General features: G+C 52.6%; 55 protein-coding genes (2 of these 55 running past the window's edge). 8 read left to right on the top strand and 47 right to left on the bottom strand.

Annotated features, from left to right (window positions below; genetic code table 11):
- Positions 1–494, top strand: the 3' end of a protein-coding gene (locus tag NR195_RS04765; protein WP_256844278.1) for a restriction endonuclease. Its footprint begins 649 nt before the window's first position; the window shows 494 of its 1,143 coding nt (coding positions 650–1,143); the start codon falls outside the window, past its left edge; it ends in the stop codon at positions 492–494.
- A gap of 55 nt (positions 495–549) precedes the next feature.
- Here the strand turns inward: NR195_RS04765 and NR195_RS04770 are convergent, their stop codons facing one another.
- The 3 genes from NR195_RS04770 to NR195_RS04780 all read right to left on the bottom strand — a co-directional run bounded on the left by NR195_RS04770 (position 550) and on the right by NR195_RS04780 (position 3,432).
- Positions 550–2,238 (bottom strand): DUF927 domain-containing protein, encoded by a 1,689-nt coding sequence (locus tag NR195_RS04770; RefSeq protein WP_256844180.1) that lies wholly within the window; start codon positions 2,236–2,238, stop codon positions 550–552.
- Positions 2,239–2,404: 166 nt separating this feature from the next.
- Positions 2,405–3,232, bottom strand: a complete 828-nt coding sequence (locus tag NR195_RS04775) for a hypothetical protein (RefSeq protein WP_256844181.1) — start codon at positions 3,230–3,232, stop codon at positions 2,405–2,407.
- Positions 3,233–3,240: 8 nt separating this feature from the next.
- On the bottom strand, positions 3,241–3,432 hold the full coding sequence (locus NR195_RS04780; RefSeq protein WP_145586468.1) for an AlpA family transcriptional regulator: 192 nt from the start codon (positions 3,430–3,432) through the stop codon (positions 3,241–3,243).
- Positions 3,433–3,644: 212 nt separating this feature from the next.
- On the opposite strand from NR195_RS04780, the gene NR195_RS04785 reads away from it, so the two are divergent.
- Both NR195_RS04785 and NR195_RS04790 read left to right on the top strand, forming a co-directional pair.
- Positions 3,645–4,217: a hypothetical protein gene (locus tag NR195_RS04785; RefSeq protein ID WP_256844182.1), complete on the top strand. Its 573-nt coding sequence runs from the start codon at positions 3,645–3,647 to the stop codon at positions 4,215–4,217.
- Between the two features lie 84 nt (positions 4,218–4,301).
- Entirely contained in the window at positions 4,302–4,610 is a 309-nt protein-coding gene (locus NR195_RS04790; RefSeq protein ID WP_256844183.1) for a hypothetical protein, read from the top strand.
- A gap of 3 nt (positions 4,611–4,613) precedes the next feature.
- On the opposite strand, the gene NR195_RS04795 is transcribed toward NR195_RS04790, so the two are convergent.
- From NR195_RS04795 to NR195_RS04820, 6 genes are all read right to left on the bottom strand, one after another.
- The gene (locus tag NR195_RS04795; protein ID WP_256844184.1) at positions 4,614–5,543 is read right to left on the bottom strand and encodes a site-specific integrase; all 930 of its coding nucleotides are present in this window, start codon (positions 5,541–5,543) and stop codon (positions 4,614–4,616) included.
- 46 nt (positions 5,544–5,589) lie between these two features.
- Entirely contained in the window at positions 5,590–6,042 is a 453-nt protein-coding gene (gene radC, locus NR195_RS04800) for a DNA repair protein RadC (RefSeq protein ID WP_016248784.1), read from the bottom strand.
- Position 6,043: 1 nt separating this feature from the next.
- A complete protein-coding gene (locus NR195_RS04805; RefSeq protein ID WP_306278160.1) occupies positions 6,044–6,505 on the bottom strand; it encodes a hypothetical protein in 462 nt (153 codons plus the stop codon).
- Positions 6,506–6,624: 119 nt separating this feature from the next.
- Complete coding sequence (locus NR195_RS04810; RefSeq protein WP_256844279.1) at positions 6,625–7,017, bottom strand: DUF2787 family protein; 393 nt, start codon at positions 7,015–7,017, stop codon at positions 6,625–6,627.
- 26 nt (positions 7,018–7,043) lie between these two features.
- Complete coding sequence (locus NR195_RS04815) at positions 7,044–7,292, bottom strand: TA system toxin CbtA family protein (protein WP_256844186.1); 249 nt, start codon at positions 7,290–7,292, stop codon at positions 7,044–7,046.
- Positions 7,293–7,623: 331 nt separating this feature from the next.
- The gene (locus NR195_RS04820) at positions 7,624–8,112 is read right to left on the bottom strand and encodes a hypothetical protein (protein WP_000095786.1); all 489 of its coding nucleotides are present in this window, start codon (positions 8,110–8,112) and stop codon (positions 7,624–7,626) included.
- Positions 8,113–8,233: 121 nt separating this feature from the next.
- On the opposite strand from NR195_RS04820, the gene NR195_RS04825 reads away from it, so the two are divergent.
- From NR195_RS04825 to NR195_RS04840, 4 genes are read left to right on the top strand one after another with little or no spacing between them, the layout of a single operon-like run.
- Positions 8,234–8,503 carry a helix-turn-helix domain-containing protein gene (locus NR195_RS04825; protein ID WP_001669504.1) on the top strand — a complete coding sequence of 90 codons (270 nt, stop codon included), beginning with the start codon at positions 8,234–8,236 and terminating at the stop codon, positions 8,501–8,503.
- A gap of 11 nt (positions 8,504–8,514) precedes the next feature.
- On the top strand, positions 8,515–9,042 hold the full coding sequence (locus NR195_RS04830) for a hypothetical protein (protein ID WP_180889002.1): 528 nt from the start codon (positions 8,515–8,517) through the stop codon (positions 9,040–9,042).
- A gap of 14 nt (positions 9,043–9,056) precedes the next feature.
- A complete protein-coding gene (locus NR195_RS04835; RefSeq protein ID WP_180889001.1) occupies positions 9,057–9,416 on the top strand; it encodes an acyl-CoA dehydrogenase in 360 nt (119 codons plus the stop codon).
- Positions 9,417–9,446: 30 nt separating this feature from the next.
- The gene (locus tag NR195_RS04840) at positions 9,447–9,782 is read left to right on the top strand and encodes a hypothetical protein (protein WP_256844187.1); all 336 of its coding nucleotides are present in this window, start codon (positions 9,447–9,449) and stop codon (positions 9,780–9,782) included.
- Between the two features lie 644 nt (positions 9,783–10,426).
- Here the strand turns inward: NR195_RS04840 and NR195_RS04845 are convergent.
- The 5 genes from NR195_RS04845 to NR195_RS04865 form a co-directional block, all read right to left on the bottom strand.
- Complete coding sequence (locus NR195_RS04845) at positions 10,427–11,338, bottom strand: hypothetical protein (RefSeq protein WP_256844188.1); 912 nt, start codon at positions 11,336–11,338, stop codon at positions 10,427–10,429.
- Between the two features lie 362 nt (positions 11,339–11,700).
- Positions 11,701–14,490: an AAA family ATPase gene (locus tag NR195_RS04850; RefSeq protein WP_180888998.1), complete on the bottom strand. Its 2,790-nt coding sequence runs from the start codon at positions 14,488–14,490 to the stop codon at positions 11,701–11,703.
- Entirely contained in the window at positions 14,483–15,082 is a 600-nt protein-coding gene (locus tag NR195_RS04855; protein WP_180888997.1) for a hypothetical protein, read from the bottom strand. The genes NR195_RS04850 and NR195_RS04855 overlap by 8 nt, the downstream gene beginning before the upstream one ends.
- On the bottom strand, positions 15,075–17,480 hold the full coding sequence (locus NR195_RS04860) for an ABC-three component system protein (protein ID WP_256844189.1): 2,406 nt from the start codon (positions 17,478–17,480) through the stop codon (positions 15,075–15,077). The genes NR195_RS04855 and NR195_RS04860 overlap by 8 nt, the downstream gene beginning before the upstream one ends.
- A gap of 651 nt (positions 17,481–18,131) precedes the next feature.
- Entirely contained in the window at positions 18,132–19,040 is a 909-nt protein-coding gene (locus tag NR195_RS04865) for a LysR family transcriptional regulator (RefSeq protein WP_256844190.1), read from the bottom strand.
- Between NR195_RS04865 and NR195_RS04870 the strand changes: the two genes are divergently transcribed.
- A complete protein-coding gene (locus NR195_RS04870; protein ID WP_256844191.1) occupies positions 19,039–19,260 on the top strand; it encodes a hypothetical protein in 222 nt (73 codons plus the stop codon). The two genes, NR195_RS04865 and NR195_RS04870, sit on opposite strands and share 2 nt — an antisense overlap.
- Before the next feature lie 180 nt (positions 19,261–19,440).
- On the opposite strand, the gene NR195_RS04875 is transcribed toward NR195_RS04870, so the two are convergent.
- The 33 genes from NR195_RS04875 to tssM all read right to left on the bottom strand — a co-directional run.
- Positions 19,441–20,262 (bottom strand): M55 family metallopeptidase, encoded by an 822-nt coding sequence (locus NR195_RS04875; RefSeq protein WP_010669960.1) that lies wholly within the window; start codon positions 20,260–20,262, stop codon positions 19,441–19,443.
- Positions 20,259–21,302, bottom strand: a complete 1,044-nt coding sequence (locus NR195_RS04880; protein WP_256844192.1) for a P1 family peptidase — start codon at positions 21,300–21,302, stop codon at positions 20,259–20,261. Before NR195_RS04880 ends, NR195_RS04875 begins: the two co-directional genes overlap by 4 nt.
- A 2-nt stretch (positions 21,303–21,304) precedes the next feature.
- A complete protein-coding gene (locus NR195_RS04885) occupies positions 21,305–22,189 on the bottom strand; it encodes an ABC transporter permease subunit (protein WP_033779339.1) in 885 nt (294 codons plus the stop codon).
- Positions 22,186–23,118, bottom strand: coding sequence for an ABC transporter permease (locus NR195_RS04890; protein ID WP_022625789.1), 933 nt, complete (start codon positions 23,116–23,118; stop codon positions 22,186–22,188). The genes NR195_RS04885 and NR195_RS04890 overlap by 4 nt, the downstream gene beginning before the upstream one ends.
- An 82-nt stretch (positions 23,119–23,200) precedes the next feature.
- Positions 23,201–24,742 carry a glutathione ABC transporter substrate-binding protein gene (locus tag NR195_RS04895; RefSeq protein ID WP_256844193.1) on the bottom strand — a complete coding sequence of 514 codons (1,542 nt, stop codon included), beginning with the start codon at positions 24,740–24,742 and terminating at the stop codon, positions 23,201–23,203.
- Between the two features lie 22 nt (positions 24,743–24,764).
- Positions 24,765–26,630 carry an ABC transporter ATP-binding protein gene (locus NR195_RS04900; protein WP_256844194.1) on the bottom strand — a complete coding sequence of 622 codons (1,866 nt, stop codon included), beginning with the start codon at positions 26,628–26,630 and terminating at the stop codon, positions 24,765–24,767.
- Between the two features lie 15 nt (positions 26,631–26,645).
- Positions 26,646–27,611, bottom strand: coding sequence for an N-acetyl-D-Glu racemase DgcA (gene dgcA, locus NR195_RS04905; RefSeq protein WP_256844195.1), 966 nt, complete (start codon positions 27,609–27,611; stop codon positions 26,646–26,648).
- Position 27,612: 1 nt separating this feature from the next.
- Positions 27,613–28,620, bottom strand: a complete 1,008-nt coding sequence (dgcN, locus tag NR195_RS04910) for an N-acetyltransferase DgcN (protein ID WP_256844196.1) — start codon at positions 28,618–28,620, stop codon at positions 27,613–27,615.
- A gap of 361 nt (positions 28,621–28,981) precedes the next feature.
- Positions 28,982–29,377 (bottom strand): hypothetical protein, encoded by a 396-nt coding sequence (locus NR195_RS04915; RefSeq protein ID WP_233267941.1) that lies wholly within the window; start codon positions 29,375–29,377, stop codon positions 28,982–28,984.
- The gene (locus NR195_RS04920) at positions 29,374–33,741 is read right to left on the bottom strand and encodes an RHS repeat-associated core domain-containing protein (protein WP_256844197.1); all 4,368 of its coding nucleotides are present in this window, start codon (positions 33,739–33,741) and stop codon (positions 29,374–29,376) included. The genes NR195_RS04915 and NR195_RS04920 overlap by 4 nt, the downstream gene beginning before the upstream one ends.
- A 3-nt stretch (positions 33,742–33,744) precedes the next feature.
- Complete coding sequence (locus NR195_RS04925) at positions 33,745–34,185, bottom strand: DcrB-related protein (RefSeq protein WP_010246011.1); 441 nt, start codon at positions 34,183–34,185, stop codon at positions 33,745–33,747.
- Positions 34,186–34,202: 17 nt separating this feature from the next.
- Entirely contained in the window at positions 34,203–35,048 is an 846-nt protein-coding gene (locus NR195_RS04930) for a hypothetical protein (RefSeq protein ID WP_132498476.1), read from the bottom strand.
- Positions 35,049–35,116: 68 nt separating this feature from the next.
- Positions 35,117–35,635 carry a hypothetical protein gene (locus tag NR195_RS04935; RefSeq protein WP_233273060.1) on the bottom strand — a complete coding sequence of 173 codons (519 nt, stop codon included), beginning with the start codon at positions 35,633–35,635 and terminating at the stop codon, positions 35,117–35,119.
- On the bottom strand, positions 35,610–38,174 hold the full coding sequence (locus NR195_RS04940; protein ID WP_187505392.1) for a type VI secretion system Vgr family protein: 2,565 nt from the start codon (positions 38,172–38,174) through the stop codon (positions 35,610–35,612). Before NR195_RS04940 ends, NR195_RS04935 begins: the two co-directional genes overlap by 26 nt.
- Positions 38,175–38,190: 16 nt before the next feature.
- Entirely contained in the window at positions 38,191–39,696 is a 1,506-nt protein-coding gene (locus NR195_RS04945) for a serine/threonine protein kinase (RefSeq protein ID WP_187495204.1), read from the bottom strand.
- Positions 39,697–39,723: 27 nt separating this feature from the next.
- Positions 39,724–42,333 carry a type VI secretion system ATPase TssH gene (gene tssH / locus NR195_RS04950; protein ID WP_256844198.1) on the bottom strand — a complete coding sequence of 870 codons (2,610 nt, stop codon included), beginning with the start codon at positions 42,331–42,333 and terminating at the stop codon, positions 39,724–39,726.
- A 54-nt stretch (positions 42,334–42,387) separates the two neighbouring features.
- Positions 42,388–43,434 carry a type VI secretion system baseplate subunit TssG gene (gene tssG / locus NR195_RS04955; protein WP_033757372.1) on the bottom strand — a complete coding sequence of 349 codons (1,047 nt, stop codon included), beginning with the start codon at positions 43,432–43,434 and terminating at the stop codon, positions 42,388–42,390.
- Positions 43,431–45,302 carry a type VI secretion system baseplate subunit TssF gene (tssF, locus tag NR195_RS04960; RefSeq protein WP_256844199.1) on the bottom strand — a complete coding sequence of 624 codons (1,872 nt, stop codon included), beginning with the start codon at positions 45,300–45,302 and terminating at the stop codon, positions 43,431–43,433. The genes tssG and tssF overlap by 4 nt, the downstream gene beginning before the upstream one ends.
- A gap of 2 nt (positions 45,303–45,304) precedes the next feature.
- Complete coding sequence (tssE, locus tag NR195_RS04965) at positions 45,305–45,880, bottom strand: type VI secretion system baseplate subunit TssE (RefSeq protein WP_010246069.1); 576 nt, start codon at positions 45,878–45,880, stop codon at positions 45,305–45,307.
- A complete protein-coding gene (locus NR195_RS04970) occupies positions 45,870–46,697 on the bottom strand; it encodes a type VI secretion system accessory protein TagJ (protein WP_033767006.1) in 828 nt (275 codons plus the stop codon). Before NR195_RS04970 ends, tssE begins: the two co-directional genes overlap by 11 nt.
- A gap of 16 nt (positions 46,698–46,713) precedes the next feature.
- Entirely contained in the window at positions 46,714–47,688 is a 975-nt protein-coding gene (locus tag NR195_RS04975; RefSeq protein ID WP_182504581.1) for a hypothetical protein, read from the bottom strand.
- 10 nt (positions 47,689–47,698) lie between these two features.
- On the bottom strand, positions 47,699–48,490 hold the full coding sequence (locus NR195_RS04980) for a PP2C family serine/threonine-protein phosphatase (RefSeq protein ID WP_010246078.1): 792 nt from the start codon (positions 48,488–48,490) through the stop codon (positions 47,699–47,701).
- A complete protein-coding gene (gene tagH / locus NR195_RS04985; protein ID WP_187505388.1) occupies positions 48,487–50,358 on the bottom strand; it encodes a type VI secretion system-associated FHA domain protein TagH in 1,872 nt (623 codons plus the stop codon). Before tagH ends, NR195_RS04980 begins: the two co-directional genes overlap by 4 nt.
- Positions 50,359–50,750: 392 nt before the next feature.
- The gene (locus NR195_RS04990; RefSeq protein WP_228379707.1) at positions 50,751–51,131 is read right to left on the bottom strand and encodes a lysozyme inhibitor LprI family protein; all 381 of its coding nucleotides are present in this window, start codon (positions 51,129–51,131) and stop codon (positions 50,751–50,753) included.
- 164 nt (positions 51,132–51,295) lie between these two features.
- Positions 51,296–51,697 (bottom strand): lysozyme inhibitor LprI family protein, encoded by a 402-nt coding sequence (locus NR195_RS04995; RefSeq protein WP_158131777.1) that lies wholly within the window; start codon positions 51,695–51,697, stop codon positions 51,296–51,298.
- Between the two features lie 12 nt (positions 51,698–51,709).
- Entirely contained in the window at positions 51,710–52,585 is an 876-nt protein-coding gene (locus NR195_RS05000; protein ID WP_158131778.1) for a peptidoglycan-binding protein, read from the bottom strand.
- Between the two features lie 124 nt (positions 52,586–52,709).
- Complete coding sequence (locus NR195_RS05005) at positions 52,710–53,192, bottom strand: type VI secretion system tube protein Hcp (RefSeq protein ID WP_033779371.1); 483 nt, start codon at positions 53,190–53,192, stop codon at positions 52,710–52,712.
- Positions 53,193–53,440: 248 nt separating this feature from the next.
- On the bottom strand, positions 53,441–53,710 hold the full coding sequence (locus tag NR195_RS05010) for a hypothetical protein (protein WP_233267943.1): 270 nt from the start codon (positions 53,708–53,710) through the stop codon (positions 53,441–53,443).
- Between the two features lie 82 nt (positions 53,711–53,792).
- On the bottom strand, positions 53,793–55,292 hold the full coding sequence (gene tssC, locus NR195_RS05015; protein WP_010246111.1) for a type VI secretion system contractile sheath large subunit: 1,500 nt from the start codon (positions 55,290–55,292) through the stop codon (positions 53,793–53,795).
- A complete protein-coding gene (gene tssB / locus NR195_RS05020; protein WP_010246114.1) occupies positions 55,289–55,822 on the bottom strand; it encodes a type VI secretion system contractile sheath small subunit in 534 nt (177 codons plus the stop codon). The genes tssC and tssB overlap by 4 nt, the downstream gene beginning before the upstream one ends.
- An 81-nt stretch (positions 55,823–55,903) precedes the next feature.
- On the bottom strand, positions 55,904–56,917 hold the full coding sequence (gene tssA, locus NR195_RS05025; protein WP_031292999.1) for a type VI secretion system protein TssA: 1,014 nt from the start codon (positions 56,915–56,917) through the stop codon (positions 55,904–55,906).
- Positions 56,918–56,933: 16 nt separating this feature from the next.
- Positions 56,934–57,650, bottom strand: a complete 717-nt coding sequence (gene tagF / locus NR195_RS05030; protein WP_010246121.1) for a type VI secretion system-associated protein TagF — start codon at positions 57,648–57,650, stop codon at positions 56,934–56,936.
- Positions 57,651–57,664: 14 nt separating this feature from the next.
- A protein-coding gene (gene tssM / locus NR195_RS05035) for a type VI secretion system membrane subunit TssM (protein WP_256844200.1) crosses the window boundary here: on the bottom strand, positions 57,665–57,671 show its 3' end. 3,623 nt of this gene lie beyond the right edge of the window; 7 of the gene's 3,630 nt are visible here — the last part of the coding sequence; its start codon lies off the right edge, out of view; its stop codon occupies positions 57,665–57,667.

Consider the following 57,671-nt stretch of genomic DNA (forward strand, 5'->3'; position numbering starts at 1 on the left):
ACTCTATCGAAAAATTCCTTGCTATCTGTGAGAGTATATATTTTGATATTTTAGTGGACAGATTAGCTAGCCGCCTCGAACATTTTAATCCAAACAAATTTGTCACAATGTATCTTGTCGATGCAATGGATGGGTTCCAGTTTGAGGCCTTTCTGGTTGAAATATTCCAAACTATAGGATATGACGTTAAAGAAACAAAGAAAACACAGGATCAGGGGGCAGATTTATTCGTTACCCGCTTCGGAAAGAATATGGTTATACAGGCAAAAAATTATTCTGGCTCCGTTGGCAATTCGGCAGTGCAGCAGGCAATTTCAGCAAAAGCATTTTATGGGTGTGATGAAGCAATGGTTGTGACAAACTCTTACTTCACCCGGTCTGCTAAGGAATTAGCTGATTCCGCAATGGTTCGTTTGATTGACCGAAAAGAACTTCAAAACTACCTGGATGATTACAATCAGAAAATAATTGAAGATTTCCAGTCAGAATCATGAGGTCACAACGGAGTGGTTATAGGCCACTCCGCTCATCCCCTATCAAGCTGTAGAACTATTCTTTCATAAACTTATCGAACTTGTTGCATACAAAACAATACCGGCGACCCACCTGCTTACGTTTATAGACGATCTGAATGGTACTGTACTCCTTGTTCACATCAGATAATAATATTCCCTGCTTTGTTAATAATGTCAGAATGCCTTTGCGCTGAGATTTTGACAAGTAGTTGTGTACCAGATCCTTATCAACTGCATATACGGCACGACCTTTAACTTTGTGGATAATGACCGGTGCCTTTTTAATCACCGTTGGGATTACGCGATCATTTCCAATAAGATTTAAAAGATCATCTTTTTTGCAAAAATCAATAATTGCATTCAATGAGTTCCCCATTAGGGGTTTAGTTATTTCAGGTTCAGACAAAACCATCTTAAGAGACTCCAGATAGCAGGTTGAGATCCCCTTCATAACATCCTGCTTTGTAAAAGGTAAAACACCATATTTCACAGCCATGGAACCTGCTACATAAGCGATGGCAAAACGTTTGGCGATACGTACCTGAATGCCGGAGTTACGATCTACCTTGTGCTTATCCAGAAAGCACTCAATCCCTTTTTCAAGCTTCCGTTTCACATTTTCACGATCCCCCTGAATATCAGCCACCAGGCGCTTGAGAAAAGCAGGTTTGGCACTGCCGTAATAGCGGTGAGTTGCATCCTTGATCGCATGAACAAGTTCGTTGCTGGAATTAACATCATCTGGCAGTGATTCGAAGATCCCCATTTCAGCACCAGCATCTGCATGAACGTCGATTACACGCACATTTTCACCTTCAAGGCGCTCAATGTTCCCGGAAGCAGCCAGTTGTTGAAGGCTGCACTCGCCCGTACTGAAAATGCTTACCTGCCATTCAGCAACTTTGTTCTCATAAATTGCCGAACGTGTTTTCCCTTTACCACCCGATAACGTATACACGCGGTTCTGCATGATTTTAGCGGCTGCCAGTACGTCTTTATCTAACAGCTTCGACTCATCGAGAACCAGGTAGCTGTCATTATGGGCCACGGCAATCTCCTCAAGCCCTTTATCCGTATTGTTCCACAGTACGACAATGTCTTTCGGCGATCCTGCTAATGACGCCAGCATGTAGGCACTGGAGGTTTTTCCTATACTACTCATCCCCCATAAATGAAACCCGCCCCCTTCCATACCTGAAAGCTTAAGGAGAAAGCCAGAAAATCCGCAGCACAGGGCCAACATAATGCGCGAGCTATGTAGCGCGTATGGAGCGACATTCATTTTCCATAATTTTAATGTTTCCTGTTTCCCCTCGACAGGTAAATGATTTTTTGCGCTGGGGTGTAATATTGGTTTATCTCCTTTTATCTCACCAACGATTTTATCATTAGCACGCAAATAAGCATCACCATAAAAACCAGGCTTATAGCACAGTGTGATTGCCTTATCAGTTCCCTTAATTACTGCCTGATACGTCCGGCTCCAGTATTCTTTAGTTACATTGGGATTATGCCCACATTTTAATAACGTTTTCTTTAGCTCTGATACACTGAAAAGTGCCCTTGCTGGTACAAGTACACATGTCGACTCCAGCCCCTGCGAATCAGTGATTTTAATAAGCCGGTATGCAACTGGACATGATTCTGAAATTTTTGTACGAGCCAACAATGTAACAAGTAATTTTTCTTCTTTGTCACTTAATTTCTCTTTATATAGTTTCATTAACAGAGCCTTATTTTTATTTAAAGATCCCCTCGCAGTTCTTACGATTAACGTCATAATTAGGGCGTGGGGGATTCCTTGCATGATTTCTCATACAATATTATTATTTGGTCGAAAATTGCAGAAACAGTTTACAACTGGTACCTATCGCTAATAGATCATGAAATTATTTTAATATCAAATGGTCACCATACTTCCTTACCTTATACATAAAGGTTAATCCGGCTATCCCAATAGAATCTAGTTTAATCAGAGAATCAACATATTGCATACGCAATAGACGGTATTTTTTAGTCCAACGCTTCCTTTTCCTTTCCTTGCTCCCCTGTATATAATAATCATCATACTGGATTGATTCGACTCGCCACCAGATAGCTTTAAAACGATAGCTCACCTGTCGCATTGGTTTTTTTAACTTGCTCACGAGCACAGGGCGGTTTATTACATTCTTTCGCGTATTCATATTCCTTTTGTTCTTCATCTTCAGACGTAGACGTTCAATAGCATTTTTGTCATTTGGAATGATAAGATGGAAATGTGGCATCCACTTATTAGCTTCACAATGGAAATCCAATTCGAACCCGCCAATCACCATTTCATCAAAGCCGCATTCATTTAGCCAGCGACGAAGTCGTGCTATTAATTTATCTGGCCGCCAGTGAAGCAGTTCATTGTCATAAAATGCATCCTGATAGAATATTAAGGTGATGCTTCGCCATTTTTTGCTTTTCTTACATATTCTTAGTACTTCTCCAATCATTTCCAGTTGGTGTTTCCTGAAGCATTCAGGACATGCAGCACTCCCGCAAGGATAAAGTGGATGGCAATTTTTAAGTTTTTTAAAGAGATCCTTGTAAATTTCCTCCTGGTATTTCTGCAATGATTTTTCCCTGAGACACTTTTCCGCCCGTGCCTTCTCCACTGTTTCAAATTTCGGTAATGTTTCGGCTAACGCTTCATTCTTATCACTTAACTTTGCCAGTGGTATTTTCATTACTCTCCTTATTGATTTATGGTTGGGCGCTCATCAATCCAGCGCTGAATATCCTCCTCACGCCAGGCTACTGCACGGCTTCCTGTCACCGAAACTTGGTTAGGGAAATGATTACTGGCTATCAGACGGTATAAGGTTGCCCGACTCATGGCGCAGCGCTCTAACACTTCTTGGATCTTAATCAATTTGTTCTCTTTCATGCTTGCCTCCCCGTTAGCTGATGGAGCCATTCTATCAAACTCGAAATATCAGGCTTACAGGAGAAGCGGCTCTTAGAAATGAACAAATTCTTGGATTTTCCGGTCTAAAACAGCGATAGTGAAAATTGGAGAGCCGCTTCTCAAAAACAGTGGCTGACCGATCTAGAATTGAGCATAAAACACTCAAAAAATGATTAAATTAGAGGCTATAAATGGATAAGTTTGTAGATAAAAGCCTGCTATCAGCAGATAACCGGGAGTTTGGCGACAATAAAGACATAAAACGCCAAAGAGACATCGCCAACAAGCGAAGACGAGAGCAAAAATACAAGGATTTTGGTTTTTCCAGATTAAAAATCTATTTAGGAAGGAGTGTTTACGAAAATCTTGCCGAAATTTACGAGGATCAACAGAAAAGTTTACTTAACATTGATGGACGTAAAGACATTGATACGCTCAGCCAAGTCATCAGCTTCTGCATCAATCATACCTATGAGCAACTATTCGTAGAGGAAGAAGAAAGAGGGATAATAAATGCCTTGCCAGCGAGCAATGCCAGAAGCCAGGAACTATATGATCTACATCAAGCGGTTGCTTTTTTGAGGAGCCAGGGCTTTAGCCCTACTCAGGTCAAAAATAAATTAAGTGCAGAAGGTTGTCGACCACCCAATTTGATTCCCGGTTTTGATCCGAAGAATCGGTCACCAGTGTGGACTGTTCAGCAAGTAAAAGATTTGCTAAAACTGAATATCTTTAACAAAGATCTCGAAGATTTAAATAGATAAGTATCGGCTGTAATGAATAGCTGGTTCATAATCAATGATAGCTATGCTACTAATACAACAGCTTGGCAACTGAGATAATAATTTATGGCATTTAATATCGATAAAGACGCACTTCGGGCCTCAGTATTCAAACAGCATTATGTTCCTGCTGTTGATTCTATCGGAAAAATTGGGCGTTACTGGTTTGGCGGAACGCGGCAGTTAGCTTCAATGGTAGCATCCTTACTTCAAGAAAGTGGGATGTCGATCATCTTACATAATGCACCACCTCGCTGGGAATTCGTGGTTTACCGGACAGAAAGTGACGTCAATATCGATGATTTAGATAAAATTGCGCTTCGTCGACATGAGCTGATTGAACAAGGTGTTGCAGAGCGGGATTTACCTCTTTAGCCATCACCAGCACCGCAATCGCTGCGATGCCTTGACTTTAGCTTCATCACCACGGCAGTCATAGCGTGTAGTCGTGGATATGTCGCTGTGACCAGCCAGCTGGCGGACAGTGTTGATATCAATGCCCTGCACCAGCAAACGGGTGATGAAGGTGCGCCGCATATCATGTGGGGTAAAACGCGCTATGCCTGACGTATGCTGTAACTGCTCCAGGATACCCGTTAGCCCGGTTGTTGTCAGAGGCTGACTGGCAACCTTACCGTTGCGCTGAATTCGCCTGAACAACGCACTGTCAGCCTCGTTTGCGCTGACTTTAAGCCATGCGCGGATAGCCTTGTCCACCGCATCCGCCACATGAATTTCGCGGTATTTACGCCCCTTCCCTTGCCTGACCGTCAGGATGCCGTTGTCATAGTCCCGGCGCTCAATTTTAACCAGTTCTCCGGCCCGCAGGCCTGTTCCGCAAAGTGTCAGCACAATGGCGGTATCACGACAGCGCCGTACCGGTTGCGGATGCTGTTTTGCGGCCTGAATCAGCGCCCGAATCTCCGACTTGTCTAACGCCCTTCCTTTACGCTGGATATCGCCGCTCACGCGCTTCACTGATCGGATACGTGCCAGCGTTTCGGCATCCATGCAGTTAAGGTTAAAGGCCGACTGCGCCACGCCCCGCAGTGCTGACAGCGCCATGTTCACCGACGACACGGCGTAACCGTCATCCAGCAGTGCCGCACGTACTTTGGCAACAGCGGCGTAGTTAAGTTGTTCCCAAGGATAATTGTTTGCATCCGCACCGCGTTTAAGTATGCCGGCACTACGGTTTAACAGGCTGGTGATGCCCCGCCGTCCCGATGGTGCAAGACCGCCAATATACGCATCAAACACGGTGGTTTGCACCACCGGTACGACCTGACGCAACGCAGCCCGGCTCATGCGCGTAACCCGCAATAATGTACATTAAACCAGGTAACTTTCAGCATCACACCAGCCCCCGCTCAGCCATCGACACCGTTTCAGTTCCGGCCACGATAAAGTGATCAAGTAACCGCACATCCAGCATTTCCAGTAGCTCCTGTAGTTTTTTAGTCAACTTGATATCGCAACGGCTGGGTTCAGGCTCGCCGCTGGGGTGGTTGTGGACAAGGATAGCTGCGGCGGCGTTATGTTTCAGTACACGTTTGATAACTTCACGGGGGTGAACGCTGACCGAGTTTAACGTACCCCTGAACAGGATTTCGCGGTGCAGCAGCTGATTCTGATTATCGAGCAGGATGATGCCAAACTCTTCATGTTCAAGCGGTGCCAGCTCAACCATCACACACCGCCGTACATCATCAGGGGAACAGAGTTGAACGCCACGCTGGTAGTACCGGCTGATAATGTCACGCGCCTGGTCGAGGATACGGGTTTCACGTTGGGTAAACATGGTCATTTCAGAACTCCCGTTCAATGAAGTAAATAGCGTCGGGAAACAGCTGGCGGCGGGTTACGCCAGTACGCAGGGAGAAAGCTTTACGGGGCATAGTGGTTCGCCCGTTGCTGTCGAAGAAACAGAGCGTTTCTTCATCCATTTTGATAAGAAGGGACCAGTGAAACTGGTCGCTGAGCATAATCAGGCGGGAATGGTCAGTGGCGTCAAGAAACCGCTGCATTTCCCTGAAAAGCCGCCCGTCTGATAACCCTCGCTTCCCTGCAAAGGGTTTGGTGATTTCAACCGGGAACTGGCGGCTGTAATGCCCTTTCTGCAACACCTGAGCTATCAGCCAGTCTAAACGGTCTTCTTCAATCCCTTCAGTCAGCCATTCATGCAAAGACCAGCGCTGCTGATAAGTCTGAATAAGCCGGTTCATTAACGGGCGTCGTTTCACCCTGCCATCAAACAGCCAGCTCAGCATGTTAACCACGCAATAAGCACCGCAAAGACAGTCCAGTTCGCCCTGTTGAGACGCACGTATCCCTCTGTCAGCCGTCACAGATAATTCCTCATAAGATAGTGATGATTAGTGTGGTGGGGTTAGCTTTCCCACAGGACGGTAATGGTGTAGACGTTCATGGCGTGATACTGAATAAAGTTGGATTGCCAGAGTTCAAATAACTCCCTTCCGGCGTTAACAGGCAGATCACCAACATGGACAAGAAAGACATATTGCTGACTCCAGCTAATATCAATTTCCTTTTCCAGTTCTGGGTATACCGTCCCCATATAACCGAAGTCGGTGATGTAATCAAAATACCATTCATCATTGCGTGAAATAATCCGTATTTCGACAGGATGGTAACCGCCCTTTTCAGCGCTGTAACTCAGGTCTTTAAATAACAGACTGACAGCGGTAATTCTGGCTTTATGCGGCGGTGGATTTCCCACTTCATTTAATATGATATGTATCAATTCCTGACTAACGGGCATAGTCAGCCCTTCCTGATGTATTTTATTCATTTTAATTCCATGTATTGGTTGACGGATAGTTCATTACCTTCACTCAATGGAGTGTCAACTGAATCAAGTCTGTGCAGATCATACTTATATGCCCATTCATTGACTGCCTGATAAGGACGCACACAATCAGCCCAGTATCTTTTCATATAACTTGCCTCACAAAAGGCAGTATCGTTAATGTCTACGCCATAATACTTAATGAAGAGTTTATTAACTAATTCCTGCCATTGTAATAATGAATACACAATATCCCCTGTCAGATATAGTCATAATGGTGTTCTTTAAATACAGTCAACCCTCCAGTGAAGGATTAACAAAAATGAACGTTTAAAGAATATGATGATTTAAATGGCTGGCTGCAATTAATAACACTACCCAGCAATGAAATTATACTAAAAATATACTTTCATTGCAAATGATAACAATAAGAAATCAGTTCGCAATTCAGTACGGAAATAACTGAAAACAGATTTTTATTCATTAATAAGTAATGGCATACTTTACATTCCGCCATGTCAGACGGGCCAGGGTTCCGGGGTGGTTCCTTCTGTCTGACATGGCGGAAAACTGACGCTATCACACCTTCCCGTTCAGCTTTTCAAAGAGGCGCTTACGCTCATCTTCGGGCAGCTTCATGATTTGTACCGCCAGTTCAGAAACATTGGGCCCCTGAGACATCAGATCGTCCTTTACCAGCCTGAGGGCCTGCTCCATCAGTTGCGCCCGCGAAGCTGGCGACATATTGCGATACAGCTGCACCCAGAGGCTTAGCTGGCGATCACTGTCGTTGAGAGTAAACGCTTCGCCCTTAGCCCTGTTTCTCTCATCATCAAGCGACATTGTGGCTGCGCTAATATGGTAAACAACGCCTTTCCCGGCAGTCCTTTTACGACGTATTTCCGGATGCAGGGATGCCAGCTTTTCCAGGCGCATCCTGGCGCCACGCGCAGTGCCCGGCATCCCCTCAATATGAGTGAATTCCTCTGCTGTCAGCCAGTCTTTAGCCTCTTCAACAGAAGCTTCAGGATGAGTAGGTATAGCCGAAACTGTTCTCTTACTGCTCATATAAATTTCACCAGATATCAATGCGTTAATATGAAAACCAATAAATAGATACCAAAAGAACTTGAAAGGTATCTTTTATTCGCATTTAATATCCATGTACTGATTCCATGGAGTTAATACTGTGCGTAACTCAACAGCATCGCAGAAAAAGCAGAGCAAAGGAAGTTCAGGGAACTGGCATCGTGCCGATATTGTGGCAGCACTTCACAAGCGAGGGTTAACGCTGGCGTCACTGTCACGCAGTCACGGCCTTGCGCCACGTACATTAAATAATGCCTTAGAGCGTCATTATCCCAGAGCTGAGCGCATTATTGCCGGGGCTCTGGATACGACACCGGAAACATTATGGCCGGAAAGGTATGCCCTTAAAAATGGACCTAATAGCAGGTAAAGGATGCAGCCATGGCAGCCACCATCACTGAAATAACGGAATGCTTTGAGTATTTTTTCAGTTCTCTTTATCGCAGGGAGTTCGTCAAAACCCTGCGTCTGAACGAATGTAGCGAGCGGGAATTACTGCCTCTGGTACGTTGCTATTTGCTGGGTTGGTTTGCAGATAATGTCTCACCGGAAGTAAAAAGCAAGCTGCCAGGAACTGTATCCGGGCACGGTTACATTGATTTTGTCATTGATGATGTAGCCGTTGAGTTTGCAGTACGTAAACCAACTGCGGCACGTTCGAATGTCTCCGCAACTGTAAATAGCACTGAAGTTAAAAAGTTGATGAAGCACGACGGCAAAGCCTTGCTTGTGCTGTTTGACTTCTCTGACACGCCCTACTCAGAAGAACAGATCGAATCTTTCCGCAACTGGCCCTCTCTCGGTCGAGGGAATCATCGCAAGTCCGCATTCAATGTCGTTTATTTCTTTGTGGAAAAACGCAGACCGCTGGTACTGGGGAAAATAACCAAAAACATCCGTATCACTTAACAGGGAATTAATTAATGAACAGAAAACTGTTGGCCTTATTGATGGCAGCCATAACGCTACCTGTCGCAGCAGCGCAGTACGTAAAACCCGGAGCGGTTCTAACCCTGAATCCGGGAAAGAGCAATGCTGAATTCAACATTAATGCCTCAACGCTGGATGGTTCGGGCGTATGCAATATGGAAGGGGCGGCAAACCAAATAGCTGCCGGAGAAAGCCAGAAGCGTCGCTGGGTCTGGAATGACAATACCAGCCAGTGTGTTGCAGTAATTAGTGAACAGAAAAACGGTAAGGCCAGCGTGATAACTCGTGGTTGCGAAGGCTACTGTGGGGTTTCTGCGGCAGGCACAATGGATGGTCTATTTAATAAGCAGTAATAAATGCCTTAATTAACGAAGGAACTATAGATGAAAAGAACAATGCTTCTGGTATTAATAGCGGCTGGTTTGTTGGCTGGCTGTGGTGAGAAAACGCCGAAATGCAGTAGTGATGATGCTAAACATCTTGTCGTGGATATTGCCAGAAAGACAATCGAGAAAGGAATGACACTGGATAAAGATGTGCGTATTTCTGTAGAAAATGTCAGAACAATTAGCTATGAATCAGGCCTTGATGTTTACCAGTGTGCCGCTGATCTAACGTTCACAAAACCTGAACTGCAAAGTTCTCTACCAATCACATACCGGATTCAGAAAACTGACGAAGGTAAAGGTCAGTTCTATATAAATGTGACAGACCTATAATAACATCATCCATAAGCAAAAATTATTTTGGGTGAAACTAATTATGTTTCACCTAAGAAAAAATTACACTAAAAGATCATCAAACAAGTAATAAGAGTTATTACTATAGTTAATCCATTAGCAGAGCGATTATAACTTATGTAAGACCCTAAACCACTATTACCAAATAAAAGAAACAAATAAAACCAGTGTAACAACAATCATATGTGATACGAAAAAAAACTACCGCATGCAAGATGCAATCACATACAGAATTCCCGCACTGAAATCGTTCACAATAACACATACAGTAATTGTCGCTTTGAAACGCGTTCAATTTCGATTCCCACGCCCTATTCACACCTTGTTTTCTTTATTATAACCAAGAGAAAATATACAGTAAAAATTTATCTTATTTGATAATGGATTGATAATCGAATGCCATGTTTGATAACGCAATAAATCATCCAAAACCTCAATTCTCAGAATTCCTGAACCATTCTTTATCATATCATATGAAGTTCACCACTTAATCTAATGTGTAGTAAGAGAACAAACATTTTGAATATACTCGGTCCAACCCTAACGTTCTTTATCAGGCCCCCATCTGTTGAGAAGGAGCATTATTTATTGCAATGAAATATAATTCACCCATTAACAAAGTGTTAGATAGCGAAAAATACTTTTCTATCAACATCCTGATGCAAATCATGTTTAGATATATGATATAAACTAGGTTCAATAATATCCGAACACAGTTTAAATGGTAGTTCATCAATGCAAATTTGAGCAAATACAGCAGAGAAGTCTTTTTCATAACAATCGTGGAGAATTTTCAAATTTGTTGAAGGGAAACTGTTTTTAAATTCTTTATTATACTCAGGGGAAAAGTATTGAATTAAAGCTGCCTCATATAAAGAAACCCGTTCTGATTCAGAAGTTCCGTATAATTTATCCAATCCAGATTGAATTCTGACTGAATCATTACCTTTTGATTGCGCATTAGGTGTGAAAACTGTGACTACACTAGTACTCGGTTCCACCTCTAATAGCAGCAAAGAAAGTTTATACCCTTCGGGAATTCCTTTGAGGGATATTTTTTGTAACGTTTCATGTTTGAGCAGTCTATCCAGAGCATTTCTGGAACCATCTCTCCCATATGCCTGGCCAATGTATTTCACATCAAAATTAATACTACATACGCGTTGATGGATTAACCTCATTATTTGAACATCATCCCACCAAAATCTATTGTTGTTTTCGTCTTTTAGATAATGGTATCCATCTTCAATGTAATAGGTTAGATTTTTAGGGATGGATTCTAATAACAGTTCTTTAGGTTGGTTGCAAACTGTGAAGTGTAATTTTAAATTTTCACCAGTTTGCTCTGCGTCTACGAACAAAATCTTAGGTAATAAACCAATTATATATATGTGACAATTATCAATAACGCTTTTATATTGCTGTAACTTTTCTTTATCATAAATCGCTTCAGCAGGCAATGTTAAATAACTACTGGCATACATATCTAGTGCATTTTCAACACCGAATTTTTTATTAATTTCTTTTTCGTTCATTTTTATACCCATTTATAATTAACACAGCCATCTATTTCCACCATACTCGACAGTCACTTCAGAAAAATACCAATATTTTTTCAGCAGCTCCTCAATATAACCTTCCATTAAGGATGGGTAGGCAAAACTTCACTATAAAAATATGATGTATTTTTATTGTTACTTTGCCAACACCCTCACAAAATAAATTTAATGCCCTTAATGAGTTTGCTATAGAATTTAAAACACCAAAACCAGCCGACCAAATTAATTTCATATTAGTTAGGACAGCAAATATATGACTCTTAATTTATGATCATATAGCGAGTAATGCCATAGCGCTGGTTCTACGCTATGGCCACTATATTTATGGGTTGTTTAATTTAACTGTATGACGCCGTAACTCCCCGTAGAGGATTTCCTTCAAGGGTAATAATCCTTAAATTGTCTTTGCAGGATTCTGATGAAAATTTCTGTCGTAAATGTCGTCTTAAACCGTTGCTTGCTGTCGTAAGGACAAGATTCATACCCGGTTCACTTGCCGTGAGCATTCGAAAAATATCCATCATCGCGACCCTATTTAGATCATCTAGGTGTGCAACCGGCTCATCTAGAAAGAAGGAACCACCAAGTGTTCGGGCTCTTGCAAGAAACAACGAAAGAGCGAGATCTTGCCTTTGTCCTTGACTAAAATGAGTTTGCGCGTTCAGTGTAGCAATTTGTTCAGACGCATCGGATAAAGGGGGCTGGCCAGTGGGTGCAGTTGACATCACGGCCTCCCAACAAAATGCCCCTTCTTTTTGCCCCATGCTCAATGCCTGATAGACTTCATTTGCATGCATACGGGAAAATAATTCTGATGCGGGCAAAAGTAATCGATTGAGACTTTTCGTTGCAACATCCCTGATGTGGTTATCCCAATGTTCCCGTGTTCGAGCAGCAGTATCAACACACTTTTGACGGTTTAATATCTTTTGTTCAACCTGTTGTAGTTTCTGGCGTAGAACATTAAGTAATGCTATATCGGTACTGACTTTTAAAGCTGCTCTTGCCTTTCCCAGATATTCTTTCGCGCTTTCCAGCACGTAGGATTCAGTGATGATTTCTTCGTTAATTCTGTTAAGTATTTCAGCATCTACAGAATTATCCTGAGCAAGGAAATACCAACTATTTATCAATGGTGTCGTAACTGCCAGACGTTGCGCGGAAGCTTTTTCGTCCTCGGCGATCTCTTTTTGCAAACGGGCTATCTTCTCATCATTATTTTTTTGTTGCTCAGCAAAAGCATCCCTCTTACTTGTGCGATTATTCACACTTTCGCCATTTTTCGTTAATCTGGCTGACAGCAAGTTTTTCGCCTGCTGTATTTGTTCAGAAAGGACTCCTTTAAGAGGTATAGCCTCCGTTTGTGCTATTGCCTGCAGCAAAGTGATGAAGCGAATAATTTCAACAGATAGTTGTGTTCTAGCAAGTGAAGGAAACAGCTCGACACCCAACTCCCTAAATCCGGCATTTTCACGCCATTTACGTATACCTGAATCTGCAACAATATTCTCTGTCTCTCTCTGGAGCCTCAGGATATCATTACGAGCCTGTAATGCATCTTGCTGACGTTTTTTAGCATCATTGTAGAGACTGATTGCCTGCGTTTCCCTCTCTTGAGCCTGCAAAAGAACATTTCTGGCTTGCTGAACTGCGATGTCGGTTTTCCCCGATACCTTAAGCAATTGTTCAACAAGTTTATCATGTAAATAGTAATTCTGGCCACAAAGAGGGCAGTCATCCGCGTGATTAGCTTTTACAAGCTCCATCCCGGACGCCTGTAGCTGTTCAAGTGAAGTACTTACTGTTTTGAAAGCTTCGCTGAGTTGTAAGGATTCTCGGCGAGCTCCCTGCACCGTCTGATGCAGTTGGAGGAGGCTATTTTCATCCGGTGCCTTTTTAACAATTTCTTCCAGGATGGCAATCGTTTCAGAAGTTTTAGCCCATATGTCATAGGACGTACTTAGCTTTTGCCATGCAGCGTACTGAGCAGAGCAGGTTTCTAAATCCAAAGCAGATTCAGGAAGTGTAAAATGCAATAAAGGTATGTCTATCACATCCTTCGGCACGCCTGTTATTTCACTTACTTGCTTTGCCAGTTTTTCCCAATCGCTAAGTTTGGATAGGTTATTTTCTGTTTCCCGCACCGTTTGCTGTAATTTTTCCAGCTCATCAGCAACTGTTGCCAGCGACTGGCGGAGTTGCTTTTCAGTGGCACTATAGAGTTCAAGTTGCTGGTGTGCTTTTTGAGCTACGGCAGTGTTGATGGCCTCCTGTTCTTTGTGCCCTGCAAGGGTTTGCCACCCTGCTTTTACACTCAGCAAATGTTTCTCTCGACTAGAAAGAGCTCCTTGCCGTTGTTCCAGAAATACAGATGCCGCTTCACATTGCTTCTCAGGAAGTGCAGTTTCAGGCAACTCAAAACCTGTAAGAGCTGAGATATCAGCAAGATTTTTCACAATCAGGGATTGTATCCCATCATCTGCAGCCACTGATTTTTCAAGAAGGTCTATTTTTTTTGTTAGCTCTTCATGCTCATTTTTCAGTTTGCGATCTGTCGGGAGATTTGACTCATAAATTCGTAGCGAATTCTGCATAGGCAGAAGATGTCCATATCCCAGAATATTGGCGAAGATTTGACGACGCTGTTCAGCAAAGTCGTTATCAACCAGTAAGGACATGGCGTTGGAATAGAGCCATCTGCTTCCCCTCAACCAGTCACTTTTGACTCGCTGTCGTGTATCCGCTCTGGAGCCTACACCGGTTTCATTAGGAGTCAGAAGCTTTAGTAAATCGCTGTCACTGAGTCGTTTATCTTTGCGAGGTCCCGTTTTGAATAAGATGTCAGGAGTTCGCACAATTTCTGTTAACTCATCGCCGAGCAGACAAGTTGCACGAACATAGGTTTCCCCTTTACCCCATTTACATCGTAACGAATCACCTGACACATTTTCTGATTCACCCGTCAGCAGCCATTCAATCGCCTGACAAACGGAACTCTTTCCACTACCGTTTGCAGCGGTAATAACCGTAAGTGGAGCTGATAAATCGAGTTCTAGGCGGCCAGGAATGCCTCTGAAGTTTTGTATTTCAACCTTCTTCACTGAAAAAGCCGACATAATCTTAATCATCCCATTCCGTTGCATGTTGTCTGGCAAGCGCCGTTCCCGCTAATGTTTCAAGGGCTTCAATCAATTTTATTCCTTCAGGATCTAGTCCTGGAGGATAAGCTGCGATTTCGCTTTCAGCTTCTGCATCCAGTCCAAGTGCACTGATGCGTTCAGTCCGGCACCATTCTCCATCCTTAGACCAGACTACATTTTTACGTACGAGTCGGGTATTTTGCTCAACGTGAGTGACTTTTTGGCACAGATCTTCGCATGGCGCTGTCAACGCGAGAATAAGATACCCATCATATATTCTGCCGGGAACCTCCAGTCCCACAAGCAGCAAGTCAAGTCGTCTCTCTGCTTCAAGCATTTGCGACGTAAATGCCTCAACTGTATTATGGGCGATGTGCTGGAGAAAAATGAGCGCGTATGAGGACTGCCAGACGTCTACGGAGGAGTTATCAGGCACAAACGTTGTGTCACTCCTGATTCCGGGCTGTTTAGCCTCTGCCTGATCCATTAATGTAGAAAGTGCAAGCGAGTCTATTTTTCGAAAGCCACTCTTCTCTGCTTTACGACTGATAAGCTGTTCCAGCTCCTCTTTATCACTCATTTTCATCTTTCCTTAGCGAACGCACAAATTTTTCGAGACCTGAGCCATCGGTATCTTCAAGATAGAAGTCATCCAGTTCAGACAGGGAATGGAGCTCCGCTTGTCTGTTGATATGGATTTCAGTGATTTCATTTTCATCTGCGTAATCTGGCAGAGTGATATCAACCCTGTGTACTTCACCAGTCCTTGCGATCCAGTGGTCCATCCGATTCCCTCTTCCTTTTGCCAGAACCCTAAGTTTGGGATGTTCACCAGCCTCTGCAGCCCACAGCAGAACTTCTGCTTTTACTTGCCTGTGACTTAAGTCAGGATCTTCTAAAAGCACGATGTGTTCTACTGAAGTCATAAATGTCCATTTGAGCGTCCCGCTTTTATTGCATTCGGTCTGCCATTCGAGTTCCGAATGAGAACTAAGGTAGCTGTTAAGACCAGCGTGCCTCGCTAATATGGTGTTATCCCATGAAACAGTATCCGGCAAAACTGGCGCGTAAGGTTTTAGTTTGTTCATGCAATGGTGAACGATAAGGCTTGAGGACATACCGTTGTCTGCAAGATACTGAATGCGGAGTTTATCTTTAGCTCGATTTGGGTAAGGTGAATCATCTTTACTTTCGTAAAGGGTTACATGCGACAGTAATTCTGCAAATAAGGGAATATAGTCACTGACAAGCATGCCGCCTTCAACACGAAATAAACTGGGCCGGAGGAGCTGAAGTGTAGAGCTTTTCCAGTAAGCGCTGAATGATGCAACTGCCGTCTGGGCTGAGCGTATTACCACCCCACTTTCGACAATTCCACGCGTGGACATCAGCATATGGCTGCTGTCTACGCAGGGGTAAGCTCCGCAAAACGTGCGTAACCCGTTCTTGTATTTTGTCGATGATGGATGGCAGCACAAGAAGGCAAGGTCTGTCTTTTCCCTAAGGACCTCAAAATGTGCGAGAGCATGTTTAATTTTCTCATCTTCAACACATTGCGATGCACAGACAGCAAGTGCATGTTTCCTGATGGCAGAGCCGGTCTCTTCTAAAGACATTGCCAACCGATTTAGCATCGCTTTAGATGCGGACACGCTGCAAAAAAAATCAGCGCCAAGCACTGGCCAGAAACATACATCTTCGAATATGAAGCAATGGTGATGTGTCCCTTGGCCATGGGAATAGTCAGTGGGGACATTTTCCAGAAGCAAATGACATGTAGTTTCTCCTGATTGTTCTTTAATCCAGCACCAACCTGCCTGATACTCCTGCACTGGAGCTGGATCCCACTCTGGGGATGGAAAAAGGATTTCACCCGATTCTCGCCACCAATTCAGCTTTTCACCACTGACTTTGCCGCAGCCAGCGACAAGAATAACTTGCCCTTTTGACGTATTGAGAATCCTGTTAATTTCCTTATAGTCATCAGGATTAAAAGAATCTGAGCTGGATATAATAACAGTAGGTGCCGAGCCGAACTGACCTACTCTTACTGTTTTCATTGCATTCTGAAGCAAGTTCAACGTGTCATTACACTCAGGTATCATGACAACATTCAGATTTTCCCCTTCAAGAAGTTTTCCCGGAATATAGGTTGAAAGCACATTTTGTGTTTCACTTAGTTGCTCTGGCGAGCAACTGCCGGCCTGAATAAATTGCTTTAACGGTACGAGTAATTCTGATATGTCACCCGTGATGACCTTCTGGAACTCATAGTAAGCACCGGCAACACTTGGCAGCATACGAACCAGTGTTGAAAGTTCTGACCTTCTTAACAAACCTAGTCTAGTATCAACCAAGCGTTGCCATATAAGATCGCACAACTCAGTGGCATTTAATTTTTCAAAGGTGGAATGTGTTTTCAAAAACACTGAGCCATCTCGGGCCTTCAGTACAGCGGTTTCGAGTTCTGAGCGATGCCTTTTCATGTGGGCTTCCCCTGCCCCCACTAGAAAATCTGTCGCTGTCCCTCCCGTTGATTCAGATACTGCGAGATACCAGCGAAATTCCTGCCCATAAGGCGGTAACATCCCCGGTTTAACGAGCCCGTAAAGCAGATACTTAGTTAATTCTTCGAGAACAAGATTCAGTTGCACGGGTTTGTTGTACTTCTTACACTGAATGGTGCCAACGCATTGACCGTCCATGTGCAATATGACATCTCTGCCAGCATCCGCACCGCCACTGAACCGACGAACGGAATCATACCAGTCCCAATCCTCAAGACCCTTAAGCTCGGAGCAGATGTCGCCGACAAATAACTCGAAGATATCATCAGAAAAATGTGCCATCGGATATTGTCCGCCGTAAAGTGTCAACAGCGGCACTTTTGACCGGGCAATATCCTGATGCAGTGTGGTAATTAATGCTTCACGTTCTTCATCGGTTTCAGGGCGCTTCGAGCGTCTTACCTTTGACATCTGCTTGTCATCCTGTTGTGGTATCAACACTTTTTCACGACATCATATAAGGAATGATAAAAGTCCACAATTTTTGTCGGGCCCTCAATATTGTCCCGGTACATAATACGGTATCAAAAAGTCCACATTTCCCTTTGTGCAGACGTACTGTCATGTCACGTACTGATCCCTGGGTACTCTATGGACTGGTTGTGTTTAAATTTATTGCGGCACATGTCAGGTAAATGGCCCCCGACGATCCCCCTTCTCGGTGACATTAGTCCAAAATGATCTTACCCAGCATCAGTGGACACACGACCAAGTGAGTATATGGGTGATTACAAAAAATAAACTAAAAACACAAATAAACTACTTATCAAAATGTTACACAACAAATCACCGTTTAACGTCTGATTAAAAATTGTTGTCTCATGAGGTCTTACTGAATCTCATGAAGCTCAAAAATCATAAAATCCACGCCATTGCGTGGATTTTTCATTTCAACGCCGTCTCAATAGTCTTTGTCAGCACATTTCAACAATGCCGGAATCATTGCCTTAAAGAAGGTTTATTGCTCGAGCTCCGCTCTTTCTGGTGCAAAAGTCAGCGAACGAATCTGATGCTGCCTGAGCCCCCCCTTTCCCCTGCTCTTCACCTGAAAGCGGCGCTTTTTCAGCCACCCAAAAACTGCGTTTCGCACTGCCGGGCGATCTCCCACAGTCTGTTACGGATCACCTGCTTAAGTTGCAGAGTGGACTGCGACTGTGGCTGGTCACGGCGGCTAATCAGCATCACTTCAAACGGCAAGGGTTGCGCAATGGGTAGCAGCTTTAGCTGTTCGGCATAGCGACAGGCGGTGAAGAGATCCACGACGCCCGTACCGCCGCCTGCCAGCACCATATCCGCAATGACCGAATAGGTTTTAATCGACAACGACACGGCGGGATTCAGTTTTTTATCGCGCAACGCTCGGTGAAGTACGCGTCCAAGCGGATCCTGAGTCTGCATCATCAGTAGATTATTGTTGCATAACCACGCAAGCGTAACGGGTTCATTACGGGGATGATTGAGCGGTAACAACGCGACCATCGAAGACTGAAACAGAGGTTCAGCCAGAAGATCCGCATCGACCTGCTGACCAAAAACCAGCGCGAAATCGAGCTGATTATCCAGAATCATCTGGCATAAGGTACTAAAGTGCTCGGTGACCAGTTCGACACTGACCGAGGCCATTTGTTGCCGCCAGGTGACTAATGCGGGTGCCAAAACCATCTGACCAAAAGCGTGAGCCGCGCCGACGCGAACTAACTGCCCTTCACCCCGCCGCAGCTGTTCGGTAAGCTGGGTGATAGATTGCAGGCGCTGGCAGAGATCGTCTATTTCAGGCAGCAGACGTCGCCCTTCTGCCGTCACACTCATTCCCTGTATACGTCGCTCAAACAGCGCAAATCCCAATTGCTGTTCAGCATGATTCAGCACACGGCTGATATTGGGCTGCGAGACATTAAGCAAGCGCGCCGCAGCGCTGATGCTGCCGGTCTGTACGATGGCCTGAAAGACCTCTATATGGCGGAGCCGCATGACTATTTACCCTGGATGGAATACCGAAAACGAAGGCCTCTCCGACAGGCTGTACGATCAGGTCCAGGCGGAGGGTGAGAAAGCAATCATTATCCTGTTGCAAAAACTGTACCGCAAAACCGGTGCAGGCTCAGTTGCCTGTCTCGCCCCCATCCGCACCCGGCAGTCCCGTCTGAAGCCTTTGCAGGGAGCGGGTCTCGCGCTGCCGTGGTGCAGTTAAAGGAGCGCTGGTCAGCAGCGTGGATTGAGCGGATTTAAGCCAGCAGCGATTCTGACTCGTCAGAGGGAGGATGCGCATGCACAGCCCGCACTACAGGCGTGTGCCTGGCAGCGTGGTTTCAGGAGAACCGGAACGGCGGGCTTAACGGGCTGACGTTGCATGCAGCCCGGGATAATTTCGCTATGACTGTGTGCTCGCCAGATAAGAGAATGCACTGAGTAAACTGATTAACGTCTCCATATTCTCCGCCTGATACGCCACGGTAACGGCATCCAGGCGCGTGACGCCGGGGATCAGGCTGAACAGATCGGCCAGCACCGGTTTAGTGGCCTGAAGGCGCATAGCGTAAGGTGCCGTCAGGCGGCTCGTGCTCACCTGAGGGGGATGTTGCAGTGCGGCGCTTGCTGCGGCAGCGATCGCACGCTGTGCCGCTTGTGGGCTGATTGATTCCGCGCAGGTATGCGAAATGGCGCGTTTTACACAGACGTAATTGACTGCTGAGTAGTGTTCCGCAATCCAGCTCTGTAACTGATCGTCGCCGGTGACCAGCAGCAATGGCGTGCCGTGCTCAGCGGCGGCGGCCGCATAAATATCGGTTTCGCCCATCACCAGACCATTGATATGGATACGCCAGAATGCCCGGCCGTTGATGGTATGCGCCAGTACGCCGGGTTCACCTGCTGCGCTGTGAAATCCCACCAGAAACAGCCCGTCGAACGTCTGCTGCTCTATCCCTTCCACCATCGACAGGACACGGGGTTTCCCCTGCACCAGCCGGGCGCGGGGATCAATATTTTCCGCACGCAAATTGGTCATCTGCGCATGGCTGTCTGCCACCACCACTTCCGTTGCCCCGCCTGCAAAAGCCCCCTCAATCGCAGCATTCACTTCCTGCTCCATCAGACCACGGGCCAGCTGATGCTCCGGGTGACCGGGTGTACATTGCTCCGGGCGCATGACCCCCGCGATGCCTTCAATGTCGGCCGAGATAAAAATTTTCATGTCGTTAATCTATCCAGAATCTGCGTCAGTGAGGGGCGATGATGACCGCGAAAGCCGGTAACAGCCTCAGCGCTCAGCAAAGCATCCAGTACAGCCTGTTCAGTTGCATCTGCCGCTGCAGCAAGCAGCGGCTCCAGCGTGTCGTCCTGTGGCGGATGCGGCAGAGGTTGCGTTGAAAACGCCACCGCAATATCGCCCGATCCGTGGCCCCAGTAACTGCCCAGCCGTCCCAGGCCAGCGCCGGCTCGCTTCGCGATGCGCTTTAACTGACGTGCGTCCAGCGGTGCATCCGTCGCCATGATGATGATGACAGAACCGGCATCCAGCTGCGGCGCCTCTCCGGCCAGCAGCGGCGCAATCATCTCGCCAGCCCGAACGCCATCAAGCGTTAATGCCTCCAGTGCGCCGAAATTGGCCAGCACCAGCACGCCAAGCGTTGCGTTGAGCGAGGGAATAACCCGCGAGGCGGTTCCGATGCCCCCTATCAGGCTGAAACAGCTCATCCCGCGCCCTGCGCCGACGCTGCCGCGCGCGAAGTCTGCTGAGGCCGTCTGCAATGCCTCCTGCGCCATCGCTTCAGTGATGGCCAGCGCCTGGATATCATTCAGCCAGCCATCGTTGCACTCCAGCACCAGCGGATTGACCGTGGGCAGTGTTCGTCCCAGTTCCGGGTTACGACTGATGGCATCCCGCACCAGCGTGGTAAACAGCGTGCCGACCGCCAGCGTGTTACTGAGCAGAATCGGCGTCTGAAGCACGCCAAGCTCCTCTATCTGAACCAGTCCGATAGGTTTCGCAAAACCGTTAAGCACCTCAACCCCACACGGCAGCGGCGTGAGAAACAGATTGCCGCCCGGCGGTACGATAGCGGTTACGCCAGTCTGCTTTTCGCCTTCATTCAGCGTGTAATGTCCGACACGCACGCCCGCAACATCGCTGATTCGATTAGTGGGTCCGCAGGCGCTTCGCGGCTGCCCAAGCTGACGTCTGTCGCGCCAGCGTTTCAGCAGCAGTTCACGCTGCAATTGTTGGAAATCCATAGTCAGCCCTTGAGTTTTGGATCGAGTGTGTCGCGCAGCGCATCCCCAAGCAGATTGAATGCCAGCACGGTAATAAAGATCGCCAGCCCCGGAAATACGCTCATGTGCCACGATCCGGCCATCATCATGCTTCGGCTCATCGCCAGAATATTGCCCCATTCAGGCACGTCAGGCTCCGGACCCAGTCCGATAAAACTCAGGCCCGCGGCTGTCAGAATACTGGTGCCAATGCGCATAGTGAAATAGACAATCACGCTGGAAAGCGTGCCGGGCAGAATATGCCGCAGGATAATGACTCTGTCTGGTGCACCGGCACAGCGCACGGCTTCAACATAGGCAGCCTGTTTCAGAGAGAGCGTCGAAGCCCGCACGATGCGGGCAAATACCGGCACGCTGAATACCGCGACTGCGATAATGACATTGTTCAGACCCGTCCCCAGCAGCGCCACCACCGCAATGGCCAGCAACATACCCGGGAACGCGAATAATACGTCGGCACCCCGCATGATCAGCATATCAACCCAACCGCCGTAATAGCCCGCCAGTAAGCCCAGCATGACCCCGACCAGCATGCCGATCGTCACCGACAGCACGCCGATATAGAGCGAGATCCGCGCGCCATAGATAATGCGGCTGAGCAGGTCGCGCCCCAGTTCGTCGGTCCCCATCCAGTGTGCCGCCGTTGGCGGCGACGATAATGCCATCCAGTCCGGAGCCATGGGATCCCAGGGCGCCAGCCAGGGCGCAAAAATCGCCACCACAATCAACAGCAGCACAAACCCGCCTGAGACCAGCGCCAGAGGGTTCCGCACAAGGGCATGCAGGAAATCGCGCCACGGCGAACGAATAATCTGAGGCGGATTTTCAGTCAGCGATTGAATAATCATTTTGGCTCCTGTCGCAGACGAATGGCCGGATTGACCACCGCGTAAAGCAGATCGACCAGCAGATTAATCACAATAAATTCAAACACGAACAGCATCACCAGCGCCTGAATCACCGGCTGATCCTGCGCTTTGATCGACTCAATCAATAACCAGCCTAACCCTGGCCAGTTGAAAACACTCTCCACCACGATGGATCCGCCCAGCAGAAAACCGAACTGCAAGCCCAGCATGGTAATCACCGGGATGAGCGCATTACGCATCACATGTTTCCACGTCACCAGGCGGTTACGCAGCCCTTTGGCTTTGGCGGTACGCACGTAATCTTCCTGCGCCACCTCAAGAAAGGCCGAGCGGGTAAAACGCGCCATTACCGCCGCAACCGACGAACCCAGCGTGATGGCGGGCAGGACTATATCGCTGGCCCTGTTAAAGCCGCTGACCGAGAACAGCCCAAAAGGCATCGCGACGAACTGGATGAGCAACAGCCCCAGCCAGAAGGCTGGCATCGAAATGCCGCCGACCGCCACGCTCATCAGCGTCCAGTCCTGCCATCTTCCACGTTTCAGTGCAGCCATCACGCCGAATAACAAACCGAGAATGACGGACCAGGTAAAACCCGCTAAGGCGAGCCACAGCGTCGGCATAAAGCCCTCTTTGATCACCTCCAGCACCGGTTGCTGGGTACGATAAGTGGTGCCCAGGTCGCCCTGCAACAGGTTGCCGATCCAGTGAAAATACTGCTGCGGCAGCGGATCGTTAAGCCCGAGATGCTGACGCGCCGCTTCGATCGCCTCAACCGGCGCATCCGGTCCGGCATAAATACGCGCCGGGTCGCCCGGCATGAGCTTGATAAAACCGAAAACCAGCAACGAGACCACCAGCAAAACCGGGATCATCTCCAGCAATCGGCGAATGATGTATGCAAACATGCCATTCCCTGAAATGAGGTACGACTGGCCTCCTCGCGTCCCTCATCCGTTCCGGACAGGGGACGAGGAAGAAGAGACCGTCTTATTTAAAGGACGCCTGAGTGAACAGTAAATTGCCATCAGGCAGCATCGAAACGCCGCTCAGCGTGTTGCGTTTGCCGACCAGATTGTCTGGCGTGCCAAGGAACGCCACTGGTGCTTCTTTCCACAACACCTTTTGCGCTTGTGCATAGGCGATGCCACGCTTTGCCGGATCGGCCGTCGCCAGCCCGGCAGCAATCGCTTTGTCTGCATCAGCGTTACTGAAGTAGGAGACGTTATACGAGGTCGGAACCCAGGACTCGGTGGCAAACAGCGGACGCAGCGCCCAGTCGGCATCCCCTGTAGAGGTCGACCAGCCGCCATAATAGAGGTCAAACTCCGCCTTTTTCGGGTCCTGAACGCCCCACAACTTAGCGTTGCGCGTGCCGGAATCCATCGGTGTTACCGTGGCACGAATGCCTGCCGTGGCCAGTTGCGCTTTCAGCACCTGAGCGGCACGGACGCTGGCCGTGGCGTTGGTCACCCAGAGCTTAAGATCCAGTCCCTCCGGATAACCCGCCGCTTTCAGCAAGGCTTTGGCCTTATCCGGCGCATAGCCGTAATCAGGATCGCCCTGTTTCTGATAGAACTGTACGCCTTCCGGAATCGCGGATGTGGCAGGTTTACCCAGACCGGCAAAGGCCACTTTCAGCCACAGATTACGGTCAATCGCATAGTTGATTGCCTGACGCACCCGAACATCGGCCAGCGGCTTGTGCTGCGTGTTGATCGCCATGTAATAAAGATAAATGCTCGGATCGCGCTGAATGGAGAGGTGGCTGTCCTGCTGAACGGCCGCGATGAGGTCTGAAGGCAATGGCCAGATGGCGTCCACCTGGCCCGATTTCAACGCTGCCACCCGTGTCGCATCTTCGGGACTCGGCGAGAAGATGACATGGTCGACTTTAGGCCATCCCTGCTGCCAGTAACCTGCATATCTGGCCAGCGTAACGGCTTTGCCTGGTTTCCAGTCGACAAAGGTAAACGGACCGGTTCCCACCGGATGCAGTCGCAACTGCGCTTCGTCCGGATATTGCTTAAGAATTGACGGACTCCACATCACCGCGGAAGGATGCGCCAGGGTGTTGATAAAGGCCCCGAACGACTGATTCAAATCGATTTTTACCTGGTCGGGTGCCAGCACCGTGACCTTATCAATCATTTTGTAGAGGCTGTTACGCTTCAGCCCTTTTTTCTGATCTGCCAGACGATCAAGGTTCGCTTTGACGGCGTCTGCATCAAAAGGGGTACCGTCCTGGAAGGTAACGCCTTTGCGCAGCGTCAGCGTAAATTCGGTGGCACTGTCATTAGAGGTATAACCGGTCGCCAGCCAGGGTTGCAGCTTCATCCGGGAATCAAACTGGAACAGGCGTTCAAAGATGCCGCTCTGAACCGAGTAACTGACATTATCCGAGGTGTCGTGCGGATCCAGCCCCGTGATATCGGCATACATTGAAATGCGCAGATCCTGTGCCTGCGCAGTCATGACCAGCGTCGTCGTCAATGCGAGGGCGAGCGAAGTACGGCGAAACAGCGTTTTCATAAATTCTCCTGGTCGTTAAGGATTATTGCAATGCAATGCCGTCAGCTACCCAGTGCTGGGGGGCAACCTGCCGATATCGGGTTTTAGTGACCGTTTCACCCACCTTACGCAACGGCGAGGGGATTTCGCTGTCATCGAAAATACGGGGTTGACGGTTTTCGGGATCCGCTACCGGCACGGAGGCCAGCAGTCGTTGGGTATAGGGGTGTTGCGGCTGATTAAATACCGACTGACGCGGTCCAAGCTCCACAATCTGGCCGAGGTACATCACCGCGACGCGATTCGCAATACGCTCGACGACCGCCATATCGTGAGAGATGAAAATCCATGCCACGCCCGTTTGCTGCTGCAGGTCCATCATCAGATTGACCACCTGCGCCTGAATCGAGACATCAAGGGCCGATACCGCTTCATCAGCAATAATCACTTTCGGTTTCAGCGCCATGGCGCGGGCAATAGCAATACGCTGACGCTGACCGCCAGAAAATTCGTGCGGATAACGACGCGCGTGCTCTGGCAGGAGACCGACGCTCTTCAGCAGCGCATCTATCTGTGGGGAAGCCTGTTCAAGCGAAGAGACCATGCCATGTAACAGCAACGGCTCGGCAATGGTGAAACCCACTGTCAGGCGGGGATTCAGTGACGCATAGGGATCCTGAAACACCATCTGAATTTCACGGCGGAGCGGCTGGAATTCTGCCTCTTTCAGGTCAGAAATTTCCTTTCCTTCAAAGTGAATACTTTCAGCTTCACTGTTGATGAGGCGCATCAGCGCCCGTCCGGTTGTCGATTTGCCGCAGCCGCTTTCACCCACGATGGCCAGGGTTTCACCTGGCCACAGACTAAAATCAATCTGCTCAACCGCATGCACGTGATGCGTCAGGCTCGATAAGATGCCGCTGCGAATCGGGTAATAGACTTTTAATCCGCGCACATCCAGCAGCGGCGCCACGTCATAGCGCGCGGTATGCTGTTCGCCTTGCACAGCCTCGCGGGCACCGGGCAGAGGAAAGCGTTGTGGCCACCTGTGTTCCCGCATATCGCCGAGTTTTGGTACTGCCGCCAGTAACGCTTTGGTATACGCATGCTGCGGGGCGGCAAAAATCTCAGACACGGTTCCCTGCTCTACCACTTCGCCACGCAGCATGACCACCACGCGATCGGCGATTTCCGCTACCACGCCCATATCATGAGTGATAAACAGCACCGCCATTTGTTTCTCGCGTTGCAGCTCACGCAGTATATGGAGAATGCGCGCCTGTACGGTGACATCCAGCGCAGTGGTAGGCTCGTCGGCAATCAGGAGTTGTGGGTCACAGGCAAGGGCCTGCGCAATCATCACACGCTGCCGCATGCCGCCTGACAGCGAGTGAGGATAGCTTTTCATGACGCGATCCACATCGGCGATACGCACCTGGCGCAGCAATTCACGCACCCGCGCATGGGCCTGCTTTCTGTCGCACTGTTGATGATCGCGTAATGCCTCAGTAAGTTGATCATCAATGCGCAGCACCGGATTCAGCGAGGTCATGGGCTCCTGAAAGATCATCGCCATTTCACGGCCATGCAACGTGCGGCGCTGAGCGTCATCCAGCGTTTCTAACGCATGCATTTTTCCGCTACGGTCGCGGAACTGCATGCTGCCGCCATCGACACGTCCGTTGTTTGCCAGCAAGCCCATCACAGCCAGCGACGTGACAGATTTACCTGAGCCGCTTTCACCCACGACGGCGACGATTTCACCTGGATGAATGGCAAAACTGATGCCTTTGAGTGCCTGATTCTCACCGCTGCGTCCATGAAACGAGACGCTGAGATCCTGAATCGCCAGCACGGGAGAGGCAGAGGCAGAACGGGTTGCAGTGGAAGTACGTTGTGTGTCCGTCATCGTCGCCTCACAGAGTTATAGCCAGATACGGCCTTGGGAGTAGCTCAGGAAAGGAGAACTGTCGGCGGCTAGCCAGATGGGGCCATCCAGATCGACGAACTCAGCGTTAACCGCGACGGGCAATGCGGCCTCCATGGCCAGTGACGAGCCCAGCATGCAACCGACCATAATGCGCATATTGAGCGTCCGGGCTTCATCCACCATCGCCAGCGCTTCAGTCAGGCCACCGCACTTATCCAGCTTGATATTGATCATCTCGTAGCGATCGCGTAATCCGGCAATATCCGCCCGCGTATGGCAGCTCTCATCGGCACAGACCGGTATGGGATGTTTGAAACGTAACAGGTCATGGTCCTGTCCGGCGGGAAGGGGTTGCTCCACCATCGCGATGTTGAAGGCCTTCAGTGCCACCAGCAGGCTTTCCAGTTCCAGACCCGACCAGGCTTCATTGGCATCGATAATGAGCGTGGCATGCGGTGCCGCCGCGCGAATCGCTGCTACTTTTTCCAGAATCGCATTACGGTCGAGCTTAATTTTGAGCAGGAGGGCGCCACGTGACACAGCATCCGCCGCCGCCAGAGCCATACATTCCTGCGTATCGAGGCTAAGGGTTTCTGCCGTAACGACCAACTCTGGCTGAGAGCAGGTGCTCTTTTGCCACAGCGTCTGATTAGCCCGTGCGGCATCAAGTCGCCATAGCGCACAGTCCAGCACGTTGCGCGCTGAACCGGCGGGTAAACGGTGTTGCAGATCATGATGGCTGAGGCCCGACTCAATGTCAGTGCGTACCGCTTCGAGCATGGCCTTAACGCTATCCGGCGTCTCATCGTAGCGGGCCGTTGGTGTACATTCGCCCTGCCCGATGAATCCCTCCTGCTCCAGCGTGACACGGATGACCGTCACGGCGGTACGGGTACCGCGTGCGATAGCAAAGGGTCGCGCCAGCGGCAGCTCCACCACATCAATCTGCAACTTTCTCATTTCAGCCACGCTCCTGAAGCAGTGCGGCGATCTCATCAATACCAAAACGCACAGGATCCGTTGCCGGTAAGCCAAACTCAGCGCTGATTTCGGCGCAATAAGCGAGCGCCTCTTCTTCGCTGTAATTGGAGGTATTGATAGCAAAGCCAGCCAGCTGAACGGAGTCACTGGTCACCTGTGCGGCACGCAGATTGGCTTCAACGCACGCCTGCAGGCTGACCATGGGCTGGTGTGGCAAATGACGCATATGGGGTCGTCCCATTTCATGGCACATGACCAGCCAGTGTGGTTGCGCACCGTGCATCAGCCCCATACTGACGCCCGCATAAGAGGGATGGAACAGTGAGCCCTGGCCTTCAACGATATCCCAGTGGTCCTCGTCATTCGCCGGTGAAAGCGCTTCTGCTGCACCGGCAATAAAATCAGCGATGACCGCATCCACAGCAATGCCCTCCCCTGCGACCAGAATGCCGGTCTGCCCCGTGGCACGAAAATCAGCTTTCAGGCCGCGCGCACGCATCGCCGCTTCCAGCGCCAGTGAGGTGTACATCTTGCCCACTGAGCAGTCTGTACCCACGGTCAGTATCCGCTTACCTGAACGCTTCTTACCGCTGCCCACACTGAGCGCTGGACGCATATGACGCAGGTCAAAAAGCTCAACGCCAGAAGCCTGTGCAAGCGTCACCAGTTCCGGTTCATCCACCAGTCGGTGGTGCAGACCACTGGCCACATTCATGCCTGCTTTGATGGCACTTTTGATCGTTTCCAGCCAGTGCGCTGGCAGATAGCCCCCGGCATTGGCAGTGCCAAGCACCAGCGTTTTTGCGCCGCGCGCTTTGGCGCCGGGAATATCCAGTTCATCCAGACCCAGACTGACCGTGCAGCCCGGCAGTTTAATTTCGCCAACGCACTGCTCCGGCCGCCAGATATGAATACCGCGCGCCGTTTTTGCCGCAAGGGGATCGGTAACATCGCCAAGAAAGAGTAAATAGGGTTGTGGGATTAGCATGTTGTCTCTCGTTTCAGCCAAAAGATCAGGTTCTGAAACCACTATTTCATGCGTTCTGAAAGGTGACGAATGCTTGTTTAGCAGGAGGGTATAACGGCAGGTTATACCCAGAGGTAATAGTGATGATAGGTGGGTTTTTCAGGGGGATTGGAGAGAGGTCAGATTAAAATATGGGGCAAGTCATAGGAAAAGGAGATGTTTATGCAGGCAGTAAGGATAGGCTATGGACCGGAGCAGGAGAAGGTAAAATGGCTTATAGAATATTTAACGCCGGGCCGCTGGCGAGACATTCATGACGAATGCCAGCGACCCGGCCGGCTTATATCAGCGCAACAGAAAATCCCAAAACGGAAATAATCTTTTAAATATCAGAATTTTTATTCTTAATACCCAAAACTTCACGCCCCCAGCGTAGTTCTTCTTCAGTTTTCTTCCTTAACTCTAAAATGACATATCCTAATAACTCATGTAAATTTTGGCCAAGATACAATTTAAAAAAATACCCTTCATTCCTTATGTTAATAAGGAACACTGTATCCTCATGGTTTTTCTCCAGTTCGGTTATTAGCTTTTCTAAGCCTATCGCATTTAATCCTGAGCGTTTAGCATTCTCATAATGAACTTTCATCAAGCGCAATTCATTTTCTTTATTGCATTCAAAGGCAGCAATTTTATTATTGCCATTATTGTTCAATAAGCCCTTGTAAATCTCAGGAAAATGCTCATCTATAAGCTTGGATGCTTTTAAGTCAATCACGGCAGAAATACCTCCACATCACCAAACCGAACTCCTTTCATTAATATCTCTCGCTCCATCCATTCATCAAAGGAATATTCCCACGACCAGGCATCACCTGGTTTAGGTGCTCCCGTTTTAACTCTGAGCACAACACCCTCTGCACCAGCGAACCCTCGCGCAACAGCAGGATCATCAGTCCATGAAGTAAATGGACTATCTCCAGACACACCGCCGAAGTTATGCTCTTCAGGAGATATTTTAGAATTTACATTACCCGGTACAACCTTACCTTTCAAAGCATTATCCCATTCAGGATGACCTTTATGTATCCCTCTGTAATTATATTGCCCTTGCTCAGCCTCGGGTAACCGCTTTGTTGGTTTATCACCACATGCTGTCAGCCCCCACGGATCCACCCAACCCAGCGCATTCGGCGCATACTGGTAAAGGTTGATCCCGCCCGCCAGCCCTATCGGGTCCTGCTGGGTAAACCGTCCGCTGTCCGGGTCATAATAACGAAACAGATTGTAGTGCAGTCCGGTTTCCCGGTCCAGGTACTGGCCCTGCATACGCAGGTTCTGCTCCACCACAGGAACACGCTGGCTGGACTCGCGCAGCAGCTTGCCCCACGGGCTGTTGATACCTTCCCAGGCTTTTTGCCCTTCACCGTCAGTCAGCAGCTCCGGCATTCCGTTGGCCGCATTATGGAACCAGTAAATCTCCGGGCTTTCCACGCCATCAATACGGGCCAGCGGTTCATAGCTCTGGCTGTCGCTGTAAACGTAGGTCAGCGGAGTGCCGTCGTGGATTTCCTGCAGCAGGCGGTAGCCTTCCCAGACGAAGCGCGTCGTGACGGCGTTGCCAGACGGTCTTCCCTGCAACAGCTGCTGGCTGGTTTTACTGATGCGGCGCCCAAGCGGATCGTAGCGGAAACTCACCTTTGTACGCGGCTTGTTACGGTCCCGTGGCTCGCTGATCACATCCGTCAGGCGATGCTCCCCATCATAGCGATATCGCCAGCGGGTATGCCCGTCATCTTTCTCAGTGGTACGGCCATGAATGTCATATTGCCAGCGGATACCGTTCAGTCCGGTGACTCGGTTATGCATGACATGAGCGGCACTATGGCGATCCAGCGGGTTGCCTGCGCCATCCCAGCGCCACTTTTCATTACCCGGCTGCGCACCGTCCTGTGACAACAGCCGGCCGGCGTTATCGTAGTTCCATAATGTCTGGCTGAACGCATTATCGTCGCGCTCTTCACGGATCAGGTTGTTGCCGTAATCGAAGTCGCGCCGGCGGGACCAGACGCGCGGTGCAGGACGCTGTGAGTCACCCTTAAACACGTCACGGCGGCGCAGTCTGCCTAAGCGATCGTATTCACTGCGCATGGTCAGGCCGCCCTGCGTCCGGCTGAGTTCCCGATGCAGTGTATCCCGGGTAAATTCCGTGACCGGCAGGTTGTCTAATGCGATGCTCAGCAGATGCCCGCTACCATAATAAAGCTGCTTCAGGTTGCGGCCATCCGGCAGCGTCAGGGCAGTGCAGTTGCCCAGCGCGTCATACTCCCAGGCCAGTTCGCCCTGCTCCCCCTGCTCAGCAACGATGCGGCCCAGCGCATCATACTTAAAGGTAATCTCCTGCTCGGCCTGCTGGCTCCACTCGGTGTCAGACAGCGGCAGATGCTGCGACACTTTACCCAGTTGCCCCCCACCGCTGTAGTGATAGCGCGTCTGGCCTTCCGGCGTGGTTCGCGCCAGCAGTTGCCCCGCACGGCTCCAGTGATAGCGATGGGTAATGGACTGAGGATGTCCGGCGGCAAAGGTGCGTGATACCGTGCGGCCCGCCGCATCATAGTCATATCGCGTGGCAACGCCATCCAGCCCGACCTGGGCCAGCAACAGAGAATCTGCGCCCCACTCGAACTGATACTGCTCGCCGTTCTCATTTTGCAGCGCCGTCAACCGGCCACGGCTGTCCCAGCTTCGCTGAACCGTCTCACCCTGCGCATTACGGTTGGCGATCAATCGCCCGACATTGTCGTAACGGAATTCACTGCGCTTGCCATCAGCCGATTCATAGGCCAGCGGCAGTCCGTTTTCACTCCAGTGCAACCGCTCTTCCCATCCTTCTGCGCGTTCCAGCTGAAGAGGACGGCCTGCTGCATCATAGTGATAACGGGTTTCTTCACCATCCGGCGCGATGACACAGCTGAGCCAGCCCAGGGGATGATAACGGTAGCGCGTGGTCAGCCCTGAACAGTCGGTTTCACGGATAACCTGGCCGGCATCATTAAACTCACGGCGGTAGCTGTTACCTGCTGCGTCAGTCTCTTCGACAACCAGTCCGAACTCATCCCGCTGATAGAGCGTGCTTTGCCCGAGCGCATCAACAACACGTTCAAGGCCGTGATGGGGATCGTAATAGTATTTCGTTGTGGAACCGTCTGCTCCGGCAACAACCGTGGGCAGTGAACGGTGTGACAGCCATTGCACCGCCTGCACACCACCGTCAGCATCCTTCTCTTCAACACGGTTGCCCAGATCGTCATAGGTGAAGCTCACCGCGTTGCCCAGCGGATCGATGCGACGCGTCAGGAGTTCGTTTTCATCCCACTCATAACGCCATTTCTCGCCGCGCTCATCGATAAAACAGGTGATGAGGCCCGCGGCATTCCAGTGGTGTTCGCGCTGCTGACCGTCATAGGTCGACACGCGCGTAATGCCCGCCTTAAGATCGTAATGCATGTGGCAGCCATCACCGCTGTTGGTGCGGTTTTCTACAACGCGCCAGTGATCCAGCTTCTGCCAGCGATATTCACTCTCCAGCCCGCCCGGCAGTTGGTGCCAGACCATCAATCCATCGTCGTTGTAACGGAAGCGTCGTGAGACAACGCCTGCAGCATCAGTAACGCTGGCAAGCTGGCCCCGATCATTGTAGGTCCAGCGCGTGAGAGGCCAGTGCTGATCGCCATCAAAATGGCTGGCTGATGTCGGACGCCGCGCGTGCTGTTTGTCGTCGTAGTGCAGCGTGACGTCAATCGCCAGCGGCGCGTCATGGATACGCACCAGGCGGGCCTGTTCATCCCAGCCCATCTCCAGCGCATTACCGTACTCGTCGCTCAGTGAAGCCAGCCGCAGCACCTGCGGATCAGCGGCCGTGCGCCTGTAAAGACGCCATACCGCACCGTCGTCATCGGCAATGGCGATATCGCCAGACTCGTTGCTGCGCACTATCAGCCCTTCGCTGATGCTGTAGAGCACCTCTTTGTCACCGGGAACGTCAAAGCTCAGCTCGCGCCCGTTGTCATCAAACCAGGTTGCCCGATTCCCTTCCAGCGTCAGGTAGCTGTCAAACACCGTGGCCCAGCCCTGACCAAACAGGCCAGCGCGCTGGGTCAGACTGTTATAGCTGCGCTGAAAACTGAGCGGGAAACGTCCGGGAAGGGAAAAATCGCGCTCGGCATCATCATTAAGGACTTTGACGCCGGTCGCCGCATGAACCGGAAACAGCGACGAGAAGGCCGCGTTAATAGCCATGTCCGCCGCCATACCGCCCACGGCACCGGCCAGCGCGCAGGGCATATTTTTCAGGATCTGACCGGGGCGACCACGGATGAGGGAAAGGCCGATCATCATCACAGCCAGGCCTGGCACCTTGCCACTTTTGATCTCTCGTACCGTAACGGTTTCACCACCAATAATGACATTGGGGGAAACATCGTCGCTCACGGTGGCGTCACAGGTGGTTTTATCCTTTGCGCGCACTGCAGGCTGGCCATTGATAAAGACGCTTTTCGATCCCTGAGCCAGATATTGCGGTGCACTGTGTTTTTCACAGGCCACTTTGTCCTGCTCCAGCGGAGAGGTGCCCGCATCGGCGGAGGCTACCGTGGGCTGCCACATTGCACTGCCAAACTGGCCGACCGCAGAGAGCAACATGCCGCCATAGTCGGCGAAGCTCTGCGGCGATTGTGGTTCCGGTGGCGGTGTCTCGCCGGGCGTGAGCATCCCGGCCGCGCGTGCGGCTAAAAGACCATTAACGTAGACATTCACTGATCCACTGGCGATTACTCCGGCGGGTGACGGCGGGAATATCATGTTTCCCAGCCCATCGGCCGCTTTGCTGATCTCCTGTGACAGACCAACGGCATTGGCCAGTACACCACCAAGAATACCGCTGAGCAGGCAACTGTTACCCACGGCTGCTACACTCGCCGCTGCCGCCCCTGTACCCAGCAGGGGCGCTGCCGAGACGATAGCTGCACCCACTGCGGCACCAATGACGGCATAGGCCGCACCTTCAGCCACAATGCTTGTGATATCAGCGAAAATGCTGGAGTGAATGATCTCGTCGCCCACGCGGGCAGCAGGGTTATCCATAGGTTATGCTTTCCGTGGATTGTTCAGACTCAGGCTTTGTTTAAATGCACTCCAGCGCTGTCCATCCTCTTCATTGAATGGACGCATGGCTGAGAGCGTAAAAATCATTAAGATGTTCGAGTCAGGCACCTGTGTAGCCAGCTGTTTCTGCCACACTGCCTGCCCGTTACGGTCAAATACGGTTTCAACTTCAACCGCGTGTAATGTGTTATCCACACCTGCCATCAAACGTACAAATTCAGTCTGCTGGATATGGCCCATCTGACTCCGCAATGTGTCCCACTGACGCTGGAACTCTTTTTCCGCATCACTGCCCTCAGAAATAACACCACGGCTCACAACCCATGCCAGCCCACTGGCTTCATCGCGGAGAATATTCATGGTGGTGTCCTGCCAGGCAGCAGGAAAAAGCGCAAAGGCGCCCTCATTGAATTGGTAATGCATATTGGGTATCCGTTTTATTAATTGTTTGTGGCGGGTGGAATAAGGCTATGATATTCGCCATCAACGTTATCGGCATTAGTGAGTATCTGTGTATTATCACGCGCAACTTTAATGTCGAAAAGTCGATGCGTAATATCAGGATCGCCACCGCAACTGGCGTCGTGATTATCTTCACGAACCGTAATAACAAAGAAACTTTCATCACTGCTGTCGTCAAGATCGTATCGCAGGCATTTCTCATCGAGGGTGGTCAGTTGCCAGGTATGAATTGCTTCGGTTGCAGCGCTGATAGCCTGGTCAGCGCTGATTTCGCTTTGCTCTGCCCCCATGTCTGTTTTCAACATGATGCAACTGACCTTTCCCTGGTCAATCTGAAACATCAACTGTTTCCCGCCAGACGGGTAGACAAGCCAGTGCTGATTATCACTGTTATCTTCTTTTCCGGGTCCATAGGCTTGCTGAACCTGTTCCAGGCTATCGCCTACCTTTATATTTCGGGACGTCGGCACATTGGCATTTTCCAGTAGGATCTCAGCCAGAACCGTGTGGCTGGCATCTCCCACCGCCGCCGCGCTGAACAACTCAAAGCCGTCATAGCTATGCTGGAAGTAGTTGTACTGCTGGTTATTGATAGCCACTTCTCCGGCCAGAACTGAACTCAGAGCCTTACCAGCCCGTACGAAGCTTTCATTGCTCCATGTGTCTCCGGGAGTGAAAGCATAGTCGTTTAGCAGAACGGAAAAATCGCCCTCGTTAAGGGCAGGAACAGACGATTCCGTGCTGGATTCGGCCCTGGCAATGCAGGATAAAACCATGAGAACAGACACAAATATAAGGCTGGTGAAAAAACGATTTACAATCATTGTGTTTTTATCGGAGTAAAGGCATAAGGGCCTCAAATATGAGGCAATGGATTCAACATCACGTTCTTTTACTCATCGGCAGTAATAATAATTTTATTCAGGCAATCAGGGTTTTTGGCAGAAAATGAAAACGTGATGACCTGTCCATTAATATCTGGGGATGATGTATAGCTGGTCACTTCGTTTTCAGACTGCCCCCGAGGATAATCGGTTAACTTAACACTCTGATAGTGCTTTTTGACATCATCGAGCGAGAGGCATTTCCCATGAGGAATAAAGCTAAGGAAAGGGGGCATGCCATCAGATGTTTTACTTAAACGCAATTCAATATCCGTAATCTCCGAAGCATCTTGTAGTTTTACAGGATTAGCCTGATAGAAATTAATGTACTCATTTTGACTTTTTAATGTAAACGCCAGTGGTACGTGATGAATACGTTCCACAGATAGATTCTTTATGGAGGTACTCATTTTTGTAACAAAACCCCATATATCTTCTTTTTGCATCTTCGCTTCCACTATTCCGCTTAACATGAAACCAGCCATTAATAAAATAAATACCTTACTTTGTCGGATAATTTTTATCATACCAGCCCCCATAGTAATCTTCGTAAAGTTGATTGGTAGTTGAGGTTTTTTCACCTTTACCGAATATACGACCAATCTGCGTCCTGGCTTCGCTTTCGCTTATGTCACCTTTACTCAGGGAATCATAGATTCCGTTGTACCCTTTCTGATTTGCTGAATTGCCAGCTATACCAATATCTCTGCCCTGATTTGCAATAATTTCGCGCTGTACGCGAATATTGTTAAGTGTTGCTGCCCCTTCATCACTAAGTGCACTATTCAGGTAGGCTTCACGTGTGGTTACATTGATATCAGGCTTATACAATGCATGTCCACTCTCATGTGACAGTGACTGCACCACTTTTGCGGCATCGTTCATATGACTTTTATCAACAGTAATAATCCGGCTCTGACGATCGGCAAACGTACCTTTACCTGCAGCCCCTTCCTTAAAAACCCAGCCGCGCTTTTTGAGGGTCGTGATGTCCTGTTTCATGGTCGGTGATTTCTCAACCATATTGTCTACATCTGCGCCAAAGCCACTAAAAGAAGGACCCTGAGTATTCGTAGCTAAGCCGGCATTTTGTGACGCGTCGGCAGGCGCGCTTGCTAATGCACCTGCCTTATTCTCCTTTCCCGGCGTAAATTTCTCCTTTACAGCCGCATCAATATCACCTTTATGACCTGCACCTGGCGCAGACGTACCAGGTTTAGCACCCGAAGTATTCAGATTCAGTTTACCGCCAGTGGTGATATGTCCGTCGTTCTCAACAAAGAAGTTAAAATCTTTTCCAATAAGATTTATTGTGCCATTAGCATTGAGCTCAATGGCACTTTCACCAGAAACAAGTCTCAACTGCGATCCCGACGCCAGAACATACTGTTCGACTACTGCATCAACTTTACTCAGGCCAGTGAGGATTTCAGTTCCGCCTTTTATGGCCTGAATCTGATTACCTTCAACCCTGTTGAGCTCATTTTTAGCCACATAGTGGCTTCGTTCCCCACCAACACTATGTGATTCATCGTTTTTAACATGGGTATCCATGTTCTTCTGCGCCTGAATCCACAGATGTTCCTCACCCGATTTATCCTCAAACCTTAACGCGTTCGCGGTGTCCGCCGTGCCATCCTTCGACCGGCTCAAAAAGCCCATCTGCGTCGCTGCCGCCGGCAGCGCCCACGGCGGCATGCTTGCCTCGTTGTAAACCCGGCCGATGATCAGCGGACGATCCGGATCGCCGTTGATGAAGTCCACCACCACTTCGTCGTTCACTCGCGGGATCTGCACCCCGCCAAATCCCTGGCCGGCCCAGGCGCTGGAGACGCGCACCCAGCAGGAGCTGGTGTCATCGCCCTTCGCCAGCCGGTCCCAGTGAAACTTCACCTTTACCCGGCCGTAGCGGTCGGTCCAGATCGACTCGCCTTTGGGTCCCACCACCTTTGCCGTCTGCGGGCCGTGTGTTTTCGGCCACGCCGTTTCCGGCGGCGTGCGGTAGGTCACTGACGACGGCAGCACCGTGAAGTGGATGTTGTGACGGCTGTCGCCGGTGTCGCCGCTGGCGTAACTGTTTTCGGCGAAGTCATAGGTCGCCGAGGTCACCAGATACTCGCCGTTGTCGCTGAAGTGCGGCGCGTTGATGATGGAGAAGGTAAAGCCCGGCGCGATGCCGGTGGCCGTGCCCGACCCGCTGACGCTGTGGTGCTCGGCCTGCCACACCTCCTGACGGATGCGCGCGTAGGACTCGCCGTGGCTGTGGTCGACAAAATGGCCCGGCCAGTCGTAAACGTCCACCGAGCCCGGCACCGGCGACGCCGGGTTCTGGCGGGCCTGCAGCATCCAGGCGTTCGGCTTGCGGAAGTCGTAGTCGTCGGTGCTGTAAATGCCCGGCGTCACGCTCTCCGCCAGCGACCACTGGCTGATGCCCTCTTCAGTCACCACGCCGCCCGACGGGGTGACGTGATAGGCAATGGTCTCATAGCCCGGAAACGCCTGATGCTGGTCCGGCGCGTCGCACAGCACCAGCGTATGTTTGTCCGCCTCGTGGCGGAAGAAGTAGTAAATCCCCTCCAGCTCCATCAGGCGGCTGATAAAGTCCAGGCTGCTCTCCTGATACTGTACGCAGTACTCCCACACCCGGTAGCTGCCCGCCAGGCGCGTCTCCACGTTGACCCCGTACTCCTTCAGCAGCGTCTGCACAATCTGCGGCACCGTCTGGCTCTGGAAGATGCGCAGGTTGCGGTCGCGCTTCATCGGCCACAGGTCCGGCTCGACCGTCAGCTCATAGACCGCGTAGCGGGTGCCGCTCAGCTCCTGGCTGCGCACCGCCACCCGGGTGATTTTGCCGTTAAGGTAGCGCGGGCTCAGCGCGTTCATCAGCCCGTCGGTCGGCAGCGTAAACGTCACCGGCTTCCCCAGCAGGGCGTGGCGGTCGATGCGCGCGTCGGTGGCCAGCAGTTCAGCGGTGAGCACAAACGGACGGGACAGCGTCTCGGTGCCCTTAAGCGTATGGAACAGCAGGCCGTCCGCCGGCAGCTGTGCGGTAATGCGTGAGAACATAAGTAATCCCTGACTATTAACTGTGTGGATCGAGCAACCAGACACCTTCTTCACTGATGTTCAGCGTTTGTTCGCGGGTGCCACTCTGGCCGCTGATGGCAAAGGTGTAGTTGCCCGGCGCCAGCTGCAGCGTGGCGAAGCCATTCACCGCCGGCACCAGCGCCTGCGGCTGACCGTTCACCTGAACGCGTTCACCCTGCTGCAGACGGATATAGACCTGGGCGACCGGCGCGGGTGGTGGTGCCGGTTGTGGATCGGGTTCACGCGCGGCGGTCTGCGCGGGCTCAGAAGTCTGAGCCGGAGTGCTGGCAACCGTATCCGGTGAGGCGTCAGCCTGGGTCGGTGGCGCGGCAACCGGCTGGTTAACCGGCGCGACGGTGACGGCAGGCGCGTCGTTCTGTGCGGTCTCAGCCGGCGGTGACTGTTCGTTACCGCGTGACATCAGCAGACCGGCGCCCAGGCCGACCAGCACGCCAGCGGCAACCAGGCCCGGCAGTGCAAAGCGGTGTCCCAGCAGCGTTTTCAGTTTCGAGGCGGGTTTGATCACCTCCTCTTCTTCTTCAATCGGCACCAGCATGGTGCCCGGTCCGCTCATTTTTGCGCTGAGCAGCGGTTCCGGTTCGCGTTCCGGCAGCGCCATCAGCGCAGCAAAATCATCAATGCTCTGCGGACGATCTTCCGGTTTCAGCGCCAGCGCGCGATCGACGGCGCTGAGTAGTGCTGTCGAGTAGCCCGCCAGACGACGCTGTACCAGCGGCTGGTAGTTATCTTCGATGCTGCGCACCACGCTGACTGGCGGTGGCGCACCGGTAATCAGGGTATGCAGCACCGCGCCCAGCGCGTAAATATCGGTCCACGCGCCCTGCTCACTCTCATCGTTGTCGCTGTACTGCTCAATCGGCGCATAGCCGGGACGCAGCATCGTCTCGCTCTCATCCGACAGATTGCCGATGGTTTTACGCGCCGACCCGAAGTCCAGCAGGATCGGCTCGCCACTGCTCTGGATCTGGACGTTATCCAGCGAGATATCGCGATGCAGATAACCCGCTTCATGGATGGTTTTGATCGCCCCCAGCAGCGGTGGCAACATGCGACGGATCCAGGCCTCATTTACCGACTGCGGATTACGTTCGCTGAAGTTCGAGAGCGTGGTGCCGCTGTAGAACACCGTGCCCATGTAGGCGGTGTCGTTCTGCACCCAGAAACGCAGCACATGCAGCAGGTTGGGATGGTTAAAGCGCGCCAGCAGACGCGCCTCCTGAATAAAGCTGTTCAGTCCGGCGTGAAAGGTTTTGCTGAACCGTTCACTGCGCAGCACCAGATTCAGGTCATCGCTGCGCACTGCCAGTGAGGCGGGCATAAACTCTTTGATCGCGATATCACGCTCAAGCTGGTGATCCCAGGCGCGATAGACGATGCCAAAGCCGCCACCGCCGATGACCTCTTTGATTTCAAACTCATTGAAGCGGTAACCCAGCGGCAGGGCGTTGGGGACATTCAGGGGTTGATCATGTTCCGACATATTCGATTACTCTCTGATAGCCAGGCTTTAAACCGCGAACTGGCAGACAAATTCACCCTGCTCACAACGCACATCGACGCGGCGATAGCGTTCATCACGGGCGTGGGCGCTCAGTAGGATCTGGCTCATCTGTGGCAACAGCGTGTTGGTGAGGATGGCATCCACCATGCGACCGCCCGACTCGACTTCGGTGCAGCGCTGCACGATCTGGCTCACCACCGATTCGTCGATCTGCGCTTCAATGCCGTGATTCTCGGCCAGACGACGCACAATGCGCGCCAGCTGCAGCCGCACAATCTCCGCCAGCATCGCGTCGCTGAGCGGGTAGTAAGGCACCACCAGCAGACGGCCCAACAGCGCAGGCGGGAACACCTCCAGCAGCGGCTTACGCAGCGCGGTGCTCAAGGCATCGGGATCGGGCATCAGTTCAGGATCGGCACACATCGCGCTGATTAACTGCGTGCCGACATTGGAGGTCAGAATGATGATGGTGTTGCGGAAATCGATGTGCCGGCCTTCGCCATCCTCCATCCAGCCTTTATCAAACACCTGGAAGAAGAGTTCATGCACATCCGGATGGGCTTTCTCAATCTCATCCAGCAGCACCACGCTGTAGGGGCGACGGCGAACGGCTTCGGTCAGCACGCCGCCCTCGCCGTAGCCGACGTAGCCCGGCGGTGCCCCTTTCAGCGTCGAGACGGTGTGCGCCTCCTGAAACTCACTCATGTTGATGGTGATGATGTTCTGCTCGCCGCCGTACAGCGACTCGGCCAGCGCCAGCGCGGTTTCGGTTTTGCCGACACCGGAAGGCCCGCACAGCATAAACACGCCGACCGGCTTGTTGGGATTATCAAGGCGCGCGCGCGAGGTGCGTACCCGTCTGGCGATCAGATCCAGGCCGTGACGCTGGCCGATGACCCGCTGGTTCAGGGTGTCGGCCAGATTCAGCACCGCGTCGATCTCATTCTTCACCATTCTGCCCAGCGGAATGCCGGTCCAGTCCGACACCACGGCAGCCACCACGCCCGCATCGACGGCGGCAAACAGCAGCGGCGTGTCGCCCTGCAGCGCAACAAGCTGCTGCTGCGTCGCATCACGCTGTTCACGCAGCGCCGCATCCTCTTCTGTCACACAGCGGGCGCGCAACGCAATCAGCGTCTCGACCAGTTCGCGCTCCTGCCGCCAGCGCTGTTGCAGCGCATCCCGCTCGGCTTCCAGCGCAGTGCGCTGCGCTGCAATCGCCTGCTGGCGGGTGGCGTCGCCCAGGCCCACCCGGATTTCACGTTCGATGACCTCTGCTTCAATCTCCAGCGCCGCCAGACGGTGAAGACAATCTTCCAGCGCCGCGGGCTGCGCGCCCTGGCTAACTGCCACGCGGGCGCAGGCGGTATCCAGCAGCGCCACCGCTTTGTCAGGCAGCTGGCGCGCCGGAATGTAGCGATGCGACAGTTTCACCGCCGCACTGACCGCATCATCCAGCAACAGCACCCGATGATGTTTCTCCAGTGCGCTGACGGTGCTGCGCAGCATCAGAATCGCTCTGGCTTCATCCGGCTCCTGCACCTGTACGGTCTGGAAGCGACGGGTCAGCGCCGGATCTTTCTCAATGTACTTTTTGTATTCCGCCCAGGTGGTCGCGCCGATGGTGCGCAGCTGTCCACGTGCCAGCGCCGGTTTCAGCAGGTTGGCGGCATCACCGGTGCCCTGCTGACCCCCTGCGCCCACCAGGGTGTGGATCTCATCAACAAACAGCACAATTGGCGTCGGGCTGGACTGCACCTCATTGATCAGCGCCTGCAGTCGCGCTTCAAACTCCCCTTTCATGCCGGCACCCGCCTGCAGCATGCCGATGTCCAGCAGCCAGAGCTGCACATCGCGCAGCGGCGCAGGCACATCACCCGCCGCGATACGCAGCGCAAGGCCTTCGACCACCGCGGTTTTGCCGACGCCCGCTTCGCCGGTCAGCAACGGGTTGTTCTGGCGGCGACGCATCAGGATATCGACCATCTGGCGGATTTCGTCGTCACGTCCGGTTACCGGATCAATGCGGCCTTCACGGGCGCGCGCCGTCAGGTCCTGCGCATACTGTTCCAGCGTGCTGCCACTGGCGGCGGGCGGTGCGCCGCCAGCATCCGCCGGTGCGCTCAGCACCTGCTGTGCTTCCTTGCTATTGCCGAGCAGCGTGTCGAATTCCGCCAGCAGCGCATCGGCGTTGACGCGGCTGAACTGACCGGAGATGCCTTTCAGCACGCTGGCCAGGTTGAAGGTTTTCAGTATGCCGATAAGCAGATGGCCGCCGCGAATGCGGGTCGCGCCATATTTCAGCGAGGCGTAAACCCACGCCCGTTCAACGGCGCTGTCGATATGCTCGGAGAGGTCGGAGACCGCACTGGCACCGCGCGGCAGGCGATCCAGCGCGGCAACGATGTCCTGAGTCAGGGCCTTTTCATCCAGTGAAAAATGTGTGATGACCTGCTGTAAGTCGCCATCCTGCTGCTGCATCAGCTGATGCAGCCAGTGCACCAGTTCGACATAGGGATTGCCGCGCAATTTGCAAAAGGCGGTGGCGCTTTCCAGCGAGGTAAATAACAGCGTATCCAGTTTGCCGAATAGCACGGCACGGCTGATTTCTGACATAGGGGGCTCTCTTCAATGAAAGACGCAGGCTGTGTAACAGGGAAAGCGGCTGGGCTAGCGCGAAGCAGCCTCAACCTCAAACATAAAATCTTCACGATCTTGCGGCTGCGGCGCATGCCCCAGCCAGCTGGTATAGCCGAGTCGGGCAGTTCCACCCAGCGTCACACCCTGTACCTCGTCAGCGGCCAGGATCAGGCTGAGATCCCACTGCATTTCAATGCCGAGGTAGTGACGCACCCAGTCGCGTACTTCACGCGCGCCGGGGGCATCCGGCAGAAAACGGGCATACTGCGCCGCGCTGAGCGGTCCCAGATGAAGACGGAAACGGTGCTGCACGTCGCGCACCGCCACGCCGAGAAATGCAGAAGCGCCCAGCCGGGGCATATGGCGTCCCGCGCCGAGTCGGGCCTGATCGCGGCTGTCCAGCGTCAGCCAGTGCGGCAGGTTCTGTGTCAGCCTGACCGGCACGCCAAAGTAGTGGCGCAGAATGCGCACCAGCCCTTCGGCATCGTGGCCGTGGCGGCTGAGGTGGCCCACCAGCATCAGTCGGGCATGGAGGCTGAGCGAACTGGCCTGCTGCTGGGCCGGTAAACCGATGCCTGCCAGGCAGGCGAGATAGTTCAGGAAGCGACTGTCGTCGGGGCGATCCAGAGACACGGTCGGCTGCGCATCGGCCCAGGCACGATAAAAAAGCAGCGTGGCGCGATGGTGAAACAGGTCAGCAAACGCCGACAGGCTGTGATCCTGATGATGCACGATACGTTCATGCACATATTCGGTCAGATGGGTCGGCAGCGGGCCGTTGGGGCCAAACAGCCCGAAGCTGTAGATGGAGAGCTCATGACGTCCCGCCTCGTCACGCGGCGTGGCGCTGGCGACGGTGGCGGGCGCAAACGCCAGTGACGGTGTCTGACCGATACGCACCGATTCGAACTTCGGCAGCGGCGCACGGCCCAGCGGATAGCGCTGACCGCCCTGCGCATCCAGCCGCCGCAGCAGCTGGAACAGATCGTAACGCCACGGCGCGGCCATCACCCGCTGCCAGAAATCATCCGGCAGACGGGTGAGCCGGGGCAGCGAAATCACCTTTTCGCCACTCATATCAGCGCTTTCCGGCCCATGCGCGGCGGCCAGTAGCCCACTTCTCCGCGCTGCTGGCTGTTAAGGGTGAACTCCGTGAAACTGTTGAGCGCCACAAGGCGGCCACAGACCCGCTCCAGCACGCTGCCGAACAGCCACGGGCTGGCACCCGAAAACGCCTGCTCATCCACTTCCAGCGTGATGCTGACGCCGCGCGCAAACACCACCGGACCCGGCTCCGGCACGCGGCGGTTGACCGCGCTGAGCGTACAGTGGCGGATGCCGTCAATCTGACGTGCGACCGGTGCTTCCGCCAGGTTGGCGTAGAGGCTCAGCAACTGGCGCAGCGCCGCCGCGCCTTCTCCGTCGCTGCTGTCCATCAGGCTGAGGTAGTTCATCTGCAGATGGCTGATCAGCCGCCACGCGGAAAGTCCCTCGGCCAGCGCCGGACGCGGAGGCGTCGGCCCTTTGCAGAGCTTCAGTTCCGACACCGGAATGGAGTCCGGCATCAAGAAGTTGCCCTGATCCTGCTGCAGCATCAGCGGCAGATCGCGGCTGGTACACATCACGTCCGCGGAGAGATAGCGCACCTCGTCGTGCCACGGCGCGTGATGCTCATCCACCAGCGACAGAAAGACTTCTGAGCCGATGTAACCGGTGCGCGTGCCGTAGCGCTGCGCCTGCTCGGACAGCGTGCGCTGTTCGCGGCGCAGTGAAAAATAGGCACCGTAATCGCCCTGGTCACCGCTGAAGGTGCTCCAGAACGGACGGAAAACCTGCTCTTCGCGCTTGCCCTCTACCGTAGCGAACAGCCGCTGCACCGAGTGCACCTCATAATCCAGCGGACGGATGTTATCTACCACCAGATGATATTCATGCTGGCTGTCGCTGACCTTCAGGCGCTCGGCGGTTTTCGGAAACAGATTGATGACAGGCGTGCAGTGCAGCGCCAGATGGCTGTGATCGACCACGCTTTCCAGTGCGCTGTCCGCTTTGTCGAGCAGAATGATGATGTCGAACGCCATGGCATTGTCGCAGCGGCGCAGAAACGGGGCCAGCTGGCTCAGACTGATAAACTGGAAGCGCGCCGGAAAGGCGAAATACTCCTGCAACAGACGATAGCCGTCAAAGTTGCGCAGATCGTCCGGCAGCAGCGCCTGCTCCGGCGCAAAGCCCTGCTGCTGTAACGCGTCATCTGTCAGCACCTGACGCTGCGGACGCTTCTCAACCGACTGCAGCACGATGCCCACCCGGTGCTGCATCAGCAACTCCAGCAGTTTAAGCGCCTGGATATCCGGGCCGCTGAGAAACAGCATCAGATCGTCCACGCTGAGCTGACTGAGCGAGGAGATCCCTTCGCAGCTGATGCGGATACGCAGCGCACTGACCGCGCCCAGGCCGCCGAGTTTCAGCTCGCCAGAGGGCAGATCGCCGGGCACGCCGCCGAGACTGGCTTCACTGATGCGCAGCGGATGCAGTACCACATCGTGCGCGGTGGTGTAGCTGCAGGTCACGCCGGTTTTTTTCAGGTTCTGGCTCTCCATCATGGTGCCGCGCGGTACGCGAAAGCCCTGGGTGATGTCGCCTTTGCGGCTGTCCGGCGTCAGCTGAGCGATCGCCATTGACGGCGTTGGCGAGAGATAGGATGGCGCAATCATCTCCAGCAGACGCTGCGAGAAACGCGGAAACTCCGCATCCATCTTCAGCTGCACGCGCGACGTCAGGAAGGCAAAACCTTCCATCAGCCGCTCGACATAGGGGTCCGCCACGTCAATGCCGCGCATGCCAAGACGTCCTGCCACTTTAGGGTAGCGCGCAGCGAACTCGGCCCCCATCTCACGCAGGTAGGCGAGTTCACGGTTGTAATAGTCGAGCAGATTGCTGTCCATGATTACCCTGCATCCTGTAGTTCGAAATGGCCGCTCTCCAGATCAACCTGAGTGCGGAACAGAAACGCCAGCGGATAAGGCACGCACCAGAGCCGCCCTTTGATCTCAATCGACAGCACGTTGTGCAGGCTGAGCGAGCCGAGATCGCTGACGCAGCGCACCTGTAAACCCTGCGGCAGGATGCGCGGCTCGAAGTGCAGAATGGCGTTGGTCATTTTGCGCTGCATATCCTGCCATTCGATATCGGAGACGTTCTGCCCGGCCAGCGGTGCCACACCGAAGTTCCAGACAGAGCGCTGCACCTGATCAAAGCCGCTGAGATCCTGCTGCGCTTCATTGTTGATGGTGTTGAACAGCCACTGCAGATCGCGCAGTACGTGGCGGCGCAGCGTGCTGTGAGTGATCAGCATGCTGTTGTCCGCTTCCTGCTGTTTATCCGGCGCGTTGTCGGTCAGGCGATCCAGCAGCGAGGATTGCAGCTTGTCGCGGGCGGTTAACGCATCACGTTTTTTACGCGCGCGAAAGCCGCCATGCAGCTGGGCATAGCCGTCGTTTTGCGCGCCTGAATCATGGCTCATCGGCGGACTCAACGCTGTCAAACGCGACCTGCTGCAGGCTCAGCAGCGAAAATTCCGCGCTGTCGCTGAGCCACATTTTCTGCCCCTGACCGATGAACTGGTCCGGATCGTCGCCCAGTGGCTGCCATTCGGTGACGCTGGCGCGCAGAAAACGTTCGTCAGATGCCGCCAGCAGTGGATAGCGCGCCGGGATCTGGCACACCTGCTCACTGCCATCAACCAGCTGCACACGCGTGTGACGCCACACCAGATCGGTGACGCTGGCGGGTGCCTGAAACTGCATCTCACGAATGGCGGCAAACGGGATCCAGTAATAGCGGCCCTGACTGATAACTTCACACACTGGCCCGAAACGGCTGTCGCCATCCATCAGCCAGCTGAATGCGGTGGGCTGATCCTGCTGCGTCGCGGTGCCGGGGTTGGCCGCCGCGAGCTCAAGCGCTTCAGCCCGCAGCGTGCTGCCGCGCGCGACATCACCCGCCGTTTCGGCCTGTAAGGCGGCCAGCAGCGTGTTGCACCAGTGCCAGGCGCTGCCCGGCAGCACCGGGTCGGCCTGGCCACGCAGCACCGCGTCACGCTGCAGCTCACCGGCGATCGCCTGTTGCAGCAGATTAACTGTCGGTTGCGCCTGCGGGCTTAACGCCAGCCAGGATTGCAGCTGCGTCTGCGCGCGCGCCCAGTTGCCTGAAAGACAGAGCAGCTGCACAAAGGCGGCCCGCAGGTCAGCATTCGCCGGATTCGCCTGAATCTGGCGGGTCACGTCAGCGAGCGTCTCGCCGAGGGTGGCGCTGGCCAGACGGTGTTGTAAGGATTCCATGCAAACTCCTTTTGCGTCAGTTAAGGGTGCGGTAGACCGCAGCGGCGGGATCTTTCAGTTCAGGATGGAGTTTTTCCACCAGCTGCACGCTCAGCGCGGCATCGCCGCTGATCCACGGCGACCAGACTTTACGGACTTCCTGCAGACGCGCCTGCAGCGCACTCTGATCGGCGGCTTCGCCGACGGGCATCTGCACCACCACCTGACGCGTTGCCTGCCAGCCGTTAAAGCGGTTGCTGAACGGCAGAATCAGCCAGCTATCCGGGGATTTTTCGTTGCTCAGCACCATGCGTTCACTGTTGACCGTGGTGATGTGCAGTTCGGCTGTGGGCGACTGATTGCTCAACCCCATCACCGGAAAACCCTGCAGGAAGGTCACGCCGACTGCCGCAGGTGCGCCGTTACCCTGTTGCGTCAGTCGGCTGTGTCCGCTTAGCCAGCCATCCGAACCGCAGATCAGCCCCTGATTTGCCGGAACAAACAGCGCGCTGCCCTGTGCCGGGTGCTGCCACCAGGTACGGAAATGGCAGCCATCCAGCAGACTGAATTGCAGCCACGGCGACGTGTCGGCCTGAGCGGCGTTGTGTAGCGCGTCTGCGGGGACCGCCGTAGCAGTCGGCTGGACCGGCTGCGTCGCGGGCGGCGTCACCACGGTTTTCCACTGCTGCGCACGGGCGGCGCTGCCAGTAGCAATTTCACTCCCCTGCGCATCGGTCAGTTGCCAGTGCAACTGTTGCAGCGGTTTACACTGCGACGCCATCAGTCCGGCAACGCGGGGCAGAAAATCTTTCAGCACCGCGGCGTTTTTTTCGCCCAGCGTGACGATGCGCAGGTTAATGGTGCTGTTACACCAGCTCGACAGCTGATTGTTTTTTACGTCATCAATCCAGACATCCAGTTTCTGTGCCGGGGACTGTACGATGCGATAGTTTTCAGCATAAGCCTGCGTGCTGAGCAGCAGCGCAGCCAGACCCAGTAATCCATATTTCATGTTGGCGTTCTCAATCTCGCAGAGGGAAGAACTGCGCCGCTTCAGAGAGCGAGTGCAGCAAGGTGGTGTCCTGAGGTGATCCAATCCAGACGGCCAGCGCACTGAAATTATCCTGCTGCCCCTGATCGGGCTGATCGTTCCTGATGATTTGCTGCATCAGCGTCAGCCACTCTTCCGGCGTATTCACCATGTGCAGCGACTGCTGCATCTGTTCCAGCGTCACGCCGTGCCAGAAACCATCGGTGCAGAGTAAAAAGGCGTCGCCATCTTCAATCCCGACCACCTCGCTGTAGCTGGCGTCGCGCTGCTCATCGCCCATCCCCAGCGCAAAATAGAGCAGATTGCTGTTGATGCCTTCGGTGCGATGTCCGGCATCTTTCATCTGCTGCACCAGGCTGTGGTCGGTGGTCACGAGATAGAGATAGCCGCGACGGAACAGATAGAGGCGGCTGTCGCCTGCATGGGCCCAGCAGGCCAGATGGTAGTCGCGGTCAATGAACAGGCTGACCAGCGTAGTGCCCATCCGGCTGTGTTCGCTGCTGGCTTTCTGCTGCTGGCGGATGGCGTGATTCGCCTGATTGACGTAGTTACGAATCGACTGCGCATTGAGATGCGCATCGCCATCAAACGACTGCAGCAGGCTGCTACGGGCAATCGATGCCGCGATATCCCCGCCGGGAAACCCGGCTACACCGTCGCAGACCACAAAGCAGGCCGAGCGCTTACCGATGACATCACCGATCTGATCCTGGTTACTGGCGCGATCGCCCTGATTCGACGTCGAGGCAATAGTGATATTCATGCGTCATCCGTGTGGGTTTGTGAGTCTTTGTACTGATTAACTTCCAGGTCATAGGCGTGCAGGAACGCTTCGCCGAACAGGGTGTGGAAATCGTCTTCGATCTCGCCCGCCGTCTCGCCGTAGCGCTCAACAAAATGCTCCCAGAGCGCCGCTTTACGGCTGCCCGGCAGGCCGATACGTGACACCGATCCCGCCTGACGCGCTTCCTCCTCCAGCTGCTCCGGGTTAAAGGATTGCAGCATTGAGGCGATGATGGCGCGGATACCGGCGATCATGCCCAGCTGGTGCGCCTGCAGATCGATCAGCGCATCACGCACTGCCTGACGCGGCGGCATAAAGCCCGGCATCCGGCTGCCAAACATCTGCATTAAGACGGTTTTGCCCGAAGGCAGTAGCTTGAACGGGTTGTTGGCGTCGTCGAGGATCACCGTCATGTCAGCCTTCACACCGCGCTTGAGGATCGAACGCGATGAGAGCAGCGCCACCGTGCCCTGCGAAAACATGCTCAGCATCTGCCCGAATTGCAGCATCTGCTCACGGTCAAATTGCGGCGTCGGCTGCAGGTCGCGCAGACCCATTCCCTCCAGCAACGCATCCAGTAGTTCGCCCTTGAGGGCATCACCGCTGCTTTCGCTGGGTGTCGTCGGGTGCGCAGCGGCGGCATGATGGCGACCGGAAGCTACGGGATCGATGCGCAACCGCCCTTTCGGCGTCGGGGATGGCGTACGCTGTACCGCCTGCGGCGTGGGCAGCGTAATTCCGCCGTAATCGATCTGTGGATTTACCGCGTCAGACTGGCCGGGCAGTTCCTCGTCAATCAGCGGTGTCTGCTGCTGTGCCTCAGGGTGAGGCTGGCTGTGAGTCTCATGCTGTGATTCGTCGAAGCTGAACAGCGGTGAGTGATCCATGTCGGTCAGGCTGGCGGGATCCTGCTCCGATGAACGTGCGGCCATCGGCTCAGTTTTTGCCACCGGTTGAGGTGGCACATGCAACGTGGCCGGTTTCGGCGTCGTCAGCTCCGGCTGGGCCAGCGGCACCGCGTTGCCCATCATCAGACCCAGCGGATCATCATGGTTGCGCGCATCCACGCTGCTGTCACCGTCAAACAGGCTCAGCGGATCAAGTTCAGCGGCAGGCGTTTCAGCCTGCGGTGGCGCCGTGTTTTGCTGAGCAGACAGCGTGCTTGGCGTCCGGTCGTCAAAAATACTCTGCTGTCCGAACAGCGCATCGCCTTCATCAAACAGGCTGCTGTTTTTTGGCTGCTGCCCATAATCCAGCGGCGCGTCGTTAATCAGCTGAGCCAGCGGATCTTCCGGATTTCGATCAGGACGAGCGGGCGCAGTCAGCGGATGGGCCTCAGGCATCTCTGGCTCAGCTTTGCGTTTAGAGAGATCGTCCGAAATCGAAAACTCTTTCGCCAGGCTGTCCCAGATTTCGCTGGGAATGGCGGCGGTGGTGCTGGCTTTTTCCGCTGCCGGTTCGCGAGCGGGTGCTACGGGCTGCACCGGCTCAGGACGCGGAACAGCTCTTTCACTCTGCGGTTGCTGTGCACTGTTGAGATCGCTGACCAGCAATTGGTAATCATCGATGCCCAGTATGTCTCCATCCTGCAGCTCAACCTGACGTCCGCGTTCCAGCGGAATATCGTTGAGTAACACGCGCGTCACATTGCCACGGTTGGTCAGGCGACATTCGCCATTTGCCGTGATGTGCACAATCGCCTGCAGGCGGGAGAGTGTGCGATCGTCATCCGGCAGCACCAGATTATTATCCACACCACGACCAATGGTGCCGCCAGGCGGAAAGAAATCACAATGAGTTTGCGGCGGCTGTTGGCCGGGTTTAGTCGTTATTATCGTAAAGCGCATAACGGATTCCTGCGGTTAGCGGTTCGGCATCTATACCGCGCACCTCTCGGGGAAAGGCGCGCGGTATAGAGAGCGGGGGGATTTAATTTTGGGAGTTGTTTTTTAAATACTCTGCCACTGGATTAATTCAATTCTTTAAACAGAGGTAGAGTTATATTTATTTAAGAAGATGAAGCTGCGTTAACGGCTTATCTTTAATTAACATACAGGGTAAACATTAAAATAGCTGCAAAGATGATTGCATTACAATCACCAGAAACCACTCTGCTGAAATATCATTTATGCAGAATTATTTACCGGCATTGTAAAAACGGGATTAAAGCGTAATGCAGAGAGTGATATTCATAGAGAATATCGTGCCCAGCCTGTAAACCCTGAGCACGACGACATAATCAGTAAGGCAGTTGCTTCAGAATAGCAGTGCGTTCTTTGTCGATGCGGATAACACAGAGGTTGGTGGCAACCGCATTCGCATTGCTGCCTTCTTCAGCGGCAAAGGCTTCCAGCTTGCACTGACCGTCACGATATTTCAGCCAGTTACGCTGGGTATCCACCAGCGTGGCGACATAGTCATCAGCCAGTTTTTTCTGCGTGCCGTACATCTGTACAATGCGTTTTTTAGCCGTCTGGTATTCTTTGTTGAGGTCATCTTCCGCCAGCTTCTTTTGCTGAACAGTACACTGAAATAGCGCACCGTCTGAAGGCTGTTTTGCACAGGTATCTTCAGCGAGCGCTGAAGCGCTGATGCAAAGAGACACAGTGATTAAAGCCAATTTATGTAGTCTCTTCATATTTTTCTCAGCAACTTTTAATGCAAATAAAATTTTTATCAGCCCCGAATTTATCTGGGCTGATAAATAACTTTAAGAAATCATATAACGCTTTCTTTCTGCTTCACAGAGTGAAATCCTCAACACTGTTAACAGTACTTTTACTATCAGTGATAGGGTATTAACTTCAGCTTTTTAATTCTTTGCTCGTTAAGTTCAGAAGTACACATATTAATATTAGCGTTACTTAAATCACTTCCCTTATCTGCAGCATAAGAAGCCAGCTTACAGTCATTATCTCGATATTTCAGCCAGGCTCGTTGAGCTTCAGTCAACGTATCCATATACTGACTTAACTCTTTATCGTCACCTTTAAAAAGCGTTTCAACTCTGGTTTTAGCGAGTTTATATTCTTTATTTAAGTCAAGCTCAGTTTCGTTTCTGTTTTTCTGGGCACAGGTATAAACTTCCTGATCGTTATTACCTTGTGCGCAGTCCGTTGTTGCATACGCAGGCTGTAACGCAAAAAAACCTGTTGCGAACATCGAGATAAATAACAAATTTTTCATAAGTCTCCCATTTCATTTCCGGCTTCGAAGATAACGAGCACGATTACGGCCTTTCTCATACTTTTGAAGAATGCTTGAACTATCAATAAAATCAGCAAGCTTGTCAATATCATTATACATAGCGGCTTGCATGTTAAGCTTAAAACCAGCGCCCTGATAAACCAAATCTACAACGATATCTTTTATCGGCGGCTTTAACTGATCCCAGTTTGTTCTTTCAGCATTCTCTGCAGTTTTTGATAAATAAACTGACCTTGCCCGGCTTACATATATAGGATAGATAGTTTCAAAAAGCCTGGCCTGCGATTCACGCGTAATTACACCACACTCTATTTTATTTTTTCTTACCCATACTTGCGCTGCAGTTTCTTTTTTATTGGCACCTAAAGATAGCGTTCTCGCCTGCTGCTCTTCAACCCCGACTCGGATAAGATCAAGGTAGACTTCATCTGAACTTCTTCCCCCCATATCATAACCTCGACCAATGGTTACGCCTGACTTACCCCCAGGCCAGTGTATGTGCCTGCTAAAATAAGGACTGTGAGGATTGTCATTACCTTCGGCATCGAACGTGACCTGTCCGGCACTCACAGTAAGGCGACCAGAATTGTTATTTATATTTTCTGGTGGATTAGACGCAGGGTTTATTTTATTACTATCTGACAGTTTAGAAAGCGTATTCCACGTCTTCCCATGGATATCGACAACGCCATCCGGGCGAGACATAAAACGGGATTGAAACTGTTTGATCGCTTCAATGGTTTTTGGTCCCATTCGGCCATCGGCACGAAGCTGAGGATATCCATTGCGCTGTAACAACTGCTGTACTGTCTTCACGTCACCGTATTGATTACGGCCACCTACACCAACCGAGCCAGTAATACTCATCTACTATCTCCGCACAATATTGTTGATTCAGAGAGTCCTTGTAAACCGGCTGGAGAATGCGCATGACGACGCTGACTTCTCTGGCCAGGAGAGATACGCCCCCTGTCCGGAGGCGTATCGCTTCTTACGCTTCTTTGTTGCCTTTGATATCCCAGCCAGCGCTGGTTTCTGCGCCTTTACCACCGGAAGAGCTCTGCTCCCAGTACTGCTGTTTCACTTTAGAAGCCTGGAAGGCATAGGTTACGCCCAGGGTGTCGTCGTGCTCAGAACCCACAAACTGAACGTTAGTGACCAGCACATCTTCCAGGGTGATTCGGGTATATTCAATTTGTGTGCCGCCCGCTTTGCAAACGGACACTTCAACTTTAGCGACGTGCTTACCGCTGGCACAGTTCTTGAGCAGCGCGGTGACAGCCTTATCGATTTTGGCGTTGATGTGCAGGTCGTTAAAATTAACTTTACCCGCACCGCCACCGCCACCCACACTCATGTTGCCTGGCTGGCTGGCACCCCAGGAAAAGGAGTCAATATCGATCCATCCCGTGTGGTTTGAATCTTTAGACTCACCGGTAATGCCGTCTACCTTCAGATACATATCAATAGCCATTATCTTTCACTCTTTATTGGTTGAGATTATTGCTTTCAAAAAAAGCAAGGATATGGCAAAAAGAAAAGCATGGGGCTGAATAAAACAGTCCATATTTTACCTTTGCCTTGCTTCTGAAATATCGTCATAAACCATATTTCAGATATTGCGTTGCCGGGCACCGGGCCGGGCAATTTATCTATAAAACTCTCATGACGAAAATCGGGATTTTGATCAGGGGTTAAGGAGACAGAGAAGAAGAGAAACACTCAATAAATTTCTCTTATTTTTTCAGCCGCCCAGTAAAAACCGAACGATGCAGTAACTGAAATAGTAATCACAAAGCCGTTAATTATTTTCCCCATCATCGTGACATTCCAGTCACAGAAGAAAAGGTAATAACCTGCACAGGTGATTAAAATAAGAGAAGAAATAAAAACCAGCAGATAATGCAGCAAGTGCAAAGCTGATTTTTTAAGCACCCTGTCATCCTCCCTGACATTTATCTCAGCAACCTTTCTGCCAGTCATCAGGCGCAAAACCCTTTGCTCCTGTTAACTCTGTGACTCAGCGGATACGTGATGCCAGGTCATCCCAGGCATCACGCCTCCCTTTCAGCCCTTATGCATTATCATTTTTAAGCGACGGCAGCTTAGAGACCAGACGCAGAGAAACCGTCAGCCCTTCCAGCTGGTAGTGCGGACGCAGGAAGAATTTCGCGGAGTAGTAGCCAGGATTATCCTCCTGCTCTTCCACATTCACCTCGGCAGCCGCCAGCGGCTTGCGTGACTTGGTCTCCTGCGAGGAGTTAGCCGGATCGCCATCGACATAGTTCATCACCCAGTCGTTCAGCCAGCGTTCCATTTCATCACGCTCACGGAAGGAGCCGATCTTGTCGCGCACGATGCACTTCAGGTAGTGCGCGAAACGGCAGCAGGCGAACAGGTAAGGAAGACGTGCGGCCAGACGGGCATTGGCGGTAGCATCAGCGTCGTGATACTCCATCGGCTTCTGCAGTGACTGCGCACCAATAAAGGCAGCGAAGTCAGAGTTTTTGCGATGTACCAGCGGCATAAAACCATTTTTCGCCAGTTCGGCTTCACGACGATCGCTGATGGCGATTTCGGTCGGGCACTTCATATCCACGCCGCCGTCATCGCTCGGGAAGGTGTGGCACGGCAGATTTTCCACTGCCCCACCCGACTCCACGCCGCGGATTGCGGTGCACCAGCCATACTCTTTGAAGGAGCGGTTGATGTTGGCGGCCATCGCGTAAGCCGCATTGCTCCACGTATAGTTGCCATGATCGGAACCATCGGTCTGCTCTTCAAAGTCAAAGCTGTCGACCGGGTTGGTACGGATGCCGTAAGGCAGACGCGCCAGGAAGCGCGGCATCACCAGACCCAGATAGCGTGCATCTTCCGACTCACGCAAGCTGCGCCAGGCAGCATATTCGGTGTTCTGGAAGATTTTGGTGAGATCGCGTGGATTCGCCAGCTCCTGCCAGGACTCCATCTGCATCACTTCGGGCGCGGTGCCGGTGATAAACGGACAGTGCGCGGCTGAGCCTATACGCGCCATCTCACCCAGCAGCTCAACATCCTGCGGGCTGTGGTCGAAGTAGTAGTCGCCCACCAGGCAGCCAAACGGCTCGCCCCCGAACTGACCATACTCCTGCTCATAAATCTTCTTGAACAGTGGACTCTGATCCCAGCCGGCACCCTTGTAACGCTTCAGAGTGCGACCCAGCTCCTGCTTGGAGATGCTCATAAAGCGGATTTTGAGCATCTCGTCAGTTTCAGTGTTGTTCACCAGATAGCTCAGGCCGCGCCAGGCGCTTTCCAGCGACTGAAACTCCGGATGGTGAATAATCTGGTTCACCTGCTGCGACAGCTTTTCGTCGATCTCCGCGATCAGCGCCTGAATGGTGCGATAGGCATCGCTGGAGACGGTAACGGTGTTCTCCAGCGCCTGCTGCGCCAGGGTTTTCACCGCGCTTTCGACCGCAGCACGTGCCTGATCGCTTTTTGGCCGGAACTCTTTATTCAGCAGCGCGCTGAACTCATCCTGACTGAAACTGGCTGCGCCCTGCGACTGCGGTTGTTGTGAAGTCTGCGTCATGCCTGCGGCTCCTTACCTTCAGTGGCCTCATCCTGCTTTGGCAGATGGGTCAGGGCCTGCAGCAGCGTAGGATCCTGCAGCACCTTACCAATCAGCTCTTCCGCGCCGTTTTTGCCATCCATATAGGTCAGCAGGTTCGCCAGCTGGGTACGCGCTTCCAGCAGCTTGCTCAGCGGCTCCACGTTGCGGGCCACCGCGTCCGGCGAAAAGTCATCCATGCTGTCAAAGGTCAGATCGATGTTCAGCTTGCCTTCGCCATTCAGGGTATTGTCTACCTGGAACGCGGCGCGCGGCTTCAGTGCTTTCATGCGCTCATCGAAGTTGTCGATGTCGATTTCCATGAATTTACGGTCATCAATGCCTGGCTGTGGCTCCAGCGGTTTACCCACCAGATCCGCCAGCACGCCCATTACAAACGGGAGCTGGATTTTGCGTTCCGCGCCATAAATTTCCACGTCATATTCAATCTGAACGCGAGGCGCGCGATTGCGGGCAATGAACTTCTGCCCACTGGATTTGCTTGTTGCCATGGTTTTCTCCATACATGATGCGCGGATAAAGTGTCACAGCAGGCGCGCAGGTCCCGCTGAGTGTGTGTGCGTCACGCCTGCTTAATCGCGACGTCCGAAAATGGTTTCCAGCTGATGTACGCCGTCGGGTGCCAGTTCGCGGATGATCTCCAGAAAGTCGCGCTCGATTAAGCGCTGTACACGGTCGATCATCAGCGGGGCCGGATGACTCGGCTCATGCTGGGTGAAGTAGAGCTTCACTTTCTCCAGCATCAGCTGCGCGTCGGCGCGGGAACTGATCTGCACCGTGCGCCAGTCAGCGGCAGCGCGCGGGCTGGCCGGTGCAGGCGATGCCGCGGTTTCTGCGGGCTGTTCCACGGCGGCTGTGGGGATCAGCGCATTCAGATCGGTGGCCTGGCAACGTTCAGCGATCAGCGCAATCTGTCTGCGCAGCTGTGTGAGTTCCGGCACCGCGGCTTCCCCCAGCCGTTCGGTCACGGTTTCGCAGATGGTCTGCAGCCGCTCATGAATTTGCAGCACCGCCTCAATACCAGGCTGGTCGCCGCGCGCCAGTTCGTCGATCAGACGCGGCAGGCCGCCAGGATAGTCCGCGACTTCGGTTTTACTGCCGTCGCACAGGGCGGCCGCATCGCGCAGCGTGATGCCGTCAGAGGGATAGCGCAGCAGCCAGCACTGACGTACCGCGCCGCTCAGATCAGTTTTGTCACCCAGCAACGCCAGCGCATTAATGCGGTAGAAGGGATCCTGCTCGCCGAACTCCTCCAGCCGGGGCCACAGCGGCTCCCAGTAGAGCAACAACGCCTGTTCAATCAGCTTCAGGCCCTGGGCATAGCCCGGCAGCCCTTTCAGTTCGGTCCAGGCGTGGGTCAGCGCCAGCATTACCCGCAAATCTTTGCTGCGCGCCAGCAGCGCTATCGCCAGCTTCTCGACTCTGTTCCAGTCGGCCGGTTCTGCCGGAATGATGGTATTACCGAACTGCTGCTCCGCTTTACCGGCGCTGGCCTGCTCCATCGCCTGAAAATCAGCGTGGTACTCCAGGTTATCGCCGCCGGGATTGTCCTCGCTGACCGGAGCCAGCAGAGCCTCTGTATTCATCGTCATGCGTGTCGCCTCAGGATTCAAACATCGGGGGATAAAGTCCGTTTCGTCCCGGCTTTGCCCCACCGGCCGGATCAAACAGCAATGAAAAGAGCTGGGCGGTAAAATTACCGCTGTGAACCTGGGTATAAAGCGGGAAACCGTCGCTTTGATTGGTCCACCAGAAACTGGTGTAGAACTGCGGGTCGAAGTTCTCGCCCGGCAGTGTCCAGTTCAGTGTCGAAGGGGTATCGCCATGCCCGATGACGTTGAGAATGTCTGACGTCTCGTCCGACTCCTGCGGCGGCTGCGGCTGCGGAATGCTGATCAGCGCCTGATCCAACTGCTCCGGTGACCCGCCGCCCTGCACCACCCGCAACAGCGTATTGCCGACCTGCTGATACCACTCGCCGGAGCGCGCCAGCAGGGCTGGCGACCACTCGGCGGGCGTGAAGTGGCGCAATGCGCAGAGTGGGTAGTTACGGCCCACGCTGTCACGCGCGGCAATCAGGCAGCCCATCTGAATCAGCTGACTGCCCAGCATCGGCGGCACCACAAAATTCCAGACCGGCGCGTTAAGGAACGGGCGCGACGGGGCGTTATCACTCTCCTGACTGCTCTGCCAGTGATGCAGGCCCACCTGAAACCAGCTGGACCATTGGCGATAGAGCACGTCCGGGAAGCGGCGCTTCACAAAGTCACCCGCGCTGGGCACTTTGCCGTACCAGCAGGGTGCAGCGTAATGAGTCATTGTCGGGTCCTGTTTCAGGGG

The organism is Pantoea sp. Ft-CA_14 (assembly GCF_024520875.1).
GTDB classification, from domain to species: Bacteria; Pseudomonadota; Gammaproteobacteria; order Enterobacterales; family Enterobacteriaceae; genus Pantoea; species Pantoea agglomerans.

Coding starts and splice junctions, on each gene's coding strand:
- NR195_RS04770 (WP_256844180.1), bottom strand. CDS start 2,238: ATGAAACTATATAAAGAGAAATTAAGTGACAAAGAAGAAAAATTACTT.
- NR195_RS04775 (WP_256844181.1), bottom strand. CDS start 3,232: ATGAAAATACCACTGGCAAAGTTAAGTGATAAGAATGAAGCGTTAGCC.
- NR195_RS04780 (WP_145586468.1), bottom strand. CDS start 3,432: ATGAAAGAGAACAAATTGATTAAGATCCAAGAAGTGTTAGAGCGCTGC.
- NR195_RS04785 (WP_256844182.1), top strand. CDS start 3,645: ATGGATAAGTTTGTAGATAAAAGCCTGCTATCAGCAGATAACCGGGAG.
- NR195_RS04790 (WP_256844183.1), top strand. CDS start 4,302: ATGGCATTTAATATCGATAAAGACGCACTTCGGGCCTCAGTATTCAAA.
- NR195_RS04795 (WP_256844184.1), bottom strand. CDS start 5,543: ATGAGCCGGGCTGCGTTGCGTCAGGTCGTACCGGTGGTGCAAACCACC.
- radC (WP_016248784.1), bottom strand. CDS start 6,042: ATGACCATGTTTACCCAACGTGAAACCCGTATCCTCGACCAGGCGCGT.
- NR195_RS04805 (WP_306278160.1), bottom strand. CDS start 6,505: ATGCTGAGCTGGCTGTTTGATGGCAGGGTGAAACGACGCCCGTTAATG.
- NR195_RS04810 (WP_256844279.1), bottom strand. CDS start 7,017: ATGCCCGTTAGTCAGGAATTGATACATATCATATTAAATGAAGTGGGA.
- NR195_RS04820 (WP_000095786.1), bottom strand. CDS start 8,112: ATGAGCAGTAAGAGAACAGTTTCGGCTATACCTACTCATCCTGAAGCT.
- NR195_RS04830 (WP_180889002.1), top strand. CDS start 8,515: ATGGCAGCCACCATCACTGAAATAACGGAATGCTTTGAGTATTTTTTC.
- NR195_RS04835 (WP_180889001.1), top strand. CDS start 9,057: ATGAACAGAAAACTGTTGGCCTTATTGATGGCAGCCATAACGCTACCT.
- NR195_RS04840 (WP_256844187.1), top strand. CDS start 9,447: ATGAAAAGAACAATGCTTCTGGTATTAATAGCGGCTGGTTTGTTGGCT.
- NR195_RS04845 (WP_256844188.1), bottom strand. CDS start 11,338: ATGAACGAAAAAGAAATTAATAAAAAATTCGGTGTTGAAAATGCACTA.
- NR195_RS04850 (WP_180888998.1), bottom strand. CDS start 14,490: ATGATTAAGATTATGTCGGCTTTTTCAGTGAAGAAGGTTGAAATACAA.
- NR195_RS04855 (WP_180888997.1), bottom strand. CDS start 15,082: ATGAGTGATAAAGAGGAGCTGGAACAGCTTATCAGTCGTAAAGCAGAG.
- NR195_RS04860 (WP_256844189.1), bottom strand. CDS start 17,480: ATGTCAAAGGTAAGACGCTCGAAGCGCCCTGAAACCGATGAAGAACGT.
- NR195_RS04870 (WP_256844191.1), top strand. CDS start 19,039: ATGACTATTTACCCTGGATGGAATACCGAAAACGAAGGCCTCTCCGAC.
- NR195_RS04865 (WP_256844190.1), bottom strand. CDS start 19,040: ATGCGGCTCCGCCATATAGAGGTCTTTCAGGCCATCGTACAGACCGGC.
- NR195_RS04875 (WP_010669960.1), bottom strand. CDS start 20,262: ATGAAAATTTTTATCTCGGCCGACATTGAAGGCATCGCGGGGGTCATG.
- NR195_RS04880 (WP_256844192.1), bottom strand. CDS start 21,302: ATGGATTTCCAACAATTGCAGCGTGAACTGCTGCTGAAACGCTGGCGC.
- NR195_RS04885 (WP_033779339.1), bottom strand. CDS start 22,189: ATGATTATTCAATCGCTGACTGAAAATCCGCCTCAGATTATTCGTTCG.
- NR195_RS04890 (WP_022625789.1), bottom strand. CDS start 23,118: ATGTTTGCATACATCATTCGCCGATTGCTGGAGATGATCCCGGTTTTG.
- NR195_RS04895 (WP_256844193.1), bottom strand. CDS start 24,742: ATGAAAACGCTGTTTCGCCGTACTTCGCTCGCCCTCGCATTGACGACG.
- NR195_RS04900 (WP_256844194.1), bottom strand. CDS start 26,630: ATGACGGACACACAACGTACTTCCACTGCAACCCGTTCTGCCTCTGCC.
- dgcA (WP_256844195.1), bottom strand. CDS start 27,611: ATGAGAAAGTTGCAGATTGATGTGGTGGAGCTGCCGCTGGCGCGACCC.
- dgcN (WP_256844196.1), bottom strand. CDS start 28,620: ATGCTAATCCCACAACCCTATTTACTCTTTCTTGGCGATGTTACCGAT.
- NR195_RS04920 (WP_256844197.1), bottom strand. CDS start 33,741: ATGGATAACCCTGCTGCCCGCGTGGGCGACGAGATCATTCACTCCAGC.
- NR195_RS04925 (WP_010246011.1), bottom strand. CDS start 34,185: ATGCATTACCAATTCAATGAGGGCGCCTTTGCGCTTTTTCCTGCTGCC.
- NR195_RS04930 (WP_132498476.1), bottom strand. CDS start 35,048: ATGATTGTAAATCGTTTTTTCACCAGCCTTATATTTGTGTCTGTTCTC.
- NR195_RS04935 (WP_233273060.1), bottom strand. CDS start 35,635: ATGATAAAAATTATCCGACAAAGTAAGGTATTTATTTTATTAATGGCT.
- NR195_RS04940 (WP_187505392.1), bottom strand. CDS start 38,174: ATGTTCTCACGCATTACCGCACAGCTGCCGGCGGACGGCCTGCTGTTC.
- NR195_RS04945 (WP_187495204.1), bottom strand. CDS start 39,696: ATGTCGGAACATGATCAACCCCTGAATGTCCCCAACGCCCTGCCGCTG.
- tssH (WP_256844198.1), bottom strand. CDS start 42,333: ATGTCAGAAATCAGCCGTGCCGTGCTATTCGGCAAACTGGATACGCTG.
- tssG (WP_033757372.1), bottom strand. CDS start 43,434: ATGAGTGGCGAAAAGGTGATTTCGCTGCCCCGGCTCACCCGTCTGCCG.
- tssF (WP_256844199.1), bottom strand. CDS start 45,302: ATGGACAGCAATCTGCTCGACTATTACAACCGTGAACTCGCCTACCTG.
- tssE (WP_010246069.1), bottom strand. CDS start 45,880: ATGAGCCATGATTCAGGCGCGCAAAACGACGGCTATGCCCAGCTGCAT.
- NR195_RS04970 (WP_033767006.1), bottom strand. CDS start 46,697: ATGGAATCCTTACAACACCGTCTGGCCAGCGCCACCCTCGGCGAGACG.
- NR195_RS04975 (WP_182504581.1), bottom strand. CDS start 47,688: ATGAAATATGGATTACTGGGTCTGGCTGCGCTGCTGCTCAGCACGCAG.
- NR195_RS04980 (WP_010246078.1), bottom strand. CDS start 48,490: ATGAATATCACTATTGCCTCGACGTCGAATCAGGGCGATCGCGCCAGT.
- tagH (WP_187505388.1), bottom strand. CDS start 50,358: ATGCGCTTTACGATAATAACGACTAAACCCGGCCAACAGCCGCCGCAA.
- NR195_RS04995 (WP_158131777.1), bottom strand. CDS start 51,697: ATGAAAAATTTGTTATTTATCTCGATGTTCGCAACAGGTTTTTTTGCG.
- NR195_RS05000 (WP_158131778.1), bottom strand. CDS start 52,585: ATGAGTATTACTGGCTCGGTTGGTGTAGGTGGCCGTAATCAATACGGT.
- NR195_RS05005 (WP_033779371.1), bottom strand. CDS start 53,192: ATGGCTATTGATATGTATCTGAAGGTAGACGGCATTACCGGTGAGTCT.
- tssC (WP_010246111.1), bottom strand. CDS start 55,292: ATGACGCAGACTTCACAACAACCGCAGTCGCAGGGCGCAGCCAGTTTC.
- tssB (WP_010246114.1), bottom strand. CDS start 55,822: ATGGCAACAAGCAAATCCAGTGGGCAGAAGTTCATTGCCCGCAATCGC.
- tssA (WP_031292999.1), bottom strand. CDS start 56,917: ATGAATACAGAGGCTCTGCTGGCTCCGGTCAGCGAGGACAATCCCGGC.
- tagF (WP_010246121.1), bottom strand. CDS start 57,650: ATGACTCATTACGCTGCACCCTGCTGGTACGGCAAAGTGCCCAGCGCG.